We start from the raw sequence: 55255 nt of genomic DNA, 5'->3' as shown, positions 1-55255 counted from the left end.
GACGCCGACGCGAAGCGGGCCGCCTGGGAGATCGTCACCCGCAGCACCGAGCTGTCCAACCGCCTGGTCGAGGCGACCGCCGAGGGCTTCTGGCAGCCCGAGCAGGCCGAGCTGACCGCCGGGTACGTGCAGCGCTACTTCACCGACATGCCGGCGGCGGCGCGTCTGCGTACCGCGTGGGTGGCCGACGCGGTCACGGTGGCCGCCTACCCCCGCTACGCCGTGGCGCAGCCCACCCGGGAGATGGCCGCGGCGCTGCTGGCCCGCGACGACCTGACGCCGGGCCTGCGGCGGTGGGTGACCGACCTGGACGACGACATGCGCCGGGCGCTCGTGGCCCGGACGGCGGTGGCCGCCGCGTCGGCCTGAGCTGGGAGCGCGCCGGGTGGGGGACCGCCCGGCGCGCTCGACGGCGGACCCTGCCCGGGGCCGCCGGGCGGGCGGCCTACGATCGCTGGGTGGAGGAAGACATCCGGCGGGTCGGCATCATGGGCGGCACGTTCGACCCGATCCACCACGGGCACCTGGTGGCGGCGAGCGAGGTGGCCGACCGGTTCGGTCTGGACGAGGTGGTCTTCGTGCCCACCGGACAGCCGTGGCAGAAGGCGGAGGAAGCGGTCACCCCGGCCGAGGACCGTTATCTGATGACGGTGATCGCCACCGCCTCCAACCCGCGCTTCCAGGTGAGCCGGGTCGACATCGACCGCGGCGGCCCCACCTACACCGTCGACACGCTGCGCGACCTGCACGCCGAGTACGGCGCGAAGGCGCAGCTGTTCTTCATCACCGGCGCGGACGCGCTGGAGCGCATCCTCTCCTGGAAGGATCTGGACGAGGCGCTCGAACTGGCCCACTTCATCGGCGTGACCCGGCCCGGCTTCGAACTGACCGACAAGCACCTGCCGGCCGACTCGGTGAGCCTCGTGCAGGTGCCCGCGATGGCGATCTCCTCGACCGACTGCCGTGCGCGGGTCGCCCGGGGCGAACCGGTGTGGTACCTGGTGCCCGACGGTGTGGTGCAGTACATCGCGAAACGGCGTCTCTATCAGCGGTGATTCCGCGCTTTATGTCCCCGTTTGTGCCTGAAATCGACCAGAACTGACAAGTCGCCGCACCGCCGGGTGTGAGAGGCTTGGAGGGTCGCACGGTTGATCGAAGGAGAACGGTGACAGTTTCCGAGCGCGCGCACGAGCTGGCGATGGCCGCCGCCCAGGCCGCGGCCGACAAGAAGGCACAGGACATCGTCATCATCGACGTGGGCGACCAGCTCGCGATCACCGACGCGTTCCTGCTGGCCGCCGCTCCGAACGAGCGTCAGGTGCTCGCCATCGTCGACGCCATCGAGGAGCGCCTGCTGGAGCTGCCGGAGAAGGCCAAGCCGGTGCGCCGCGAAGGCGAGCGCGGCGGCCGCTGGGTGCTGCTCGACTACGTCGACATCGTGGTCCACGTCCAGCACACCGAGGAGCGCGAGTTCTACGCGCTCGACCGGCTCTGGAAGGACTGCCCGCAGATCCCGTTCACCGATCGCGACCTGGCCGACTCGGCCGCCGGCAGCGCCACCGCCGAATGACCCGACTGATCATCTGGCGGCACGGCAACACCGACTGGAACGCCGCGAGCCGCGTCCAGGGCCAGACCGACGTGCCCCTCAACGACCTCGGCCGCGAGCAGGCCCAAGCCGCCGCCCCGGTACTCGCCGCGCTGCGCCCCGACGCGATCGTCGCCAGCGACCTGCGCCGGGCCGCCGACACCGCCGCCGCGCTCGCGGCGCTGACCGGGCTGCCGGTCCGCACCGACGCGCGGCTGCGGGAACGGCACTTCGGCCAGTGGCAGGGCCTCACCCTGACCGAGGTGGCCGAACGGTTCCCCGACGAGTACGCCCGCTGGCGGGCCGGCGACCCGGACCCGGGCGCCGGCCTCGAACCCCTGGGTGACCTGGGTGCCCGGCTCGGCGCCGGGTTCCAGGACGCGGCCGACCTCGCCGTCGGCGGCACGGTCGTGGTGACCACCCACGGCGGCGGCGCCCGGCAGGGCGTCGGGCACCTGCTCGGCTGGGACCACACGGTGCTGCGCAGCCTCGGCTCGCTGGCGAACTGCCACTGGACCGAACTGCGCCACAACGACATCCGGGGCTGGCACCTGCGGGCGCACAACGTCGGTCTGGTCACCCGGGCGGCGCTCACCGACGCGGTCTGACACCTCCGGCCCCGGCACGTCACAGCGCCATCGGCTAGCGTGCCGGTCATGCCCGTCGCGGTCGTCACCGACTCCACCGCCTACCTGCCCTCCGACCTGGCCCGCGCACGCGGGCTCACCGTCGTCCCGCTCACAGTCGTCCTCAACGGCGCGGAAGGGCTGGAGGGCGTCGAGACCTCCCCGGCCGACGCCATCCGCGCGCTGAGCGGCCGGCGGGTCTCGGTGAGCACGTCCCGGCCCGCGCCCGAACAGTTCGCGCAGGTCTACCGCACGCTGCTCGCCGAGGGCGCCGACGGCGTGGTGTCGGTGCACCTGTCCGCCGAGCTGTCCGGCACCGTCGAGGCCGCCCGGCTCGCCGCCGCCGAGATCGGCGACGACCGCGTCACCGTCGTCGACAGCCGATCCACAGGCATGGGCCTCGGCTTCCCGGCGCTCGCCGCCGCCGCGGCCGCCGCGGCGGGCGCCGACCTGACCGGGGTACGCGACGCGGCGCTGGACGCGGTCGCCCGCACCACCATCTACTTCTACGTCGACACGCTGGAGTTCCTGCGCCGGGGCGGCCGGATCAACGCGGCCGAGGCGCTGCTCGGCACCGCGCTCTCGGTAAAGCCGATCATGCACATGCCGGATGGCGCGATCGTGGTGAAGGACAAGGTCCGTACCGCCAGCCGGGGAGTCGCGCGGCTGGTCGACCTCGCCGTCGAGGCGGCAGACGACGCCCAGGTCGACGTCGCGGTGCACCACCTCGCCGCGCCGCAGCGGGCCGAGCAGTTGCTGACGGCGCTGACCGAGCGGCTGGGCGACCGGCTGCACGACACGTACGTCACCGAGGCCGGAGCGGTGGTCGCCGCCCACGCCGGGCCGGGGCTGGCGTGCGTGGTGGTCCACCGCCGTACACCCTAGGGTGGCCGGATGAGCCCACTGTCGTATGTCGTCACCGGCGGGGGCCGGGGCGTCGGACGGGCGATCGTCGAGCGGCTGGCCACCGACGGCGGCATCGTGGTCGTGGTCGAACGGGACACGAGCGCCCTGGACTGGCTGGCCCGGCATCCACTCGCCGACCGGCTGCACGCCGTGACCGGGGACGCCGGCGACGAGGCGGTCACCGGCCGGGCCGCCGACCGCGCCGAGGCGTACGCGCCGCTGGCCGGCTGGGTCAACAACGCCGCCGTCTTCCGCGACGCCGACCTGCACCGCGCGCCCGCGAGCGAGGTGGTCGACCTGATCACGCTCAACCTGCGGCCCGCCGTGGCCGGGGCCGGCACTGCCGTACGCCGGTTCCTGGCCGCCCGGACCGGCGGCGCGATCGTCAACGTCTCGTCCCACCAGGCCCGCCGGGCGGTGCCGGGCGCGCTGCCGTACGCCACCGCCAAGGCCGCGCTGGAAGGGCTGACCCGGGCGCTCGCCGTCGACTACGGCCGCCACGGGATCCGCGCCAACGCGGTGGCGCTCGGCTCCGTCCACACCGAACGGCACGCCGCCTACCTGGCCGGACTCGACCCGGCCGAGGTCGCGCACGTCGACGCGGAGATGGCCCGGCTGCACCCGCTCGGCCGGATCGGGCGTACCGACGAGGTGGCCGAGGTGGTCGCGTTCCTGCTCTCCGACCGCGCCTCGTTCGTCAACGGCGCGGTCGTGCCGGTCGACGGGGGACGGGCCGCGCTCGGCCTGGACCCGGAGGCGCGCTGACCGTCGTTTTCGGCCACCTAGCACGGCCACGGCTTGATCGGGTGTGTGTCCACAGTCCCTTGGTTGTCCACAGGTGAGCGTTCATCGGCCGATGCGGGACGAGCTGTCGCCGTAGCGTCCCGAGCCGTGCCAGACGACGAGGAGACGACGGTACGGCGGCGGCTCGCCCGGCTGTTCGGGCCTGGGCCCGGCGAGGCCGAGCCGGGTCTCGGGCTGCGTCCCGGCTTCCCGGAGCGCGACGGCGGGCGGGAACCCTCGTCCGGGGCGAACCCCTGGTCCGCCGAGCCGGACGCCGACGAAGGCCCGTCCCACGATGCTCCGGTGGCCGCGCGCGGCCTGGCGTCCCGGCTGCCCGGACCCGGGGCGTTCGATCCCGGCCGCCGGGGTGTGCGGGCGCTCGCGGCGGTGGCGGCAGTGGTGGTCGTGGTGGCCGCCGTCTGGGCCTGGCGCTCGCGTCCGAGCACCGAACCCGTGCCGCCGGTGACGGCGTCCTCCGAGGCGCCTGTGGGCGCGGCGACCGAGGCGGTCACCGGGGTGCCCGCGTCAGCCGGCGCACCGGGTCAGGTGGTCGTCGCGGTGGCCGGGAAGGTCCGCCGCCCCGGCCTGGTCCGGCTGCCGGCCGGCGCCCGGCTGGCCGACGCCGTCGAGGCGGCAGGCGGCGCGCTGCCCGGCGTCGACGTCGCGCTGCTCAACCCCGCCCGCAAGGTCACCGACGGTGAACTGATCCTGGTCGGTGTGACCGCCCCACCGGGACCGGGCGGGCCCGCCGCGGCGGGCGCAGGCGGTGCGCCGGGCGGACCTGCGGCGCCGGCCGGACCGGTCAACCTGAACACCGCGACGCTTGCCCAGCTCGACGCGCTACCCGGCGTCGGCCCGGTGCTCGCCCAGCGGATCCTCGACCACCGCGACCAGCACGGCGGCTTCCGGTCCGTGTCCGACCTGCGGCAGGTCGACGGCATCGGCGACGCCCGGTACGAGCAGCTCAAGGAACTGGTGACGGTGTGACCGGCCGGCGTGCCCCTGCCTCGCCCGTCCTCGACGGTGGCCCTGCGCCTGTCCGCGACGTGCCCGACCTGCGGCTGGCCGGGTTGGCGGTGGCCGCGTGGCTCGCCGCGCTGGCCGGGCTGCACCTCACCGTCCGGGCGACCGTGTGGACGGCCGCCGTCGCCGCCGCGCTCGCCCTCCTGGCGGGCCTGCGCCGCTGCGGTGTGCTCGGTCGACCGGGCGAGCCGGCCCGCCGCTACGGCTGGATCGCGGTCGCCGTGCTGCTCGGCGTGGTCTGCGGGGCGGCCGCCACCGGCGCCCGGCTCGCGATCCGCGACGCCACGGCGGTACGAGCGCTGGTCGCCGAAGGCGCAGTGGTCACCGCCGACCTCGTGCTGCGCGACGATCCCCGCCCGGTACGCGGTGCCCCCGGCCGGCCACCGATGCTCCTGGTCCGCGTCGACCTGGTCCGCCTCACCGGAGGCGACGGCGCGCGGGTCACCGGCCCGGTACGCGCCCTCGTGCTGGCCACCGACCCGGCCTGGCGGCCGCTGCTGCCGGGTCAGCGGGTCACCACCCAGGGGCGGCTGTCCGCCCCGCGCGGCGGTGACCTGACCGCCGCCGTGCTCTCCGCCGCCGATCCGCCCACGCTGCGCGGCAGCGCGTCCTGGCCGCAACGGGCGGCCGGGGCGCTGCGATCAGGGCTCCAGCGCGCCTGTGCGCCGCTGCCGGACGCGCCGGGCGGGCTGCTGCCCGGCCTCGTGGTGGGGGACACCAGCCGGCTGCTGCCCGAGGTGGAGGAGGACTTCCGGGCCACCGGGATGACGCATGTCATGCCACGATCAAGGCGTGATTAGCGCAGCCATCTACGTACGGATCTCCTCCGACTCCACCGGGGAGGGCCTGGGCGTGGCCCGCCAGGAAGCGGACTGCCGTGCCCTGGCGGAGCGCCTGGGCTGGACCGTCACGGAGGTCTACCGGGACAACGACATCAGCGCGTACTCCGGGAAGGTCCGGCCCGACTATGAGCGCCTCCTGGCCGCCGTGGACGCCGGAACCGTGCGGGGCCTGATCTCCTGGCACCCGGACCGCCTCCACCGGTCCCCGAAGGAGCTGGAGCGCTTCATCGACCTGGCGGAGCGCACCGGCCTCCAGATCCAGACCGTCCAGTCCGGGGCCGTGGACCTCACCAGCCCGTCCGGCCGGATGGTGGCCCGGATGCTGGGTGCGACGGCCCGATACGAGTCGGAGCACAAGGCGGCCCGCATCCGGCGGAAGCTGGCGGAGAACGCCGCCGCCGGGAAGCCCCACGGCGGGCACCGGCCGTACGGCTGGGAGGTGGACCGCATGACCGTGCGGGAGTCGGAGGCCACCGTCATCCGGGACGCCGCCCGGCGCATCCTGGCCGGGGAGCCGGTGCGCTCCATCCTCCGGGACCTGAATGACCGGGGCCTCTACAACGCCAGCGGGAAGCCCTGGACGCACCCGACCTTCCGCAACGTCCTCCTTCACGCGCGCCACGCTGGCCTCCGGGAGTACAACGGCCAGGAGATGGGCCAGGCGGCCTGGCCCGCCATCATCCCGCCGGAGACCTGGCGCGCTCTCCGGCGCGTCCTCACCGACCCGGAGCGCGTCACCACCCCTGGCCGCGCGGGCCGCCTCCACCTCCTGTCCGGCATTGCCCAGTGCGGCGTGTGCGGCGGCCCGCTCCGGGTCGGCCAGGCGAAGGGACAGGAGGTGTACCGGTGCCAGCTCCGCACGTGCGTCAGTCGGCGGCGGGACCGGCTGGAGGAGTACGTGGAGGCCGTGGTCATCGGACGCCTGAGCCGACCGGACGCCGCCGCCCTGCTCACCCCGGAGGACGACGGGGGAGAGCGGGAGCGGGCCGCCCAGGCGGCGGAGCGCGTACGCCAGCGCCTGGACGACGCCGCCGCCAGCTTCGCGGCCGGGGTCATCACGGCCAGGCAGCTAGCCACCATCACGGGTCAGCTTCGTCCGGAGCTGGCCGCCCTGGAGGCCGCCGCCGCTCCGCCGCCGGACCGGGCCGGCGTCCTGGGGGAGCTGGTCAGCGCGGAGGACGTGTCGGCGGCCTGGGGGCACCTGAGCCCGGACGCGCGCCGCACAGTGGTCCGCCTCCTCCTGGAGATCACCGTGGACCGGGGCCGCCGGGGGCCCGGCTTCAGCGTGGAGGGGATCACGCTGACCTGGAGGTGAGTTTCCCCGGTGCGCAGTGAGGTCCGTCAACGCTCCACGAAGTAACCCGGCCGGGTCGCTCAGGTGAAGCGACCCGGCCGATTCGCGGCCAGCCGGTGCTCCTTCACCACGCCGATGGCCCAGCTCAGCATCCCGCACCCGTCGTCCCGGCACTGAGCGCACCGGCCCGTAGCCCGGTGGGGACTGGCCGCCTCCGCGTGCTGGGTGATCACCCGTTTGGCCGTCCAGAGGACCAGCGCGGGGGTCACGGGACCGTCGTCCATGGGCACAGCTCCACCTCCAGAGACAGGCAGGTCCGAGCACGGAGCCCCGCTCACGTACCCGGACCGCTACCCGGTGTGTTGCCCGTCCAGGGGACCGGATGGCCCTACCCCCTGTCAAGTATGACAGGGGGTCTAGTTGGCATCAGGACTGGCGATGAACAGCGCAGACGGGTGACCTGGGCAGGGCTTTCAGGTTCGCAAGGGGGTGTCGTCGTGGTGCTCAGTGGGTGGCCTGGCGGCGGAGGTTGTACGGGAGCGCGGAGCTTCAGGAGCGCCTGGGCGTGTCGCGCGTCCGGGTAGTCCAGCTCACCACCCGCCCCGACTTCCCGGAGCCGTTCGATCACCTGGCCGGTGGGACCGTCTGGCTGGTGGAGGACGTAGAGCGCTGGATCAGCGAACACCAGCCCTGGAAGGCCAGGGGAGCGGACGAACCCCCGCCGCCGGAGAGCTGAGCGGCCAGGAGAGCGCACACGGAACGGCCCGGACCGCCTGGTCCGGGCCGTTGTCCGTGACGGCTCAGCGCTTGGCGATCCGTTCCAGGTACTCAGCCGCGTGCCTGACGTGGGTTCCCACTCCGTGCCCGTCCTGGTCCTCCAGGGCATCCTCCACGCCCTTGATGGCCTCCCGGAGCTGCCTCAGCTCCCACGCCACAGCCAGGATGGCAAGGGCCTGGCCGTGCCGGAGGTAGTAGTCCTCGGTCAGCTCCTCCATCTTCTTGTCGTCGGCTCGTCGGACTGGCACCTCCAGGTAGTCCGTAGCGAGTTTGGTGTAGTCCTTCGGCATGTTCGTCCCTCCGTAGTGCAACCGTCACGCGATCCTGTCGAGCCAGGAAGGGACAGGGCGGGAAGTGTCGGGTGGACGACACGGAACGGCCCGCCCCGGAGGCATGGGGCGGGCCGTTCCGTGTCGGCTCAGGCGGCGGCCTTCATCCGGCGCTTCGTGGTCTTCTCTCCCTGGCCGTAGCGGGACAGCGGGGCCAGGGTCTTCGCCGCCTTCTCCCGGACCTCCTGGGCGGCGGCCAGGGTGGCGCTCACGTCGGGGCTCAGCGCGGACGCCTGAGCGAACACCTGACCACCGGGAGCCAGGGGCCGCTCCACGTTGGCCCGCATGGCGTCCACGGCCACCACGTCCGCCAGGGCCTGGCCCAGCTCCGTCAGCGCGGCGTCCAGGCGGCCCAGCGCGGCCCCTCCCTGGCCGCTCAGGTACGCCAGCCACTCCGCCCGGTGCTCCGTCATGCCCTTCACCACGGCGGCCCGTGCCGTGTCCAGCGCGTCCTCCGTGCCGTCGGCAACGGCCTTCGCGGCCTGGGCCTCCACCTCCAGATCCCGGATGCGCTGGGCCGCCTTCGCGGCGTCCGCACGCCGTCCACTGGCCGCCGCCTGGGCCACCTCCCGGCGCAGCTCCCGGGGCGCGTTCTCCACCCGGTCCTGGGCGTCACGGGCGGCCCGGTTCAGCTCCGTCACCTGAAGCGCCAGATCCCGGTACGCGGCCAGGGAGGACTGGACGCCGGGGTGGACGTGGCGACCCGGGACGTTCATCACCAGGCCCGACGCGCTGAAGCGCACCGGCTCCGACTCCCAGACCTCCGGGGCGGCGTGCGCCGGAAGCGGCTGGAGCGGACCGGCCCCGGCCGGGAAGGCCACGCTGAGCCCCCACAACTCCGTCAGGCCGGTGCCGCCGCGCTCCACCAACTCCTTCGCGCGCTCCTCCCCGTCGACGTTCCGGAGCGGACACGGGTTGCCCTGGTGTTCCTGGCCGGTCATGGCGGCCACCTGGATCCGGCCACCGTGGCCGATCACCATGAGGCGACTGTTCGACCCCTGGGCCTGGGCCACGCCGTGGCCGTACGGCGGGGTGGGCACCCGGAGCCGGGGGCCGTCCCAGTGCTGGTCTCCCGGGTCGCACGTGCAACCCTCCAGCCCGGCGTCTGCCTCCCGCGCGTGGAACATGGCCGCGCCCAGGATGTGCTCCGCCTGGCCGGGGAGGGCGGCGGTCACGCCGGTCATGTCCACGGTCCAGACGCCCAGCTCCGGGACGTAGCGGACGCGCTCATCGGTGATCATCAGTCAGTCTCCTTCAGTCCGAGCATGAGGCGGCGTCGCCGCTGGGCGGGGGTCAGTGCGCGCAGTAGGTCGTTCAGCGCGGGGACGCCGGTCTCCTCCGGCTCCTCCGTGGTGCTGGTCTCCTCCGGCTCCTCCGGCGAGTAGCCCAGCATCTTCCGGCGGCGGGCCCGGCCCGGATCGGTGGCGGTCATCAGTCATCTCCCTGAAGTCGTGCGACGGCGGCCAGGGCAAACCCCTGGACGCACTCCGGACAGCGGGCCTGCCGGTCGGTCATCGGACGGACCCGGGGGAGGGGCAGGCCCTCCTCCTTCAGGCGTGCGGCGGCCTCCTGGCTCAGGCGAAGGGCGGCGGCCTCCTCACCGGGACCCATGCGCTGGACGGGACCCAGGGGGACCCGGTGGGTCCGGCAGCGCTCGGAGGTCCCCGGACCCAGGAGCCGGGAGGACCCGGAGCCGGGACCCAGCTTCAGGGGGCTCACCGGAGGACCCCGGAGGGTCCCGTCAGGACCCCGGAGGATCCCGTGATGGGTCCGGGACCTTCAGGTCCCATCAGCTCATGCTGGACCACCACGGCGGAGGGGAGCCGGAGCCCGTAGAGCTGGACCCGCTCCCGCTCCAGGGACAGGAGGAGACCCAGGACCCGCACGGTGTCCGGGATGGACAGCTCCGGGGAGTCCAGAAGGGCCGTGGCGCGGCGCATCCAGCCGTTGAACCGTGCTTCCGACTGGCGGCGGAGGGTGTCCGCCTCCTGGGCCGGGATGCGCTGGAGCGCGGCCTGGACGCGGCGCGCGGCGGTCCGGGGGCTGATGTCCAGGCGCTCAGCGATCACTTCGATGGAGTGGCCGGCGTTGCTCAGCTCCAGGGCCTTCAGCTCCTGCTCATGGCGCTGTCCGGCAGGTATCCGTGACATACGCGAACCATATCCGCGAAAGTGCCAGATACAAGGGCAAAGTGCCATCGAATTGAACATCATAATGACGCTTATGTGCGTGGGACGGAGAGGGGCTACATCGATCTGTACATCGTTCAACGCAACGAAAACGTCACGCGCGTCGGCTTCCTCACAGAGTCGGCGCAAGAGCCGCACTTCCGGGCCGACGTCAGGGATCCTTGTTGGACGCGAGCGGGGCTCCAGGGCCCAGATCGCGTGCGGAGAAGGTGCTGTCGGGTCGGCTAGCTACAGTCCCCTTCAGCGCCAAGATGGCGGACGCCAGGCCGGAAAAGGCTGGTGGCCTCTGGGGTCGCATCCCAAAGGCCACCGGTGGGTCTGTTCGCCAAGATGTCCTGTCCCAGGATCAAGAAGGAGAAAGACAGCCCCGTGGCAACCGTAGCTACCACTCCTCCCCCTCACCAGCGTCGGGGCGGGGTGAGCCTTGACACTGCCCTGCTCATCGGTCTCGTTGTGGTCACCGTGATCCCCATTGCCGCGTTGCTCTGGATCGTGCTGGCCAGCGGCCAGAACATGGGCGACGTGGCCCAGGTGGCCATCGGCGCGATCAGCGCGGTGGCGGTGGCCTCCATCAGCGCCATCACCGTGGCGATCCGCAAGCGGCGGACCCGGACGGGTCGGTCCTAGTTTCAGGCGCCGGGGTCGGAGTTCATCTCCGGCCCCGGCAACACCCGCCCGGGTAGCCAGGGGCAGCCAGGGGTAGCCAGCGAGAAGCGGCCCCTGGTCTGGGGATTCCGTTACCCGGTGGGGCAGCCAGGGGTAACCAGCTCCCGGCGGACCCCTTCAGGCGGCCCGCTGAAGGGGTCCGCTCCGACCCTGGCCGGCGGCCTCCCGCCGGACCTTCAGGACCCCGGTGAGCGTGCCGTCCGGGACCCAGACCCCGGACAGTGCCAGGACCCTCCGGGCCTCCGGTAGGGGAGCGTTCACCGGGACGCCGCACAGCTCCAGCTCCTCCAGGACCGCCGTCACGCCGCGCGGGGTGATCCAGCGTCCGTCCACGTCCGGTGGTAGGGCCAACGTCATGCGTCAACCGTACGGGCGGGGGGGGGGTACGCGAAGGCCGCCGTCACCAGCGCCGGTGACGGCGGCCAGGAGGAGGGCTCAGCGCCTGGCCATCCGCCGCTCCATCTCCTTGTGGATGCGGGCCGTCAGTTGGGCCCGCATCTTCCGGCCGTTCTCCAGGGCCTCCTCCGGCGTCTCGCCCAGCGCGTAGAGCTGATCGTCACCGACCCAGCCCCTCATCGTGATGGGCTGGGGGAGGTCTTCGCCGCATATCCGGAGGCCGTACACCACCTCCGCCTTAACGCTCTCCGCCTCCTCCTCCATGAATCGGAGATCATCCCGGAGTTGCTCATCGGGCCGCATCGCCAACCCCGGTCGGCTCAGCCTGGCCAGCTTCCGATCCGCCCCCCAGGACGTCCAGAGGGGCTTGGCTACGGAGATCACGATGGGTTCGGTCATAGTCGGCCTGTCTCCTTCGGACGGTGCTGATCAGGCGGCCAGGGTATGACCGGTTGGCACCCAGCGGCCAGGGGAGGGCTCCTCCTGGCCGCTTGTCGGGTGGATCTTGAATTCTCTGGCCGTTACCTGGGGCCGGTGTCCGGTGCACCGTTACGGAACCCTCCTACTTCGTAAGGAGGGTTCCGTAACGGTGCTCCGTAACACCCAGGGATCACGTGTTCCGGGGTGTTACGGGGTGTTACGCGTAACGCCGGAATGCTGTGTGAGCTGGGCTTTTTCCTGGCCGCTAACCCATAGCGTTACGGGGCCGCGTAACAGTCCTGATGTGGACTGTTACGCGGCCCCGTAACGCTTCCCGTAACGCTGGCGGTCAGCCCTCCCTGGCCGCCGGGACGGGCGCGGCCTTGCGGCGGCGGACCGCCTCCGCCAGGTCATCCTGAGAGACTTTCACCCCGGCCTCCCGGAGCGCGGCCCCGGCCTTCCGGACGCTCCAGTCCGTGGCGTAGCCCTTCTCATCCATGAGGGCCACCAGGCGCTCCACGGCGTCTGTGGGGGCCGCCAGGTCGACCGCCGGTACACGGTCCTTCGCGCTGGCGTGGCGGAGCACCGGGTCCGACTCTCGGACCAGCTCCAGCACGTCCGGGCCCCGGCCCGTGCGGGACTTCTGGTGGACCAGGGTGACGGCGGCCCGGCCGTCCCCCAGATCCTTCGCCTTCATCTGCCAGTTGTGGTCCACGTCCCCCAGTTTCACGTGGGACCCGGCGGGCCGGGTCACCTCCGCGTGGCCGGTGTGGTCCAGACGGAGGACGCCGACCCCGGCAGCGCGGAGCGGCTTCACGGTGAGCCGGTAGGCGTCCAGGGCCCCGGTGTCCCCGGACTGGCTCCCGCTGGCGAAGAACTTGTTCCAGGAGTCGAAGACCACCAGGCGTGCCCTCTGGCACGCCTCCAGGATCTTCGCGGCCCCCTCCTCCGTGTCCACGGTCCAGCCGGTGAAGGAGTAGTAGGTCAGGTTGTGGGTCAGTTCTGCCGGGTCCACGCTCATAGCCTCCAGCCGTTCGTCCATCAGCTCCGGCGGGTTCTCCTCATCCAGGTAGACCACCCGCTGGCCGCCCTGGGCCAGCTTCACGGCCCACTCCAGCGCCAGGAGGGACTTCCCGGTCCCCGCCGGGCCGTAGAGGGCGGCCATCATGCCGCGCTCCATCACGTCCGGGATGAGCCACTTCACCTCACCACCGGCCAGGAGCCGCTTCAAGCGGACCAGCTCCAGGTCTACGCCGCGCCTGGTGTCCAGCTCCTCCCGGACCTTCTTTACCGCCACCGTTGCATTCGTGAGGTTGTGGCTGTACTTCTCCGCTGAGCACGTGAACGGCTCTGGGTGGACTATCTCGGCGAAGCCGAGAAGGCCCGGCCCCTGCCTCAGGCGGGGACGGCGGGGGATCACCTGCATGTGAATCGGGCAGGCCGGGCACTTGAAGGTGTAGTAGGTCTGATCGAACACGGCGGCCTCCGTGGTGGGGTCCGTCGCCTGGCCTCCACCGGCGTCGAAGGCATCCCAGGCGGCATCCAGTTGCCGCTGGGTGTAGGCCAGGACGGCAGCCTCCACGTCAGTAGTGATCTCGACTGGCGGGGTGATAAGCTGAGTCACGAGTCAGTACCTTTCTTCGCTGAGCCCAGGGATTCCGGCCCTGGGCTTCGGCATGTCTGGGGTTGGTTCAGGCGGCCAGGCGGCCAGAGGTGCTGGCGGCGGTGCCGAAGATGGCGCGCAGCTTCGCGGCCTGTTCCGGGGTCAGCTCCGGCGCGCTCTCCACGATGGCCTTGACGGCGGCGGCCAGACGAACCTTCCGCATGGCTTCGCGGCGCTCCTCCGGGGAGCGGGAAGCCTGAAGGGCACGGCCAGCGCGGGACGCGCGCTCACGGGTCGACAGAGGCATGGCAACGCTCCATGAATCGGAGTAGTTGCGCGTGCCTCCGGCTGGCTGACCGGCGCGCGGGATGGGGCCAGAAGTGCCTCCGGCCCCCGGGTGCCATCCGGTTTTCTGCGTGGGACCGGCGGGCGGACCGTGCGCCAGGTGGCGCTGGTATCTCGCCTGCAACATGAACCCTAGCTCACTGAGCCCACCCTGGCTAGCTCAATGATCTAGCGTTTCCCCAGCTCAGGCCCCATTTCCAGTCCGCATCTGGACTGATTGGACAGTCTGTGCAGGTCACGGCCGGAGGATTTATACCCGCCTTAGTTGCGTGGTGACCCACCTCAACGCGGTGTCCGGCTCCAACGTGGCGATAGTGGTCGGCGCGGTGCTGCTGCTGGCCCGCTGGGCGCGCGCCGGTCCGCGTACCGCAGCCACGCTGTGTGTGCTCGCCCTGGTCGGGTTCGTCATCCTGGTACGGCCCTCGCCGAGCGTGGTGCGCGCCGCCGCGATGGGTGCGATCGGGCTCGCCGCGCTGGCCGCCGGGCGGTCCCGGTCGGCGCTGCCCGCGCTCGCCGCGGCGGTCACCGGACTGGTCCTGTACGACCCGGACCTCGCGGGCGACCCGGGGTTCGCGTTGTCGGTCTGCGCCACCGGGGGACTGCTGCTGCTCGCGCCGGGGTGGCGGGACGCGCTGCGCCGCCGGGGCGTACCGCCCGGGCTGGCCGAGGCGCTCGCCGTGCCGGCCGCCGCGCAGCTCGCCTGCGGCCCGGTGATCGCCGGACTGTCCGCGACGGTGAGCCTGGTGGCGGTGCCGGCGAACCTGTTGGCGGTGCCGGCCGTCGCGCCCGCCACTGTGCTCGGTGTGCTGGCGGCGGTGCTGTCGCCGGTGTGGCCGGGCGGCGCGGAGTTCCTGGCCTGGCTGGCGAGTTGGCCGGCGCGCTGGCTGGTGGCGGTGGCCGCGCACGGGGCGGACCTGCCGGCCGGGAACCTGCCCTGGGTGGGCGGGGTGGCCGGGGCCCTGCTGCTGGCGGGGGTGAGCGTGGCGCTGCTGCTCGCCTTCCGCCGACGCCGGGCGCGGCGGCTGGTCGCGGTCGTGGTGATGGCGGTGGTGCTCGGCGCGGCGCCGATCCGGTTGCTTGCCTCCGGCTGGCCGCCGCGCGGCTGGGTGGTGGTGGCGTGCGCGGTGGGACAGGGGGACGCCGTGGTGCTGCCGGTGGCGGCCGGCCGGGCCGTGGTGGTCGACGCCGGACCGGACCCGTCCGGCGTGGACGCCTGCCTGCGCCGCCTGCGCGTACGTGAGGTGTCGCTGCTGGTGGTCAGTCACTTCCACGTCGACCACGTCGGCGGCGTGGCCGGGGTGTTCCGGGGCCGGCGGGTGGGCGCGGTGGTGGGTCCGTCCTGGTCCGAGCCGCCCTACGGCGCCGCCCAGGTACGCGAGGCGGCCCGCCGGGCCGGTGCGCCGCTCGCCGCCGCGCAGGCGGGCTGGCGGTGGCGGGCCGGAGCGGTGGACCTGGTCGCGGTCGGGCCGCCGTACCCGCTGCGGGGCAGCCGGTCCGACCCGAACAACAACTCACTCGTCCTGACCGCCACCGTGGCCGGGGTACGGGTCCTGCTCGCCGGTGACGCCGAGACGGAGGAGCAGCGGGCGATGCTGGAGACGATGCCGGCCGCCGCGATCCGGGCCGACGTGCTGAAGGTGGCCCACCACGGCTCGGCGTACCAGGATCCGCAGTTCCTCGCCGCGGTGCGCCCGGCGGTGGCGCTGGTGTGCGTGGGCGTCGACAACGACTACGGGCATCCCAACGCCGGGCTGCTGGACCGGCTGGCCCGGGGCGGCGCGCGGGTGCTGCGTACCGACACCGGCGGTGACCTGGCCGCCGTGCGCGTCGGCGCCGGCCTCGCCGTGGTGACGCGCGGCCCCGATCCGGTACGACAGCGGTGAGGTGGCGAATCTTGTTGCGATAGATGGTGGATCAAGGCAAATGTCTGGATTTGCGCTGAGTGCGGGCTGTGCCGTCACAGTCCTCGATGACCAGGTCCGATCGGGTCGGAGGGCGTGCGAGTATGGGCGACGTGACCCCCGCCGACCTGCCTCCTATTGTGCTCGTCCTCGGCGACGAGGAGCTGCTCGCCACGCGAGCGGTGACCGAAGCCGTCGCCCGGGCCCGCGAGGTGGACCCCGACGTGGACGTGCGGGAATACCAGGCCGGCACGCTCACCGTCGGCGAGATCGCCGAGATGCTCAGCCCGTCGCTGTTCGGCGGCCGCCGGGTGCTGGTGCTCCGCTCCGGTCAGGACGCCCGCAAGGACCTGTCCACCGCGCTACTGGCGTACGCGAAGAACCCCGACCCGGACGTGCAGCTCGTCGTGCTGCACCTGGGCGGGGCCAAGGGCAAGGCGTTCGCCGACGGGCTTCGGGCGGCCGGTGCCACTGTGGTGCCGGCGATGAAGCTCAAGGGCGACCGGGAACGGGCCGCCTTCGTGCGGGACGAGATCCGTCGCAACGGGGGCAAGTGCACGCCGGACGCGGCCGACGCCCTGGTCGCGGCGGTCGGCAACGACATGCGTGAGCTGGCCGCCGCCTGCTCGCAGCTGCTCGCCGACACGGACGGGCGGATCAGCGCGGACACGGTGGCCCGCTACTACCGGGGGCGGGCCGAGGTGACCGGCTTCACGGTGGCCGACGCGACGATGGTCGGCGACGTGCCCGGCGCGCTGGAGGCGCTGCGCTGGGCGCTGCACGTCGGCGTCGATCCGGTGCCGATCGCCGACGCGCTGGCCGACGGCGTACGAACCGTGGCCCGGGTCGCCGCCGCCGGGCGGGGAAGCCCGTTCCAGCTGGCCAAGACGCTGGGCATGCCGGCCTGGAAGATCGAGAAGGCTCAGGTGCGGGCACGGGGCTGGACGCCGGAGGGCCTGGTCGAGGCGATGCGGGTGGCCGCCGAGTGCAACGCGGCGGTCAAGGGCGGCGCCGACGACCGGGCGTACGCGCTGGAGCGAGCCGTGTTCTCGGTGGCCGCGGCCCGGCAGGGCGGCGCCCGGTGACCCGATCGTGGTCGACTGTGGCCACGGACGAGGAGCGGTACCGCCCGCTCTACGCCCGGGTGCTGGGCCTGCGCTTCGTCAACCCGGGCGGGGTGCTCTGCTTCCTGTTCTTCGAGGGCGCGATGGCGCTCGCCGTGCTGCTCGCGCTCGCCGAACTGGTGAGCTGGTGGGCGGTGCTGGTGCTGCCGGTCGCGGTGGCCGCGATGGTCAAGCTCAACGACGTGGTCGCCGAGATGGTCGTCCGCACCGCGGCGCTGGTGCCCGAGCAGGAGCGGGACCGCTTCCGGCGGCAGATGGAGCCGGTGGTCGGCCGGGCCCGGGTGCCCGCGAGCGCCCGCGCGCTGCCGAGCGGCGCGGTCCGGAGCGTCCGGTCGTTGCCGGGCGGCACGCCAGCCGACTCCCGGGGCGTCCGCTACCACCACCCGCAACGCGCGACGTTCGACCGCCCGACCGAGCGCTAGCAGCGCCTCTTCCCCCGCGCCGCGCCCTGCGCCTTCGCGCGGAGATCTTGGTACGGAACCGCCCCTCAGGGGGCCGTTTCGTACCAAGATCTGCGGCGTGATCGGAGTGGGACAGCCGGAAGCCCCGTGGGCTCGATGGCCCCGGGGCTTCCGGTCGGGATCTGCGGTGCCGGTCAGGCAGAGAACGAGGCGACGCGCTTGGCGATCGCCGACTTCCGGTTGGCCGCCTGGTTGGCGTGGATGACACCCTTGCTGGCAGCCTTGTCCAGCTTCCGGGTGGCCTCACGCATCAGCACGGTGGCCTTCTCGGCGTCGCCCGCCTCGGCAGCCTCGTGGAACTTCCGGATGGCGGTCTTCAGCGACGACTTGACCGACTTGTTACGCAGCCGGCGCTTCTCGTTCTGCCGGTTGCGCTTGATCTGGGACTTGATGTTCGCCACGCGACAGCCTCGTCTTGATAGCTCGGGTTGGTCTGCTTTCGCGCACGACGAGCATGCGTCATCGCCGCGCGAAAAGCCAGGCTACCAGGTCGGTCCCCGACGAGCCAAAACGCCTCCGGCTGGGGCCCACCTGCCACCGTCACCAGCATGCCGTCGCACCCATGGACGCCGCCAGGCTGGCCGGCGTTCCCAGGCTGGTCGGGCGGCGCGCCAGCTCGGGGAGGTGGCGGGGTCAGGGCAAGTGTGATGCGGCCACCTCCCCGTGCTGGTGTGGATCAAGGGGGCGGTGGGATGCGCGCCACCTTGTTGAGCTGGGGTGGGTCATGGGGAACCGGCGGGGTGGGGCCAGGCCCAGCCTCGCCGCTCGGCCAGCCAGCTGAGCGCCTGCTCGCCGCTCCAGCGCTGGTGGGCGCGCAGGTGCGGGGACGCCGTCGACGGTCCGGCGGCGGCCCCGGTCAGGTAGTAGCCGGCCAGCGCGGCCAGCGTCACGTCCAGCGCATCAGCGGGCGCCCCTGCCACCGCCGGGTGACCGGCGAACGCGGCGTCCGCGTCCAGGCCACTGGCGTACGCGGTGAGCAACAGCCCGGCCAGGTCGAACCAGGCCGGCCCGTGACAGAGCCACGGCCAGTCGCACAGCCAGGCGCGCCCGCCGGAGTCGATCAGGAGGTTGTCCACCCGCAGGTCGCCGTGGGCCAGCCCGGGGGCCGCGTCGGCGTACCCGGGCAGGCGCGACTCCAGCGCCACCAGCTCGGCCAGCGGGGCGCCGGCGGCCTGCTCGGGCAGCGGCTCACGTCCGGCGGCCACCTCGCCCCACCAGAGGATGTCGTCGCGGGCCAGGTCCGCGAGCCGGGGGAGCGGTAGCGCGGCCAGCTGCGCAGGCGGGTCGGCGAGGGCGGCGGCCACCTCGGCGTACGTGGCGAGGGCGGCGTCCAGCTCGGCCGGCGCCCAGGGCAGCGCGGGGGTGTGCCCGTCGATCGCGTCGAGCGCCAGCGCGTACCAGCCGGACTCGGTGAGCGCCCAGCGCGGCCGGGGCACCGGCAGGCCGGCCGGGAGCCGGGCCAGGATCGCCGCCTCGTGGGCGTACCAGTCGACCAGGTGCCGTTGCCTGTGCAGCGCCGCCGCCTTGACGAACACGCGCTCCCCGTCGGGGCCGGTCAGCACGGCGGCGAATCCGCTGGTGAACCCGCCGGCGGCCACCCGTACCGCCGCCGGTTGGCCGCCGAGCCGGGCGGCCAGCGCGTTCCGCAGCCCGGCCGGCAGGTCGGTCCAGCCCGGCCGCACGGCCGTCGACCCGTACGCGACGGGCGGGAGTGAGATCGCACGCACCGCACCATGCTGCCGCACGCGGGCCGCGCCGCCCCGCCGCACCGGCGGCGCGCGGCGAACCGGCGCGTCGGAGGGCTCTGCCAGACTGCCTGCCATGAGGACCGACGAGTTCTGGCAGCTGATCGACGACGCCCGCGCCGGGGCCGGGGGAGAGCCCGACGCGGTCGCCGCCCGGGCGGTCGCGCTGCTGGCCGGGCGCGACCCGGAGGAGATCGTCGGGTACGCCCACCACCAGCGGCGGGTGCTCGCCGCCTCCTACCGGGTGGATCTCTGGGGCGCGGCGTACCTGATCAACGGCGGCGCCTCGGACGACGGCTTCGAGTATTTCCGGGGCTGGCTGATGACCCAGGGCCGGGCGGTGTTCGCCAAGGCGGTCGGCGACCCGGACTCGCTCGCCGAGTTGCCGCAGGTGCGGGCGGCGGCGCTCAGCGGCGAGGAGTTCGAGTGCGAGGACATGCTGGCGGTGCCGTGGGACGCGTACCGGAAGGCCACCGCGAGCGACCTGCCGGCCGAGCCTGACCCGGTGCCGGTGCCCGACCTGAACGACTTCTGGGACTTCGACGACGAGGAGGAGGCCCGGCGTCGGCTGCCGAGGCTGGCCACCCTCTTCGTGGAGCCACCCGTGGAATAGCAGTGGAGTAAAGGGGGAGTCCGGGCGCTCCCGGGGCGACGTGGGACCATGGAGGGGGCCGGCGGCGCGCCGGCCCGCTCACGTCAGCCGACCAGAACGGACCGCTGTGCCACCGACGCTCGATCCCGGCGCGAACGCTCCTGGTGCCACCGACCCGGCGCGCATCCGGAACTTCTGCATCATCGCCCACATCGACCACGGGAAGTCGACCCTGGCCGACCGGATGTTGCAGCTCACCGGTGTGGTCGACCCACGGCAGATGCGCGCGCAGTACCTGGACCGGATGGACATCGAGCGCGAGCGCGGCATCACCATCAAGAGCCAGGCCGTGCGGATGCCGTGGACGATCCGCGAGGGCGACCGGGCCGGTGAGACGGCCGTGCTCAACATGATCGACACTCCGGGCCACGTGGACTTCACCTACGAGGTGTCCCGTTCGCTGGCTGCCTGCGAGGGTGCGATCCTGCTCGTCGACGCCGCGCAGGGCATCGAGGCGCAGACGCTCGCCAACCTCTACCTGGCGCTCGAGAACGACCTGCACATCATCCCGGTGCTCAACAAGATCGACCTGCCGGCCGCCCAGCCGGAGAAGTACGCCGAGGAGCTGGCGCACCTGATCGGCGGCGATCCGGCGGACTGCATCAAGGTCTCCGGCAAGACCGGCGAGGGCGTGCCGTACCTGCTGGACGAGATCGTCCGGCAGTTCGTGCCGCCGGTGGGTGACGCCGAGGCCCCGGCCCGCGCGATGATCTTCGACTCGGTGTACGACGTCTACCGGGGCGTGGTCACGTACGTCCGGGTGATCGACGGCCGGATCTCGGCCCGGGACCGGATCAAGATGATGTCCACCGGCGCGGTCCACGAGCTGCTGGAGATCGGTGTCATCTCGCCGGAGATGGTCAAGGCCGAGGCGCTCGGCGTCGGCGAGGTGGGCTACCTGATCACCGGCGTGAAGGACGTGCGCCAGTCCCGGGTCGGTGACACGGTCACCATCAACAACAACCCGGCCAAGGAGGCGCTCGGCGGTTACAAGGACCCGAAGCCGATGGTCTACTCGGGGCTCTACCCGATCGACGGCTCGGACTACCCGAACCTGCGCGAGGCGCTGGACAAGCTCAAGCTCAACGACGCCGCGCTGGTCTACGAGCCGGAGACCTCCGGCGCGCTGGGCTTCGGCTTCCGCTGCGGCTTCCTCGGCCTGCTGCACCTGGAGATCATCCGGGAGCGGCTGGAGCGGGAGTTCAACCTCGACCTGATCTCCACCGCCCCGAACGTGGTCTACCGGGCCATCCAGGAGGACGGCGAGGAGATCGTGGTCACCAACCCGAGCGAGTACCCGACCGGCAAGATCGCGGAGGTGTACGAGCCGACGGTGCGGGCGACGGTGCTGACCCCGAACGACTACGTCGGCGCGGTGATGGAGCTGTGCCAGGGCCGCCGGGGCAGCCTGCTCGGCATGGACTACCTCTCCGCCGACCGGGTGGAGCTGCGCTACACGCTGCCGCTGGCCGAGATCATCTTCGACTTCTTCGACCAGCTCAAGAGCCGTACCAAGGGTTACGCCTCACTGGACTACGAGCCCTCCGGCGAGCAGGCGTCGGACCTGGTGAAGGTGGACATCCTGCTGCACGGCGAGCCGGTCGACGCGTTCAGCGCGATCGTGCACAAGGACAAGGCGTACACGTACGGCACGACGATCGCGGCGAAGCTGCGTTCGCTGATCCCGCGCCAGCAGTTCGAGGTGCCGATCCAGGCGGCGATCGGCAGCCGGGTGATCGCCCGGGAGACCATCCGCGCGATCCGCAAGGACGTGCTCGCCAAGTGCTACGGCGGTGACATCAGCCGCAAGCGCAAGCTGCTGGAGAAGCAGAAGGAGGGCAAGAAGCGGATGAAGATGGTGGGCCGGGTGGAGGTCCCCCAGGAGGCGTTCATCGCGGCGCTCTCGTCCGACTCCGGTGACGGCAAGCCCGCCGGCAAGAAGTAGCGGTCCGGCTCCGCGCAGCGGCCGGCGTCCCCTCGCAGGGGCGCCGGCCGTTCGCGTACCCAGGAGATTTTCAGCCTCTGGCAGCGCTCCCACCTGCGGGTTCGCGTCAGTCGGGAGGGTGGCGGTCGATACGGCCGGTTTCGGTTTTCGATGCGTCGGGCACTTAGCGGTCACGACAGCAACCGCACAGAACGTGCGAAATCGCTTTAGGAGGACGACCGTGGAGTTCACCGTCTGGGGCATCATCACCGCGCTGGTCGTGGGTCTGATCGTCGGCGCGCTGGGCCGGCTGGTCGTGCCGGGCCGGCAGAACATGCCGATCTGGCTGCACATGGTGATCGGCGTCGGCGCGGCGCTGCTGGGCACCGTCCTGGCCCGCGCGCTCGGCATCGCCACGCAGACCGCCGGCATCGACTGGGCCGAGCTGGCCGTGCAGGTCGTGCTCGCCGCCATCGGTGTGGCCCTGGTGGCCGGCGTCGGCCGCCGCAGCAGCGTCTCGCGTTACTGATCGACGCATCACGCGCCTCGACGGGTGCCCGGCCGCATCGGCCGGGCACCCGTCGGCGTATTCGGCGCATTGAACCCCGTCGGTGTGCCGGGCCCGCCCGCCGCGCCCGGTTTCGGGGAGAAGTAGCAGGTCAGGGTACGTCTGAACAATTCGTCATCGGAGTCGGTTTGGATTTCCGGGCGGTCGGGAACTTAGCGATCACGACAGTAACCACACAAAAACGTGTGACCGGATCTTAAGGAGGAGGGCGACCATGGAGCTCACCGTTTGGGGCATCATCACGGCGCTGGTCGTTGGTCTGATCGTCGGCGCGCTGGGCCGGCTGGTCGTGCCGGGCCGGCAGAACATGCCCATGTGGCTGCACATGCTGATCGGCGTCGGCGCCGCGCTTCTGGGCACGCTCGTCGCCCGGGCCTCCGGCTTCGCCGAGACCGCCGGCATCGACTGGCGCGAGCTGATGCTGCAGGTGCTGTTCGCCGCGATCGGCGTGGCCCTGGTGGCCGGTGTCGGCCGTCGCCGCGGCGTCTCGCGCTACTGACCCCGCACCACGCGCCTCGACGGGCGCCCGGCCTCACCGGCCGGGCGCCCGTCGGCGTTCGTGGGCTCTGAACTGCCCGGACGGCATCGATGTCGGCCGGGCCCCGGCTGCGATACGGTCGCCTGTGCCCTCCGTCACGAACACCCCCTGTTGTAAAGGAAATTTTCCTACTAAGGTGCGGCGGAGAAGGTTAGTGCCAAACGGCCCTGAGGGAGATATGGCGTGAACAGGTGGAAGCGGCTGGCTCCGGTCACCGCCATCGTGGCGTCGGCCGCGTTGGTGCTGACCGCGTGCGGTGGCTCCGGCGACGACGACAAGGCCGCCGACAACAGCAAGCTCACTGTGTGGATGATGGGTGAGGGCGGCGACGCCCAGACCGCGTTCCTCGACAGCGTCGAGGCGGAGTTCAAGAAGAAGCACCCCGAGACCGACGTGGTGGTGCAGTACATCCCCTGGCTCGAGGCGCCGAAGAAGTTCCAGGCCGCGCTCGCCGGTGGCGAGGGCCCGGACGTCACCGAGCTGGGCAACACCGAGACCCAGGGCTGGGCCGCTCAGGAGGCCCTGGCCGACGTCTCGGACAAGTTCAACGCCTGGTCCGAGGGCAAGGACATCCTGCCCGACCTGGTCAAGAACGCTCAGCTCGACGGCAAGCAGTACGGCGTGCCGTGGTACGCCGGCGTGCGCGCCGTCTACTACCGCACCGACTGGTTCGCCGAGGCCGGCGTGAAGCCGCCGACGACCTGGGACGAGATGGTCGCCGCCGCGAAGGCCGTGCAGGCCAAGAAGCCCGGCACCTACGGCATCGCCCTGCCCGGCAACTCCGAGCTGCCGTTCTACTCCTTCCTCTGGAGTGCCGGCGCGGAGATCGCCACCAAGGAGGGGGACAGCTGGAAGTCCGGCTACAACACCCCCGAGGCGCAGAAGGCGGTCAAGTTCTGGACCGACCTGGTGACAGTGCACAAGGTCGCCCCGCCGGCCGCCGCCGGGTGGAACGAGGTCGACGCCCGTACCCAGTTCGCCACCGGCAAGGCCGCGATGGCGTTCGCCGGTAGCTGGCAGGGCGGCGCGATGAAGAAGGACAACCCGGACATCGAGAAGGTCTGGGGCACGTTCCCGATCCCCGGCCCGGACGGCAAGGCCGCCCCGGCGTTCGCCGGGGGCTCCGACATCGCCATCTGGAAGGACAGCGAGCGGCAGGCGCTGGCCTGGGACTACATGACCGTGCTGCTGAGCAAGCAGAAGGACAAGGAGTTCGCCAGCAGCCTCGGGTTCTTCCCGGTCTACCAGGACCTGGTCAGCAGCGGTGACTACGCCAACGACAAGGTGATGGCGGCGTTCGCCACCGCTATCCAGAACACCAAGCTGACCCCGCTCACCCCGAAGTGGGTCGAGGTCAGCCGCACCAAGACGGTGACCCAGGCGATGAACAGCTCGGTCATCAAGGGCCAGAAGACGGTCGAGAAGGCCACCGCCGACGCGGCCACCGAGATCGAAAGCATCCTCAACGCCAAGTGACCACGCTGACCGAGGCCACCGGCGAGGCCGCCGCGCGGGAGACCCCCGCGCGGCGGCGCCGTCGCCGGGTGGACCACCTTCCGTACCTGCTGCTCCTGCCCTGCCTGGCGATCATCGCCGTGCTGCTGCTCTGGCCGCTCGGCCAGGTCGTGTGGATGTCCTTCCACAAGCTGGACAGCGTCCGGCAGCTGCGCGGCGACCGCGAGTGGCCGTGGATCGGCCTGGCCAACTACGCCCAGATCCTCGGCGACCCGTTCTTCCGTACGGTGCTGCGCAACACGGTGCTGTTCGCGGTCGCCAACGTGGCGCTCACGATGGTCCTCGGCACGCTGGTCGGGCTGCTGCTCAACCGCCTGGGCAAGAAGATGGCCACGTTCGTGGCGAGCTGCGTGATGCTCGCCTGGGCCACCCCGGCGCTGACCGGCACGATCGTCTGGAAGTGGATCTTCGACGACACGAGCGGCCTGGTCACGTGGCTGTTCAACAAGCTCCCGGACGGGCTGTCCACGGCGCTGTTCGGGCGCAGCGACTGGACCGGGTACGGCTGGTTCAACGACCCGCTGCTGTTCTTCGCCATCCTGACGCTCGTGGTGGTCTGGCACTCGTTCCCGTTCATCGCGGTGAGCGTGCTGGCCGGGCTCAAGAGCGTGCCGACGGAGTTGCAGGAGGCGGCCCGGGTCGACGGCGCCGGCCCGTGGAAGGTGTTCTGGAAGGTGACGTTCCCGATCCTGCGGCCGGTCTTCGGCATCCTCGTGGTGCTCTCCACGATCTGGGACTTCAAGGTCTTCACCCAGCAGTTCGTGCTGGCCGGCGGCACCCAGGACCGGTCGACGTTCATGCTGTCGATCTACTCGTACGCGGAGGCGTTCTCACCGCCGCCGAAGTACGGCCTCGGCTCCGCCATCGCCGTGATCCTCACCGTGATCCTGCTCGTGGTGACCGCCCTGTACGTCCGCATGGTGCTGCGGCAGGAGGACGAATGATGAAGAAGATCGCCCTCAACGGCGCGGGCCTGCTGGTCGCGCTCTTCGCCGCGTTCCCGGTCTACTGGATGGTGGCGACGTCGCTGAAGCCCAACCGGGAGATCTTCTCGTCCACGCCCCGGCCGGTGCCGGCCGAGCCGACGCTGGAGCACTACCGGGAGATCCTCACCGGCAACCTGATCCCGGGCGTGACGTTCACCGACTTCTTCCTCAACAGCGTGCTCGTCGCGGGGGCCACGGTGCTGCTGAGCGGGCTGGTCGCGCTGCTCGCCGCGACAGCCGTGGCCCGGTTCCGGTTCAAGCTGCGCACCACGTTCCTGATCATGCTGCTGGTGGTGCAGATGATCCCGCTGGAGGCGCTGGTCATCCCGCTGTTCCTGATGATCCAGCGGCTCGGTCTCTACAACACGCTGCCCAGCCTGATCCTCACGTACCTCGGCTTCTCGCTGCCGTTCGCGGTCTGGATGCTGCGCGGCTTCGTCGCAGCGGTGCCGAAGGAACTGGAGGAGGCCGCCGCCATCGACGGCGCCAGCCGGGCCCAGACGTTCCGCAAGGTGCTGTTCCCGCTGGTCGCGCCCGGCCTGGTCGCCACCAGCATCTTCTCGTTCATCACCGCCTGGAACGAGCTGATCTTCGCGCTGACCTTCATCAACGACCAGCAGAAGTACACGCTGCCGGTGGCGATGACGTTCTTCTTCGGCCGCGACGACACCGCCTGGGGCTCGGTGATGGCCGCGTCCACGCTGTTCACCCTGCCGGTGATCGTCTTCTTCCTGCTGGTGCAGCGCCGGATGGTCTCCGGCCTGGTCGCGGGAGCCGTGAAGGGCTGAGGGCGGCGGGCCGGTCAGGCCGCGGCGAACACCTCGGCGCGTACCTCGGTGGCCGGGTCGCCCTTCACCCGGGCCCAGGAGCCCTGCTCGGCGGTCCACTCCAGGTTGCCGAAGCGGACCTTCTTCACGCCGTGGTCGTCGGCGTGCGAGACCAGCCAGTGCGCGTACCGCCAGCCGTTGCGGTCGTCGCCCGCCGGCACGGTGAGCGCGGTCAGGTCCGTCGCCGTGGCCAGCCGGGGCAGCCCCCAGTCCAGCGACAGGCTCTCCAGCACGGCGCTGGCGGCGGCCGGCCCGCGCATCGTCGGCGGCGAACTCACCGTGCAGGCCACCGCGCCGGTCGCGTGGCCGAGCAACGCGCGGGTCAGGACCTCCGACTCGTCGGCCCACTTCTCGTACGCCTCGGGGAAGGCCGACCGCTGCACCCGCTGGGCGGCGTCGGTGACCCGCATCCGCTCCCAGCCCTTGACCTTCTTCAGCGCGGCGTAGAACTTGTTCGCCGCGTACCGCGGGTCCTGGACCTGCTCCGGGGTGCCCCAGCCCTGGCTCGGGCGCTGCTGGAACAGGCCGAGCGAGTCGCGGTCGCCGTGCGCGATGTTGCGCAGGTGCGACTCCTGGTACGCGGTCGCCAGCGCCACCACCACCGCCCGCTCGGGCATCCGGCGCTGCATGCCGATGGCCGCGATGGTCGCCGCGTTCGCCATCTGGTCGGCGCCGAGCACCACCTCGCCGTCGGCCTGCACCGTGCAGGTCCGGCTGGCCAGGGGGAGCCGCAGGTGCTCGCCGAACTGCTTGGTCACGACATAGACCGCGAGCAGCGCCAGTACGCACACCGCAACACCAGATGCCACGATCGCCGCTCGCGTCCGCACCCGCACCCCCTGTCCCGACAGTCCGACAAGCGTACGTCGGCCCCGCGCCGCCGCGTCTCGTCCGAGTGGCCGTCCCGCCACCACGTGACCGGCGCCGTGCCGCCGGGCGGGGCCCGCCACCACCGAAGGTGACCAGCCGGGCCCCGCCGCGTACCTCAGTCTCCGGCGGGCACCCAGGCGGCGGGACGCTTCTCCCGGAACGCCATGACGCCCTCACGCCCCTCGTCCGAGAGGAAGTACCCGGTGGACAGCGCCGCCAACTCGGCGATCTCGGCCCGCAGGTCCGTCGCGGCGGGCCGGCGCAGCAGCTCCTTCGCCCCGGCCAGCGCCCCCGGCGCGCCCCTGACCAGCGAGGCGCAGTAACGCTCGACGGCGGCGTCCAGCTCGCCGGCCGGCACCGCGGCGGTGACCAGGCCGACCTCGGCGGCGCGGCGGCCGTCGAACGTGTCGCCGGTCAGGTACAGCTCGGCGGCGGCCCGCTGGTCCAGCCGGGGCAGCACGGTCGCCGAGATCACCGCCGGGATCACGCCGATCCGCACCTCGGTGAACGCGAACGTCGCCTCCTGCGCGCAGACCGCCAGGTCGGCGGCGGCGATCAGGCCCAGCCCGCCGGCCCGGGCCGGCCCGGCGACCTTCGCGACCACCGGCTTCGGGCACTCCCGCACCGCCACCAGCACGTCGCCGAGCATCCCGGCGGGCACCGTGCCACTGGCGTACGCGGCGGCGGTCTCCTTCAGGTCGGCGCCGGAGCAGAAGACCGGGCCGGTGTGGTCGAGCACGATCGCGCGTACCGCGTCGTCGGCGACCGCGTCGGCCAGCCCGGCCAGCAGCTGGGTCATCAGGGGCGTGGAGAGCGCGTTGCGGTTGTGCGGGCTGTCCAGGGTGAGGGTGGTCACCCCACGGGCCGTGGCGACTCGCACGAGAGCGTCCGGAGAGGTCATGCCGGGCACACTAGTGGCCATGCCCGGCGTCCTTCCAGAAGGCGAACCCGTCCCGCGCGACGGATCGCTGCCCGCCACCGCCCGTCGCGCCGTCGGCGCGCGCGGCTTCGGCGTGTACGTCCACGTGCCGTTCTGCGCCAGCCGGTGCGGTTACTGCGACTTCAACACGTACACCGCCTCCGAGCTGGGCGGCGGGGCGAGCCGGGAGACGTACGCCGACTCGGTGCTGGCCGAGCTGGCGCTGGCCGCCCGGGTGCTGGGCGACTCGCCGCCGCAGCGGGTCGACACCGTCTTCGTCGGCGGCGGCACGCCGACCCTGCTGCCCGCCGACGACCTGGCCCGGATCCTCGACGGCATCGACCGCGTCTGGGGGCTGGCCGCCGACGCGGAGGTGACCACCGAGGCCAACCCGGAGTCGGTGACCCCGGAGTCGCTCAAGACGCTGCGGGCGGCCGGCTACACCCGGATCTCGCTGGGCATGCAGTCCGCCGCGCCCGGGGTGCTCGCGGTGCTGGACCGGCGGCACAGCGCGGGCCGGGCCACCGCCGCCGCGCTGGAGGCGCGCGACGCCGGGTTCGAGCACGTGAACCTGGACCTGATCTACGGCACGCCGGGCGAGACGGCAGACGACTTCGCTGCCTCGCTGGCCCAGGTGGTCGACGCCGGGGTGGACCACGTCAGCGCGTACGCCCTGATCGTGGAGGACGGCACCCGGCTGGCCGCGCGGATGCGCCGGGGCGAGCTGCCGTACCCCTCCGACGACGTGGCGGCGGACCGCTACCTGGCCGCGGAGGCGGCGCTCGGCGCGGCCGGCTTCTCCTGGTACGAGGTGTCGAACTGGGCCCGCTCGGCGGCGGCGGCGTGCCGGCACAACCTGCTCTACTGGACCGGCGCCGACTGGTGGGGCCTGGGCCCGGGGGCGCACAGCCACGTCGGCGGCGTGCGCTGGTGGAACGTCAAGCACCCGAGCGCGTACGCGGCGCGGCTGGCCGAGGGCGCCTCGCCGGCACTGGCCCGGGAGGTGCTCAGCGCGGACGAGCAGCACATGGAGGACGTGATGCTGCGGGTGCGGCTCGCCTCCGGGCTGCCGCTGGACGTGCTGGACGAGCCCGGCCGGGCGGGCGCCGAGCGGGCCCGGGACGCCGGGCTGCTCGACGCCGGGGCGTACGCGCGGGGGCTTGTGGTGCTGACGCTGCGCGGACGGCTGCTGGCCGACGCGGTGGTACGCGACCTGCTGCCGTGACCGACGCCGGCCGGCCGCCCCCTCGGCCGGCCGGCGGTGTCACTTCACGAAGTTGTAGGTCATCGGGTAGCGGTAGAGCACACCCTCGTTGGCCTTGACCCCGCCGATGATCCCGAAGATCAGCGGCACCAGCCAGACCAGCATCGGGACGAAGAACAGGATCCCGCAGGTGATGACCGTGATCACCCAGGCGAGGACGCTGGCGATGGTCCAGGTGATCTGGAAGTTCAGCGCCGCGACCGCGTGGGCGCGTACGGTCGGCGACTGCTGGCCGCGGGTCATCATCGCGATCAGCGGGGCGACCCAGCCGAGCAGACCGCCACCGATGATGACGCCCGCGGCGCCACCGAAGTGCGCCACCAGGGCCCAGGTCTTCTCGTCGTTGTTGGCGTACCCGGCCGGGCCGTAGCCGCCACCGCCGGGATAGCCGCCACCGGCGCCGTAGCCCGGCGCGCCGGCCGGCGGGGGGTAACCACCAGGGGGCGGGTAGCCGCCCGGCGGAGGCTGGGCACCGGGGGGCGGGTAGCCGCCCGGGGGCGGATAGTCACCGGGCGGGGGATACCCGCCCGCGCCCGGCGCGCCGGACAGTGGAGCGGTGGGCGGCTCGCCGGAGCCGTAGGGCGCCGACGGGTCGGGCTGGGGGCCGGAGTCCCCTGCTCCGGGAGGGCGAGGAGGTTCAGTCATGGAGGTCACGGTAGGGCCAGCGGGCAAGTCGCACCAGGGCGACACAGACCGAGCGTGACCGGCTGTTCGGCCCTGGCGTGCCGCGTGGTGTGGTGGGCCGCACCGCAGGTCCGTCAGGCGATCATCGCGTCGGTGGGGGTGCCGACGTAGACTGGCACTCGCTACAGTCGAGTGCCAGCCGCCCGGCGGATGCCGCGTGCCGGCCCGGCCGAGGTGTGTCAGGAGGTGGGGACATGGGTCTCGACGACCGCAAACTCGCCGTGCTGCGCGCGATCGTCGAGGACTACGTCGCCACGCAGGAGCCGGTGGGCAGCAAGGCCCTGGTCGAGCGGCACCAGCTCGGCGTCTCCCCGGCGACGGTGCGCAACGACATGGCGGTGCTGGAGGAGGAGGGCTACATCCGGCAGCCGCACACCAGCGCCGGCCGGGTGCCCACCGACCGCGGCTACCGCCTCTTCGTGGACCGGCTCTCCCGGGTCAAGCCGCTCAGCCCCGCCGAGCGCCGCGCCATCGAGCGCTTCCTGGTCGGCGCGGTCGACCTGGACGACGTGGTGCACCGCACGGTCCGGCTGCTCGCCCAGCTCACCCGGCAGGTCGCCGTGGTGCAGTACCCGAGCCTGGCCCGGTCCAAGGTGCGTCACCTGGAACTCGTGCCGATCTCCACCACCCGGCTGATGGTCGTCATGATCGCCGACACCGGCCGGGTCGAGCAGCGGCTCGTCGAGCTGCCCGCCCCGGTTCCCGCCGACGACGTGACCGACCTGCGCCGGCTGGTGAACGAGAAGCTCGTCGGCAGCCAGCTCTCCGAGACGCCGCCGCTGGTGCAGGCCCTGGTGGACGAGTCCGCGCCGCACCTGCGCCCGGCCATGACCACGCTGTCCACGGTGCTGCTGGAGACGCTCGTGGAACGGCACGAGGAGCGCCTCGCGCTGGCCGGCCAGGCCAACCTCACCCGGGGCGGCCTGCTCGACTTCCAGGGCTCGCTGCGGCCGATCCTGGAGGCGCTCGAAGAAGAGGTAGTGCTGCTCAAACTGATCGGCGAGACCGAGCCGAGCACCACCCGCGTGCTGATCGGCGACGAGAACGAGTTCGACAACCTGCGGGCCGCCTCGGTGGTCAGCACCGGCTACGGACCGGGCAGCACCATCGTCGGTGGGCTCGGCGTGCTCGGGCCGACCCGGATGGACTACCCCGGCAATATCGCCATGGTGAGGGCCGTGGCACGCTACGTGGGCGAACTGCTGGCCCAGAACTGACCAGTCAGGGCCGACGGCCGGTTGCGGCCGACGACCGGAGCGACGCGAGACGAACATGAGGACACCTAACGCAGTGGCCAGGGACTACTACGGCATTCTCGGCGTGAGCCGGGAAGCCTCCGACGACGAGATCAAGCGCGCCTACCGCAAGCTGGCGCGGCAGTACCACCCGGACGTCAATCCGGACCCGGAGGCCCAGGAGAAGTTCAAGGACATCAACGCCGCGTACGAGGTCCTCTCGGACGACCGGAAACGGCAGATCGTCGACCTCGGCGGCGACCCGCTCGCCCCCGGCGGCGGTGGCATGGGCGGCCCGGGCGGGCCCGGCGGCGCCGGTCCGTTCGTCGGTTTCCAGGACATCATGGACGCGTTCTTCGGCGGCGCGGCGGGCGGCAGCCGGGGACCCCGGCCGCGCACCCGGCCCGGCGCGGACGCGATCCTGCGCCTGGAACTGGACCTCAACGAGACCGCGTTCGGCGTCGAGGCGCCGATCACCGTCGACACCGCGGTGCTCTGCACCACCTGCTCCGGCGCCGGCACCGCAGCCGGTACCCACCTGGCCACCTGCGAGGCGTGCGCCGGCCGGGGCGAGGTGCAGTCGGTGCAGCGCACGTTCCTCGGCCAGGTGGTCTCCGCCCGGCCGTGCACCGTCTGCCAGGGCTACGGCACCACCATCCCGCATGCCTGCCCGACCTGCGCCGGTGAGGGCCGGGTGCGTACCCGCCGCTCGCTGACCGTCAAGATCCCGGCCGGCGTCGAGGACGGCATGCGGATCCGCCTGGCCCAGCAGGGCGAGGTCGGCCCGGGCGGCGGCACCGCCGGCGACCTCTACGTGGAGATCCACGAGCGGCCGCACGACGTCTACTCCCGCAAGGGCGACGACCTGCACTGCCGGGTGACGGTGCCGATGACCGCCGCCGCGCTCGGCACCCGGCTGACCATCAAGACGCTGGACAGCGAGGAGACCGTCGACGTCAAGCCCGGCACCCAGCCCGGCAGCACGCTGCGGCTGCGCGCCCGGGGCGTACCGCACCTGCGCGGCACCGGCCGGGGTGACCTCTACGTGCACCTGGACGTGCGTACCCCGACCAAGCTCGACGCCGACCAGGAGCGGATGCTGCGCGACTTCGCCAAGACCCGCGGCGAGGAGGTCGCCGAGCTGACCAAGCAGGGCGGCTTCTTCTCCCGGATGCGCGACGCCTTCAACGGGCACGCCTGAGGTGTCCGCCCCGCTGTTCCTGGTCGAGGCGCTGCCCACCGGTGACACGCTGACGCTGGACGGCCCGGAGGGCCACCACGCGGCCACCGTGCAGCGGCTGCGGGCCGGTGAGGAGCTGCTGCTCGCCGACGGCCGGGGCGGCACCGCCGCCGCGGTGGTCACCGCCGTCGGCCGGGGCACGCTCGACCTGCGCGTCACCAGCCGGGGGTACGCGGACGCGCCCGTCCCGCGGCTCGTCGTGGTGCAGGGCATCGCCAAGGGCGACCGGGGTGAACTCGCCGTGCAGGCGATGACCGAGGTCGGGGTGGACGAGATCGTGCCGTGGGCGGCGTCCCGCTCGGTGGCGCAGTGGCGCGGCGACCGGGGCGTACGGGCCCGGCAGAAGTGGGTGGCCACCGCCCGGGAGGCGGCCAAGCAGGCCCGCCGCCCGTGGCTGCCGGTGGTGGCCGGCGCCCCGGACGAGTCCACCGCCACGGTGGCCCGCCGGATCGCCGGCGCGGCCGCCGCGTTCGTGCTGCACGAGGGCGCGCAGGACCGGCTGACCACAGTCGACCTGCCGACGGCCGGGGAGATCGTCCTGGTGGTCGGCCCGGAGGGCGGCATCGCCGACCACGAGCTGGCCACGTTCGCCGAGGCGGGCGCCCGCACGGTCCGCCTGGGCCCGTCGGTGCTGCGTACGTCCACAGCAGGCGTGGCAGCCCTGACAGTCCTGGCCACCCGCCTGACCCACTGGTAGCGGGGGAGGGGTGGGTCAGGAGCGGAGGTAGGAAGCGCCGTTCAGGTCGATGATCGTTCCCGCCGCCCACTCGGCCTCGGGGCTCGCCAGCCAGTGCACCGCCGCCGCGATCTCCTCCGGACGCGCCACCCGGTGGAACGGGGACTGCGCGCGTACCGCCTCGCCCCGCTCTGCCTTCAGGTGCTCGTTGGTCATGTCCGTCTCGACGAAGCCGGGCGCCACGCAGGCCACCCCGATGCCGTACGGCGCCAGGGCCACCGCCAGCGACTGGGCCATCGCGTTCATCCCGGCCTTGCTGGCCCCGTACGCCGGGTTGGCCGGCTCGCCCCGGAACGCGCCCCGGGACGAGACGTTGACGATCCGGCCCCCACTGTCGCGCATGTGCTGCGCGGCGCACCAGGCCGCGTTCGCCGCGCCGACCAGGTTGGTGTCGAGCACCTCCCGCCACCGCGTCCGCCACTGCTCGTAGCTGCTCTCGAAGACCGGGTGCGGGGGATCGGCCGGCCCGAACACACCGGCGTTGTTCACCAGCACGTCGAGGCCACCGAGCCGCTGGGCCGCCTCGTCCACCATGGCGCGTACCGCGTCGGGGTCGGCCAGGTCGGCGCGCACCACCACGTGCCCGTCGCCGGGCAGCTCGGCGCGCAGCCGCTCCGCCAGCTCGGCGGAGTCCCGGTGGTGGATCGCCACCCGGTCCCCACCTGCGGCGAACGCTCGCGCCACCGCCCGCCCGATGCCCCGCGAGGCCCCCGTCACCAGCACCGCCCGTCCCGCCATGGCGGCCATCCTGCCGCACCGGCCCGGGGTGTTAAGAAGGGCCCCTTCCCATGCCGGAGGCGTTAAGCGGGGGCCCTTCCTTACACTGCTGCGATGGACTGCCTCTTCTGCCGGATCGTCGCCGGGGAGATTCCCGCCACCATCGTCCGCGAGACCGCCACCACCCTGGCCTTCCGGGACATCGACCCGAAGGCGCCCACGCACGTGCTGGTGATCCCGAAGGAGCACTACGCCGACGTGGCCACGCTGGCCCAGGGCGCGCCCGAACTGGCCGGTGAGGTGCTCCAGACCGCCGCCGTGGTGGCAGAGGAGGAGGGCCTGACCGTGGACGGGTTCCGGCTGATGTTCAACACCGGCCCGTACGGCGGCCAGGAGGTCTTCCACGTGCACGCCCACCTGCTCGGCGGCGCGCCGCTCGGCCCGATGCTCTGCCGATGACCGACGTCTCGGACCGGCTCGGCCGGATGGTGCGCCAGGCCCAGGCCACCGGGCGGATCCCGGCGGTGTCGGCCGCCCTGCACCGCGCCGACCGGCCGCTCTGGACCTGCGCCGTGGGCGACACCGGCAACGACACCCCGCTGGGGCCGGAGACGGTGTTCCGGATCGGCTCGGTCACCAAGACGTTCACCGCGGTACTCGTCATGCAGTGCCGCGACGACGGCCTGCTCGACCTGGACGACCCGGTCGGGCGGCACCTCGACCTGCCGGCGCACGGCGAGCTGACCGTACGCCGGCTGCTGTCGCACACCGCCGGCCTGCAACGCGAGCCCCACGGCGACGTGTGGGACAGCCTGCGCGCCCCGGCCGTCGAGGAGCTGCTGGCCGACCTGGCCCGGGTCGAGCGGGTGCTGCCCACCGGGCGGCGCTTCCACTACTCCAACCTCGGCATGGCCCTCCTGGGCGAGATGGTGGCCCGGCTGCGCGGCGGGACCTGGGCCGAGGTGCTGGCCGACCGGGTCCTCGCCCCGCTCGGGCTGACCGCCACCGGTCCGGCCCCGACCGAGCGTGCCGCGACCGGGTTCCTGGTCGACGCGTACTCCGACGAGGCCCACCCGGAGCCACCGGCCGACTTCGGCGCGGTGGCCCCCGCAGCCCAGCTCTGGAGCACCGCGCCGGACATGGCCCGCTGGGCCGCCTTCCTGGCCGACCCGGCGGCGCTCGACCCGGACGGCGCGGTGCTCGCCGCGGCCACCGTCGAGGAGATGCGCTGGCCGCTCACCACCACCGACGAGTCGGTCTGGACGGCCGGCTTCGGCCTCGGGCTGATCCTGGTGCCGCAGCCCGAGCGGGTGACCCACGTGGGGCACGACGGCGCGATGCCCGGATTCCTCGCCGCCGTCTACGGGCGGCGCGGCGGGCAGGGCACCGCCGGGGCGATGGGCGCCGCGGTGCTCGGCTCGTCCGGCGCCGGCGTGGAGGTGTTCGACCTGGCGCACCGGCTGCTCGCCGCCGCCGCCGAGCACGACCCGGCGGAGATCGAGCCGTGGCGTCCCGGCCCGCCCGCGCCGGCGCACCTGCGCGGCATGCTGGGCCGCTGGTGGGGCGAGGGCTTCGAGTACGTCTTCTCCTGGCACGACGGGACGCTGCGGGCCCGGGGCGCGGACGACCCGGCCGGGAAGCCGCCGGCGGTGTTCGCGCCGCTGCCGGACCGGCCGGACGTGTTCCGCACGGTCTCCGGCCGCGAGGTGGGGGAGCTGCTGCGGCTCACGCGCGACGAGCACGGCGTGGTGGTCCGGATGCACTGGGCGACCTACCGCTTCACCCGCCGCCAGGAGACCTTCGACGGGTACGACTTCCGCGCCGGTGACTGATCGCCGAGCGCCGGAAATGGGCGCGGTGTGCGCGGTGCCGACCCGATACGATGGGAGGTAACCGTACGCCGCGCCAGCAGGGCCCGGCACAGAGAAGCGGAGAGCAGGTGGCGCAGGGCCCGACGGCCCGACCTATGACCGGCACCCCACCTCCCGGCACGCCGCGCGTGCAGACCAGGATCACGGTCGGAGACCAGAAGATCATGGTGAACCTGCTCGGCGCGGGCGACGAGATCCTGCGACTCGTCGAGCGTTCGGTCAACAGCGACGTCCACGTGCGCGGCAACGAGATCACCATCACCGGCGCGCCCGCCGACAACGCCCTCGCCGAGCGTCTCTTCAGTGAGCTGCTCGAACTGATCGAGAAAGGCGAGACCCTGACCACAGACGCGGTACGGCGTACCGTCGGCATGCTCGAGCAGGGCGGCGCCGAGCGGCCCGCCGAGGTTCTGACGCTCAACATCCTCTCCCGGCGCGGCCGCACCATCCGTCCCAAGACGCTCGGGCAGAAGAAGTACGTCGACGCGATCGACGCGCACACCATCGTCTTCGGGATCGGCCCGGCCGGCACCGGCAAGACCTACCTCGCGATGGCGAAGGCAGTGCAGGCGCTGCAGGCCAAGCAGGTCAACCGGATCATCCTGACCCGCCCGGCGGTCGAGGCGGGGGAGCGGCTGGGCTTCCTGCCCGGCACCCTGAACGAGAAGATCGACCCCTACCTGCGCCCGCTCTACGACGCGCTGCACGACATGCTCGACCCGGAGACCATCCCGAAGCTGATGGCCGCCGGAACGATCGAGGTCGCGCCGCTGGCATACATGAGGGGCCGCACGCTTAATGACGCGTTCATCATCCTGGACGAGGCGCAGAACACCACGCCCGAGCAGATGAAGATGTTCCTCACCCGGCTCGGCTTCGGCTCCAAGATCGTCGTCACCGGTGACGTCACCCAGGTGGACCTTCCCGGCGGGACGACCAGCGGCCTGCGCGTGGTCCGGGAGATCCTGAACAACGTCGAGGACGTGCACTTCGCCCAGCTCTCCAGCTCCGACGTGGTCCGCCACAAGCTGGTGGGTGAGATCGTCGACGCGTACGCCCGCTGGGACGCCGAGCGGGAGAACCAGCAGGCCCAGAGCGTGCACGCCGTACCCGGGCGGACCGCCCAGGGCGGCCGGGCCGGCCGGCGCCGCTGACCACCGGCGCAAGCCGTCACACCATCAGAGGAAGACAGTTGTCCATCGAGATCGCCAACGAGTCGGGTGTCGAGGTCGACACCGACGCCGTGCTCGCCGTCGCGCGGCACGCCCTCGACGAGATGGGGGTCAACCCCCTCGCCGAGCTGTCCGTGCTGCTCGTCGACATCGAGTACATGTCGGAGCTGAACCACCGCTGGATGGGCGGCGACGGCCCGACCGACGTGCTCGCCTTCCCCATGGACGAGGGCAGCGTCGACCACGGCCCGGGCGAGAGCGCCCCGGCCGGCGGTGAGCCGGCCCTGCTCGGCGACATCGTGCTCTGTCCGGAGGTGGCGGCCAAGCAGGCCGCCGTGGCCGGGCACTCGGCGGCCGACGAGCTGCACCTGCTCACCGTGCACGGCGTGCTGCACCTGCTGGGCTACGACCACGCCGAGCCCGAGGAGGAGCGGGAGATGTTCGGTCTCCAGGCCCGGCTGCTGGCCAGCTGGCGGTCGACCCGGTCGCGGTGATGGACACCTTGGCGGCGGTCCGCGCGCCCGCCGGCCTGCCCGATCTTCAACTCCTGGTCTTCGCCGCCGGGCTGGTTGTCCTCGCCGGCCTGATCGCGATGACCGAGGCGGCGCTCGCAGCGGTCTCCCCGGCCCGCGCCGCGGAGCTGACCCGGGACGGGGCGCGCGGCGGGCGGGCCCTGCAGGTGGTCGCCGGTGACGTGGTCCGCCATCTGAACCTGCTGCTCCTGCTGCGGCTGCTGGCCGAGCTGACCGCCACCACGCTGGTCGCGCTGGTGGCTGTGGACACGTTCGGCGCGGGCTGGCGGGCGGCGCTGGTGACCGCCGGCGCGATGACGGTGGTGAGCTTCGTGGTGGTCGGGGTCGGGCCGCGCACGATCGGCCGCCAGCACGCGTACGCGGTCGGCCGGGCGGTCGCGCCGCTGGTGCGCTGGCTGGGCCGCGCGCTCAACCCGCTGGCGTCGCTGCTGATCCTGATCGGCAACGCGGTCACCCCGGGCAAGGGCTTCCGCGAGGGGCCGTTCGCGACCCAGGTGGAGCTGCGGGAGCTGGTCGACCTGGCCGAGCAGCGCGGCGTGGTGGAGCACGGCGAGCGCCAGATGATCCACTCGGTCTTCGCGCTCGGCGACACCATCGCGCGCGAGGTGATGGTGCCGCGTACCGAGATGGTGTGGATCGAGGAGCGCAAGACGCTCGCCCAGGCGCTGGCGTTGTTCCTGCGCTCCGGGTTCAGCCGCATCCCGGTGATCGGCGAGAACGTCGACGACGTGCTCGGCGTGCTCTACCTCAAGGACCTGATCCGGCGGGTGCAGGGCGACCAGGCGGCCCGGCAGATGCCGGTGGCCGAGCTGATGCGCCCGGCCACGTTCGTGCCGGAGTCCAAGCCGGTGGACGACCTGCTCTCGGAGATGCAGGCGGCCCGCAACCACCTGGTCATCGTCGTGGACGAGTACGGCGGCACCGGCGGGCTGGTCACCATCGAGGACATCCTGGAGGAGATCGTCGGGGAGATCACCGACGAGTACGATGTCGAGCGCCCGCCGGTCGAGCATCTGCCGGACGGGGCCGTGCGGGTGACCGCGCGGCTGCCGGTGGAGAATCTGGGCGAGCTGTTCGACACCGAGCTGCCCACCGACGAGGTGGAGACGGTCGGTGGCCTGCTGGCGCAGGCGCTCGGCCGGGTGCCCATCCCGGGCGCCGAGGCCGAGGTGGCCGGCCTGCGGCTGATGGCCGAGGGCACCACCGGCCGGCGCAACCGGATCGACACGGTTCTGGTGAGCCGCGTCGACCGGGGCGACGCGCCGGAGGGCGCGAACCGAAACGACCCGCCCGATTCCCGTGGCGACAACAACCGTTCCGAGGAGAGGCAATCCGCCGATGCCTGAGACACCCGCCGTGCCCGCCGCCCTGCCCACCCCGGCCGATCCGGCCGAGCTGAGCGCCGAGGACGCCAAGCTCGTCGTGCTGGCCCGGGGCGCGCGGGGCCGGGTGGCGGCAGTGGAGGGCGCCGCGGTCCGCGACCAGGACGGCCGGACGTACGCGGCGGCGAGCGTTGCGCTGCCGTCGTTGACGCTCACCGCGCTCCAGCTGGCTGTCGCTTCGGCGGTGGCGGCGGGCGCGAGCCGGCTGGAGGCCGCGGTGGTGGTGACCGAGGCGTCGACGCTGGACGGGGCGGGGCACGCGGCGGTGCGTGACCTGTCCGCCGACGCGCCGATCCACGTGGCCGCGCCGGACGGCGCCGTGCTCGGCACGGTGGTCGAGTGACCACGCCTGAGGCGCGTCCCTACCGGGCCGGTTTCGCCTGTTTCGTCGGGCGGCCGAACGCCGGCAAGTCGACGCTCACGAACGCGATCGTCGGCACCAAGATCGCGATCACCTCGAACAAGCCGCAGACCACCCGGCACATCATCCGGGCGGTGCTGCACCGGCCGGACTCGCAGCTCGTGCTTGTCGACACCCCGGGCCTGCACCGCCCCCGCACGCTGCTGGGGGAGCGCCTCAACGACCTGGTCCGGGAGACGTGGAGCGAGGTCGACGTGATCGGCCTGTGCGTGCCGGCGAACGAGCCGGTCGGCCGGGGCGACCGCTTCATCACCGGCGAGCTGGCCAGCCTGAAGGCCACCGTGCTGGCGGTGGTGACGAAGACCGACCTGGTGGACAAGAAGCGGCTGGCCGAGCAGTTGCTCGCGGTCAGCGAGCTGGGCGAGTTCGCCGCCGTGGTGCCGGTCAGTGCCGTCTCCGGGCACCAGGTCGACACGCTCGTCGACGTGATGACCGGCTACCTGCCGCCCTCGCCGCAGCTCTACCCGGACGACATGCTCACCGACGACCCGGAGCAGGTCCTGGTGGCGGAGCTGGTCCGCGAGGCGGCGCTGGAGGGCGTACGCGACGAGCTGCCGCACTCCATCGCGGTGGTGGTCGAGGAGATGATCCCGGAGGGCAACCTCACCAAGATCTACGCCGACGTGTACGTCGAGCGGTCGAGCCAGAAGGCCATCGTCATCGGCCACCGGGGCAGCCGCCTCAAGCACGTCGGCACCACCGCCCGGCGGCAGATCGAGGAGCTGCTCGGCACCCGGGTCTACCTCGACCTGCACGTACGGGTGGCGAAGGACTGGCAGCGCGACCCGAAGCAGCTGCGCAAGCTCGGCTTCTGAGCCCTCGGCCGGGCGTGCTCGGCGACGGGTGATCAGGATCAGTCAGGCCTATGGGACATCTCACTTTTCATAGGCGTCTGTGGTTGTTTCGAGGTGTCCGGGAGCAGGGTAGGGACCATTGTCTCTGCCCCCGGACCCCGCCGCGAGCTGATGCGAAACCGCTATCTGGACCTGCTGCGCTTCCTGGCCATCCTCCGAGTCGTCACGTACCACGTCACCGGCTACGCCACGCTCACGCTGGTGTTCCCGGCGATGTCGGTGATGTTCGCCCTGGCCGGGTCGCTGATGGCCGCGTCGCTGGACCGCAGCGGGGTGGGCGCGGTCGGGCGGCGGCTGCGCCGGCTGCTGCCGTCGCTGTGGGTGGTCGCCGCCGTCTTCGTGCCGGCCATGCTGCTCACCGGGCTGGCGTTCGGCCCGAAGGTGCTGCTCTGGCTGTTCCCGATCAGTGACCCACCGGCCAACTACTGGGGCGGGCTGGCGCTCAGCCCGATCTGGTACCTGCGGGACTACCTGTGGTTCGTGCTCGCCTCACCGTTCGTGCTGTGGCTGTTCCGCCGGGCGCCGCTGCCCACGCTGGCCGCGCCGTACCTGCTCCTGGTCGCGATCGAGGCCGGCATCCTGGCGAACCCGCCGACGGTGCTGCGCGAGTTCGGCCTCTACTTCGGCGCCTGGCTGCTCGGCTTCGCCCACCACGACGGGCTGCTGCGCCGGATGCGCAACCGGGTGCTGCTGCCGGTGGCCGCCGTCGTCGGCGCGGCCGGCCTGGCCTGGATCTTCACCCATCCCGGCCCGCGCGGGTACGACATCAACGACATCCCGCTGGGCAACGCGCTCTGGTCGGCCGCGTTCATCCTGGTCGCGATCGGCCGCGCGCCGACCGGGGTGACCTGGGTAGACCGCGTGCCGGCGCTCGGCCGCGCGGTGACGGTGGTGAACCGGCGGGCGCTGACCATCTACCTCTGGCACATGCCGTTCGTGGTGGCGCTCACCCCGCTCGTCGGCCTGGTCGGCTGGTCGCCACGCGACCCGGTCGGCCTGTGGCTGCGGGTGGGGCTGGTCTTCGCGCTGGTCGGCGTGGTGACGCTGATGGTCGGCTGGGTCGAGGACGTGGCCGCCCGGCGTACCCCGGAACTGCTGCCCGGCAGGCCGCGGCGGACCGTGGCGGAGCGGGCGGCGGCCGCCCCGGCCAGCCCGGCTCCCGCCGGCGCCCAGGACGGGCTCGTGGGCGCCGGCGCCCGGATCCCGTCGCCGCGCCGCGCGGTGGACCGGGCGGACGACCCGCCGCCGGGCGCGGGCGGCCACCGGCGGGACGCCCCGGCCGCCGACTGACCGCGCTCAGCGGCTGGTGACCGTCACGTTCCCGCTGGTGGCGGAGACGTCCAGCAGCACTGACGCGCCCGGGTCGTCGGTCACCGTCACGTCGGTGTCCCCGGATCTCGCCTCGGCCCGCACCCGGTAGCGGCCGGCCGGCACGGCCAGGTCCACGTCCCCGCTGGTGGCGTGCAGCCGGGCCGGAGCGGGCTGGTCCAGTTCCACGACGACGTTGCCGGAGGTGGTCTCGGCGTCGACCGCGGAGGCGAGGCGCCGGGCCTCGATGTCGCCCGAGCGGGCCCGCAACCGCACCGGGCGGGCCGCCTCGACCACCCGGATGTTGCCGGACGTGGACGACGCGCGGACCTCTCCGGTGGCGCCCCGGATGGTCAGGTCGCCGGAGCTGAGCGTGAACTCCACCGCCCCGATCTCGGTCAGGTCTACGTTGCCCGAGGCGGTCCCGCCCTTCACCGCCACGCCGGGCGGCGCGGTCACCTCCCAGGAGATGCTGCACCGGTGACCGCAGTCGGTGGGCAGCACGAGTTCGTCGCCCTTGATCTCGTACCGGCTGGTCGGCTCGTCGCCCTGGTAGCGGACGACGCGCTTGATCCGTACCTGGTCGGCCGGGCCGTTGGCCCGGACCACGACGTCCCCGGAGCCGTCTTCCGTCACGGTGATCCGGGTGATCTTCGCCTGCTCGGTGTGGTCGTAGTCGAGCCGGCGGAACGAGAGGGTGTCACACCCGGAGAGAACGATGAGCGTGGCGGCAGCGGTCGCGGCCACCGCGGTACGGAGCGAAGCCATGGCCAGCACACTAGGTCCGGCCCGGCGCCCGGCACATCCGGGATCGCCTGCCGGTCCACCCCGAGCCGACCCTGAGATCGCACCCGGAGGGAGAATGGCCTGATGGCCGGGTACCGCCGACAGCTCTACCGCGACGACGCGGTGGTGCTGCGTGTGCAGAAGCTGGGCGAGTCCGACCGGATCATCACGCTGTTCACCCGCCGGCACGGCCGGTTGCGCGCGGTGGCCCGGGGCGTGCGGCGCACCACGAGCCGGTTCGGCGCCCGGCTTGAGCCGTTCGGGCACGTCGACCTCCAGCTCGCCGGTGACCCCAAGGGCAACCAGGGCAGCTCGCTGCACACCGTCAGCCAGGTCGAGGCGATCGAGCTGTACGGCAAACGGTTCCTCGGCGACTACCCCCGCTACACGGCCGCCAGCGCGATCGCCGAGACCGCCGAGCGGCTCACCCCGGTCGAGCGCGAACCGTCGCTGCGGCTGTTCCAGCTCACCCTTGGCGCGATGAAGTCGCTGGCCCGCGGCGAGCACGCCACCACGCTGGTGCTCGACGCGTACCTGCTGCGCGGCATGGCGTTCGCCGGCTGGGCGCCGGCGCTCGCCGCCTGCGCGGTCTGCGGCGAGCCGGGCCGGCACCGCGCGTTCTCCGTACCGGCCGGCGGCGCCGTCTGCCCGGACTGCCGGCCCCCCGGCGCCGCCCACCCCGCGCCCGCCACGCTGGAGCTGATGTCCGCGCTGACCTCCGGCGACTGGGGGTACGCCGACGCGGCCGAGACCGGCGTACGCCGGGAGTGCAGCGGGCTGGTCGCGGCGCACCTCCAGTGGCATCTGGAACGCGCGCTACGCTCGCTGCCGCTGGTCGACCGGGGCGCCCCGGCGGCCGGCGCGGTCCCGTCGCCCGGCGGCGCGGGACCGGATGTGGTCCCGCCGCGCTCCGGTGCCGGGCCCGTCGCCGGTGTGAACAGGGAGATGACCGAGTGATCCGATCGACGAGGGCGACCCGCCGCGAGCCGGTCCCGCCGACCCCGCACCCCTCCGGGGCCCGTCCGCCGGCGCTGCCGCCCGCCGCGGTGCCCCGGCACGTCGCCATCGTGATGGACGGCAACGGCCGCTGGGCCAAGGAGCGCGGCCTGCCCCGCACCAAGGGGCACGAGCAGGGCGAGCACAGCCTGTTCGACACCGTCGAGGGCGCGATCGAGATGGGGATTCCCTACCTGTCGGCGTACGCGTTCTCCACCGAGAACTGGCGGCGCTCGCCCGACGAGGTCCGCTTCCTGATGGGCTTCAACCGCGACGTCATCCGTCGCCGCCGCGACCAGCTCGTCGACCTGGGCGTACGGGTGGTCTGGTCGGGCCGCGCGGGCCGGCTGTGGAAGAGCGTCATCTCCGAGCTGCAGACCGCCGAGGAGATGTCGCGCGGCAACTCGACGCTGACGCTGCAGTTCTGCGTCAACTACGGCGGCCAGGCGGAGATCGCCGACGCCGCCGCCGGGATCGCCCGCGACGTCGCCGCCGGCAAGCTGGACCCGGCCAAGGTGAACGAGAAGACTGTCGCGCGGTACCTCTACCACCCCGAGGTGCCCGAGGTCGACCTGTTCCTGCGCCCCTCCGGCGAGCAGCGCATCTCCAACTTCCTGCTCTGGCAGACCGCGTACGCCGAACTGGTCTACCTGGACACGCTCTGGCCCGACTTCGACCGCCGCCACCTCTGGTACGCCTGCGAGCTGTACGCCCAGCGCGACCGCCGCTTCGGCGGCGCCCTGCCCAACCCGGTCGCCCCGGGCGCCTGAGGGGGCAGGCTTACCGGCGCGCCGCTCTGGGTACCGATACCTCCAGACAGCAAACGCGGAGGTGAACCACATGATTCAGAAGCGGATCGCGCAGTGGGCGGTCATGGCGGTCGCCGTGCCGCTGGCGGCGGCCGGCGCGCGCCGGCTCAGCCACACCCTGGAGGCCCGTCGCGGCCCGTCCGGGGTGAGCCGTCTGCTGACCAAGGGCGCCGACCTGATCCGGCCGCAGAAGGCCAGGCGTCGCCGGTTCTTCTGACCTGCGACGTCGGCCCGACCGGTACGCCCCGCATCCGGCTTTCCCGCCGGGCGCGGGGCGTTGCGCTCTACGATCGGCGCAGGGCGCGCCGCCGGGTGCGCGCCCGCCACGGGGGTGGAGGATGCGCGATCTCCGGTACGAGATGACTGCTGCCCTGGCCGCCGCCGACCTGGTGGAACCGGACCGCCGGGACGCGGTCGCCGGGCTGTGCGCCGAGCTGGCCGAGCGGTGGTGCGCCGAACTGGGGCACACCCCGGCGGTCCGCTCCGGCGAGATCGGCGAACTGGCGGCCGGCGAGCCGGCGGCCGGCTGGGCGCCCGACCCGCACGCCCAGCGGGCCTGGTGAGGTGTCCGGCCGGGCTCACGCCTCCACTTCGGAGCGGTCGCCCGCCCAGAGCGTGTGGAACGAGCCCTCCCGGTCCACCCGGTGGTAGGTGTGCGCGCCGAAGTTGTCCCGCAGCCCCTGGATCAGCGCGGCCGGCAGCCGCTGCGCCCGCAGCGCGTCGAAGTAGGCCAGCGACGACCCGAAGGCCGGTGCCGGCACGCCCGCCCGGGCCGCGTCGGCCACCACCCGTCGCCAGGCCGGTACGCCGGCGCTGACCCGCTCGGCGAACCACGGCGCGACGAGCAGCGTCGCCAGGTCCGGCTCCGCGTCGTACGCCTCGCGGATGCGGTCCAGGAAACCGGCCCGGATGATGCAGCCACCCCGCCAGATGGTGGCCGTGCCGCCCAGGTCGATGTTCCAGTCGTACTCCCGGCTGCCGGCGCGGATGTGGTCGAAGCCCTGCGCGTACGCGACGATCTTGCTGGCCAGCAGCGCGCGGCGCACGTCCTCGACGAACGTCTCCCGGTCGTCCACCTGCCACTTCTCGCCCGCGTCGGCGAACACCCGGCGGGCGGCCTCGCGCTGGCCGGCGTGCCCGGACAGCGACCGGGCGAACGTGGCCTCGGCGATGCCGGTGATCGGAATGCCCAGGTCGAGCGCGCTCTGCACGGTCCAGCGGCCGGTGCCCTTCTGCTCGGCCTGGTCGAGCACCACGTCGACGAACGCCTGACCGGTTGCCGCGTCGGTGTGGCCGAGCACGTCGGCGGTGATCTCGATGAGGAACGACCCCAGCTCGCCGCCGTTCCACTCCCGGAAGATCTCCGCGATCTCCGCCGGGCTCGCCGACAGACCGGCCCGCAACAGGTCGTACGCCTCGGCGATGAGCTGCATGTCGGCGTACTCGATGCCGTTGTGCACCATCTTCACGAAGTGGCCCGCGCCGTCCGGCCCGACGTGCCGGCAGCAGGGCTCGCCGTCCACGTGCGCGGCGATCTTGGAGAAGATCGGCCCCAGCTTCTGGTACGACTCGGCCGACCCGCCGGGCATGATGCTCGGGCCGAGCAGCGCGCCCTCCTCGCCGCCGGACACGCCGGTGCCGACGAAGTGCAGCCCGTGCGCGCGCAGCGCCTCCTCCCGGCGGCGGGTGTCGGCGAAGTGCGCGTTGCCGCAGTCGACGACGATGTCGCCCTCCTCCAGCAGCGGGACCAGCTCGTCGATCACCGCGTCGGTCGGGGCGCCGGCCTTCACCATCACGATCACCGCGCGGGGCCGCTCCAGCGAGCCGACGAAATCCGCGAGCGACTCCGACGGCACGAACGTGCCCTCGTCGCCGTGCTCGGCGACCAGGCTGCGGGTACGTTCCGGCGACCGGTTGTGCACCGCCACGGCGAAGCCGTTGCGGGCCAGGTTCCGGGCCAGGTTGCGGCCCATCACCGCCAGACCGGTGACCCCGATCTGCGCCGTCGCCTGCTCTGCCATGCGTACCGCCACCTCTCGTCCGTACTGCCGTGCTGCGACCGTATCGCGGCCGTCGAGGATGTGGGCCACGGTGTCCACAGGGTGTGACCGGTGGGTGGCCGTACGTCCCTCGGCTTAATTCGGCTGCGGGACTCGCCGGTGGCGCGATAGCGTTGCCGCATGCGTATGTGACGCCCCACCTCCGAGCCCGGTCCACCGCCGCGAGTGCCGTGGACCCGTCCTGCTCCGGGCGTCCGCATCCTTCCCCGCCACCGTCGGTCGCGGTGTCTGTCGTGATCGGAATGCGCCGGAGCCCTCGCTCGGCGCGTCCCGGTCGGCGCGCCCGCACGACAGGAGGCCCGCGAATGCCCGCGAAGCGCAATCCGAAGAAGTCCCGCAAACAGTCCTCGCCGCAGGTGACCGCGCCGGCGCTCGACGCGCTCACCGCGCCGCCCGCAGTGGTGCTCCCGACGGAGCCGGTGGCGTCCGCCGTGTCCCTGGACGCGGCGCCGCATTCGGCGTCACCGGAGACTCCGGTCCTGCCCAGCGCGCCCGCGACGCCGCCCCGATCCGGCCCACCGGCAGGGCGGCAGGCCCGGGTCACCGGGCGCAGCCAGCGCGCCGGCCAGACCCGCTTCTACGCGTTCCGCCGGAGCTGACCGGCAGGCCGGTTCCCGTCGCCCGCTGCCCGGGCAGGCCCCTCATCCGGGTCCTTGCCCGGGCAGCGTTTCTCCTTCCCGCCGCTCGCCCCCACCGCCGGTGTCCCTAGAGATCTTGGAAGATTTCGGCCCCTATAGGGACCATTTCCTACCAAGATCTTCCCCGACGCCGGTCGATCATGAAGTTGGCGGCGACAAAACGGGCAACCCGTGCCGTCAACTTCATGATCAACGGGGGCGGGGCGAGGCGGGGCGAGGGGGGTCAGCCGATCAGGGGGCGGAAGGTGCCCAGGGCGATGCTTGTCGCCAGAGCGGCGGCGGCCAGGAGGGCCGATCCCACGACCAGCAGCGTGTCCGCGCCGGTGAAGCGCTGCGGGCGGGCCACGGTGCGCGGCGTACCCGCGTCGAAGCCCCGGGCGTCCATCGCGACGGCGAGCCGTGTACCGCGCCGGATCGCGCCCACCAACAGCGTGAACGCGGTCGACCCGAACAGCCGCAGCTTCGCCACCGGATTGCGGCCGGCGTCCACGCCGCGGGCCCGCCGGGCCATGCTGATCATCCGCCATTCCTGCTCCAGCAGCGGCACCATCCGGAACGCGGCCAGCGCGCCGATGGCGAACCGGGCGGGCGCCTTCGCGTTCTGGATCAGCGCGTCGGCCAGGTCGGTCGGGTCGGTGGTGGCGAACACGACGATGCCGGGCAGCGCCACCGCGAGCATCCGCAGCACCAGGCCCAGCGCCGTGACGAGCACCCCTTCGGTGACCAGGATCGGCCCGGCCTGGAGCAGCACCGGGCCGGAACGGTCGGCCGCGAAGAGCACAAGCGTGACCAGGATGCCGACGGCACCGGCGAGCAGCGGCCAGGCGCGGCGGGCCAGCACCCGGTAGCGGACGCCGAACAGCGGCAGCACCGCGAGTTCGACGGCGATGGCGACGGCCGGGGCCACCGGATCGAGCGTCGCCACCAGGATCAGCGTGAACACCATCGCGGCGGCCAGCTTCGCCACCGGGTTGCGCCGGGCCAGCGGAGCGCCCGGCGCGGCGACCGGTTCGACGTTGATCACGAGGACGCCCCCAGGGTGAGCGTCCGGTCGGCCAGCGCGGCCACGAAGTCCTCGTCGTGGGTCACCGCCACCACGCCGTGCCCGGCGTCGCGCAGCTCGGCGAGCAGGTCGATCAGTTCCAGCCACGTGCGCCGGTCCTGGCCGAACGTAGGCTCGTCGCAGATCAGCAGGCGGGGCGCGGTGGCCAGGGCCGTCGCCACGCTCAGCCGCCGCGCCTCGCCACCCGAGAGGGTGTACGGGTTGGCGCCGGCCAGCCGGTCCAGCCGCAGCCGCTCCAGCAGGGCGTCCACTGTGGCGCTGACCGCTGCCTGGGGCTGCCCGGTGCGGCGCGGGCCGAGCGCCAGCTCGTCGCGGACGGTGGCGGTGACGAACTGGTGTTCCGGGTCCTGGAACACCGAGCCGATCCGGCGTACCAGCGCGGGCGCCCGCCAGCGGTACGGGGGAGTGCGCGCGTCCCGCCCGGCCAGTTCCGCCGACGCGGTGACGCCGCCCGTGCCGGGTTTCAGCAGGCCGCCCAGGAGCAGCGCCAGCGTCGACTTGCCGGCCCCGTTGGGGCCGAGGACGGCGAGCGCCTCGCCGGCGCGTACTCGAAGATCGGTGGGGTCGAGCCGGGGCGGCAGGCCGAGCCGCTCCGCGGTGAGCAGCACGTCGCCGGGCGGCGTGGTGGCGTGCCGGGGTGGCGTGACCTGGCCGGGCACCCACACCCCGGCGGCGGCCAGCGCGTCGCCGTGCGCGGCGAAGACCGCAGCGGGCGGCCCGTCGGCGCGCACCCCGCCGCCCGGTTCCAGCACCACCACGCGGTCGACCAGCGGCAGCGCCTCGGTGACCCGGTGCTCCACCAGGACCATCGTGGTGTCCGTGTCGAGCGCGTTCGCGACGGCCCGGCGGATCAGCGCGGCGCCGGCCGGGTCGAGGTTGGCGGTGGGCTCGTCCAGCAGCAGCAGTCCGGGGCGCAGCGCGAGCGTGCCGGCCAGGGCGAGCCGCTGCTGCTCGCCGCCGCTGAGCGCGGCGGTCGGCCGGTCCCGGTCGTACGGGAAGCCGACCCGGCGCAGCGCCTCGTCGACGCGGGGCCAGATCTCCCCGGCGGGTACGCCACGGTTCTCCAGCCCGAACGCCACGTCGTCGCCGGAGCGGGCCATGACGAGCTGGGTCTGCGGATCCTGGAACAGGATGCCGACGCGCTCGCGGGCCTTGCGCGGGTCCAGCCCGTCGATCTCGACGGTGCCCTCCTGCTCGCCGGAGTCCTCCGGCAGCAGCCCGGCCAGCGCCGCCAGCAGCGTGCTCTTACCGGCGCCGGAGGGTCCGAGCAGCAGCACCCGCTCGCCGCTCTCCACCCGAAGATCCACCCCGCGCAGAGCCCAGCGTTTCCGTCCCCCGTGCCGCCACCCGAACCCCCGCAGCACCACCCCGCTCACCGCTCACCCACCCCCTCTCCCGGCCCAGCCTGCGTGATCAAGGAGTTCGCGTCCGGAAAACCGTGCCCGGCGGACGCAAACTCCTTGATCACCGGGGCGGGGCGAGGCGAGGCGAGCCTCAGACCAGGGCGCGGTCGCGGCCGGCGGGGAAGCGGTCCAGGACGCCGGTGTTCGCCAGCGCGCGGGTGAGGGCCACCGCACCCAGGCCGGCCACCAGCAGACAGCTGAGCACGCCGAACGCGATGTAGGGCAGCCGGAACGTCGTCCAGCTCGTGCCGGGGTACCAGTAGAGAGCGTCGAACAGCGTGGCGAAGAGGCCGCCGCACGCGCCGGCGAGCGCCGCCGTGAGCGGCCGGTGGAGGCGGTACCGGGTGGCCGCGAAGACCGCCTCGACGCCCAGGCCCTGCACCGCGCCCTGGAGGATCGCCATCGCACCGTAGGGGGAGCCGAGCAGCACCGAGACGGCCGAGGCGACGGTCTCGGTGAGCAGCGCCGCCCCCGGCTTGCGGACGATGAGCGCGCTCAGCACGGCCGGGATGAGCCAGACGCCGTACATGACCGACTGGAGCGGGGCGAAGAAGGCGAACGGCCCGTCGCTGCCCTTCCAGAGGATGTTCCAGAGCTGGAACACGACGCCGAAGGTGACGGCGATGACCGAGGCGACGACGATGTCGACGGTACGCCAGCGGTTGCTGTCGGTGTGGTTCACGGTTGGCTCCCAGTTCGTCGAGGTGAACCAGGAGAAGACGCACGCCGCGCCCGGTGGTCACCGGACGGCGACGCGGCTGGAGGTCGACCGAACTCCCTGCGCTGGCATTACCCAGATCAGGTTCGAGGGTCTGCGGGCACCGGCCCGCACTCTCAGCGCTGTGCGCTCCCCTGTCGGATGTGAAGTTGTCTCGTCGCAGACGCTAGCACCGACCACGGGCCCCGGCCCAGCAGGGCGAGTGTCGGTATGGTGGCGATCATGCTGGTGGATGCGCGGGGACTGACGTTCGAGGTACGCGCCGGCGGCCCCGAGGGCGGTGACCCGGTCCTGCTGCTGCACGGCTTCCCGCAGCACTCCGGCGAGTGGGACGCGGTGACGCCCGCGCTGCACGCCGCCGGGCTGCGCACGTACGCGCTCGATCAGCGCGGCTACTCGCCCGGCGCGCGGCCGGCGGACGTCGGGGCGTACCGGATTCCGGAGCTGGTGGCCGACGCGGCCGGCGTGCTGGATTCCCTCGGGGTGACCCGCGCCCACCTGGTCGGCCACGACTGGGGCGCGATCGTGGCGTGGGGTCTGGCGGCGGCGCACCCGGAGCGGGTGCGGACGCTGACCGCGGTGTCGGTGCCGCACCCGGCCGCGATGGGGCACGCGCTCGCCACCGACCCGCGGCAGAAGGTCAAGTCCGCGTACATCGCGTTGTTCCGCAAGCCCGGTACGGCGGAGCGGGTGCTGCTGGCGTGGAACGCCGCCACGCTGCGCAAGCTGCTCAGCGGCGTGGGCGACGCCCGCGCGGTGGCGCGCTACGCCGAGCCGATGCGCGAGCCGGGGGCGTTGACGGCGGCGCTGAACTGGTACCGGGCGATGACCGGGGCGGACATGAAGGCGGTCGCCCCGGTCGGGGTGCCCACCACGTTCGTCTGGAGCGACAAGGACGTGGCGATCGGCCGGACGGCCGCGCAGGCGTGCGCCGCGCACGTCACAGGTGACTACCGGTTCGTGACGCTGCCCGGCGTCAGCCACTGGATCCCGGACGAGGCGCCCGGCCCGCTGGCCGAGGCGATCCTCGCCCGGTGCGCAGGAACGGAGGAGGCATGACGGTGAGCGCCGAGGCGTACCTGGCGGTGGTGACCGAGACGATCGGCCGGGTCGCCGCCGAACAGCGGCGCAACGTGGCCGACGCGGCCGACCTGATCGCAGCGGCGCTGCGCGCCGATGGTGTGGTGCACGCGTTCGGCACCGGGCACTCCGAGGCGCTGGCCATGGAGATCGCCGGTCGGGCCGGCGGGCTGGTGCCCACGAACCGGATCGCGTTGCGTGACCTGGTGCTGGTCGGCGGCGACCCGGCCGACGTGCTCGGCCCGAAGCTGGAACGCGACCCGGCGGTGGCGCACCGCCTCTACGAGCTGGCGCCGATCCGGCCGCAGGACGTGTTCGTGCTCGCCTCGAACTCGGGCGTGAACGGGGCGATGGTCGAGTTCGCGTCCATCGTGAAGGAACGCGGGCACGGGCTGGTGGCGATCACGTCGGCGCAGCACTCGGCCCGGATGACGTCGCGGCACCCGTCCGGCCGCAAGCTCGCCGACTTCGCCGACGTGGTGCTGGACAACGGCGCCCCGTACGGCGACGCCACGCTGCCGCTGCCGGGCGGCGGCGCGGTGGGCGCGGTCTCGTCGATCACCGCGGCGCTGCTGGCCCAGCAGATCGTCGCCGAGGTGGTGGCCCGGCTGGTCACGGCGGGGGAGCGTCCGCCGGTCTACCTGTCCGCGAACATCACCGGCGGCGACGAGCACAACGCCGAGCTGGAGGCACGGTACGCGGGGCGGATCCGCCGCGGTTCCTGAACCGGTTTCGTGATCATCCGTACGGGGCACAGGCGGTCCTGCCGGTGGGCGTTCACCCGCCGGCCGTGCCGTCTCCCGGGGAGGTCCGCGAGTGTCGAAGGAATCCGAGAAGCAGCGCTGGCAGCGCAACTTCGCCGATCTGTTGCAGGAGCTGCGCGTCGCGCAGACCGGCGTGCAGATCCTGTTCGCCTTCCTGCTGACGCTGCCGTTCAGCGCCGGGTTCGACCGGACCACCGAGTTCCAGCGTGACGTCTACATCCTGGCGCTGCTGACCGCCGCCGCCTCCGCCGCGATGATCATTTCTCCGGTGGCGTTCCACCGGGCGCTGTTCCGCCAGGGACGCAAGCCGGAACTGGTCCGCTTCGCCCACCGGATGGCCACCGGCGGCCTGTTCTTCATGCTGATCGCGATGGTCAGCTCGGTCCTGCTGGTCTCCGACTTCGTGCTGGACCGGCCGATCGCGTTCCTGCTCAGCGCGCTCACCGGCCTCTGGTTCCTGATCTTCTGGGCGATCCTGCCGTTCAGCCGCCGCAACTGGGGCGACGACGACATCGACGACGAGGACGACGACCCGCAGACGCTCACCGGCGGCTGACCGTCCGCCAAATCGGACGTGCACGCGGCGCTACCCCTGGGTAACACCCGGGGGTAGCGTCGTTTTCGTCGAGCGCGTCGACGCAGCCGGACCGACGAGGAGGCAGCCGTGACCACGACACAGAACAGCCGGCCCGAGTCCCCCGACGGCGCGGGGCCGCTGCCCGGAGAGGCGGGCCAGGTCACCGAGAAGGAGGCCCGCCAGGTCGCCGAGGCGGCCCGCGAGTCGGCCTGGGACCGGCCCAGCTTCGGCAAGGAGTTGTTCCTCGGCCGGTTCCGGCTCGACCTGATCGACCCGTGGCCCCGCCCCGACCCGGCCGAGGTGGCCCGTGCCGACGAGTTCCTCGGCTCGCTGCGGGCGTACCTGGGGTCCGAGGTGGACGGTGAGGCGATCGAGCGGGACGCGCGCATCCCCGACGAGGTGTTCCACGGACTGGCCGGGCTGGGCGCGTTCGGCATGAAGATCGACCGCAAGTACGGCGGACTCGGGCTGAGCAACCTGCACTACTGCCGGGCGCTGATGCTCGTCGGCTCGGTGAGCCCGGCGGTCAGCGCGCTGCTCTCCGCGCACCAGTCGATCGGCGTGCCGCAGCCGCTGAAGATGTTCGGCACACCCGAGCAGAAGGACCGGTTCCTGCCCCGGCTCGCCGCCGGTGAGGTCTCCGCGTTCCTGCTCACCGAGCCGGACGTCGGCTCCGACCCGGCCCGGCTCGCCACCACCGCCGAGCCGACGGCGGACGGCACCGGCTACCGGCTCAACGGGGTGAAACTCTGGGCCACCAACGGCACGCTCGCCACCCTGCTCGTGGTGATGGCCCGGGTGCCGGCCGGCGAGGGGCGGCGCGGCGGCATCACCGCGTTCGTGGTGGAGGGCGACAGCGACGGCATCACCGTCGAGCGGCGCAACTCCTTCGTCGGGCTGCGCGGCCTGGAGAACAGCCTCACCCGCTTCCACGACGTGTTCGTGCCGGCCGAGAACGTGATCGGCGGCGAGGGCAAGGGCCTGAAGATCGCGCTGACCACGTTGAACACCGGCCGTCTCTCGCTGCCGGCCATGTGCGTGGGCGCCGGGAAGTGGGCGCTGAACGTGGCCCGGGAGTGGGCGGCGGACCGGGTCCAGTGGGGCCGACCGGTGGCCGAGCACGAGGCGGTGGCGAAGAAACTGTCGTTCATCGCCGCCACCACGTACGGCATGGAGTCCATGCTCGACCTGTCCTGCATGCTCGCCGACGACGACCGCAACGACATCCGGATCGAGGCGGCGCTGGTCAAGCTCTACGCCAGCGAGATGGCGTGGCGGATCGCCGACGAGCTGATCCAGATCCGCGGCGGACGCGGGTACGAGACGGCCGACTCGCTCGCCGCCCGGGGCGAACGGCCCGCCGCCGTCGAGCAGCTCCTGCGTGACCTGCGGATCAACCGGATCTTCGAGGGCTCCACCGAGATCATGCACCTGCTTATCGCCCGCGAGGCGGTCGACGCGCACCTGTCGGTGGCAGGCGACATCATCGACCCGGACGCCGGGCTGGGCCGCAAGGCGAAGGCGGGCGCGCGGGCCGGCGCCTTCTACGCCAAGTGGCTGCCCACGCTCGCTGTCGGCAAGGGGCAGACGCCCGGGGCGTACCAGGAGTTCGGGCCGCTGGCCGGGCACCTGCGCCACGTCGAGCGGACCTCCCGCAAGCTGGCCCGGTCGACGTTCTACGCGATGTCCCGGTGGCAGGGGAAGATGGAGCGTAAGCAGGCGTTCCTCGGCCGGGTGGTGGACATCGGCGCGGAGCTGTTCGCGATGAGCGCGGTCTGCGTCCGGGCCTACGCCGAGCGGGACGCGCACCCGGAGAACGTCGAGCTGGCCGACCTGTTCTGCCGTCAGGCGCGGCTGCGCGTCGACGAGCTGTTCACCGGCCTGTGGTCGAACACCGACTCGGTCGACGTGGCCGCCGCCAAGCGCATCGTCGCCGGCCGGTACGCCTCGGTGGAGGACGGTGTCCTCACGCCGCCGGACGACCTGCCCTGGGTGGCGCGCTGGGAACCCGGCCCGTCCACCGCGGAGGACGTGCGCCGCCGCATCCCGCCCGCCGGCTGACCAACCGCTACGCCCGCACCGGCGGTCGTCGTCCGCCGGTGCGGTGCCGGGTTCCGGCGTGCTGCGCCTGCGGACGGCGTCGCCCGTCGGTCCACGCGGAGTCCGGCGACTGCCCGGCCGCGCAGGAACTTCGGCCGCGCCCCACCGGTCTCCGTTCCCGAACCGGGGGAGCGGGCTGGTGTCGCGGCGTGGCCTGGGCCCGTGGCCGTGGTGCCGGACCTGCGGCGTGCCGTCGGACCGGCGGTCCTCAGGCGGGGCCAGCGACCCGTTACGCGGTGTCACGTGGTGCCAGAGGAAGGACTCTGTGTTGGCGTTATGCCTCTCAGTCATAAATATGGGTCTTGTGACGGATGTGTGGGTCGGGTGTTCATGGGCGGGGTAGTTCGGGTCGGTGGCCGCCGAGGCTGAGCATGGCCATGGCAATGAGGGCTTCGGATGAGTGGAAGCCGAAGGCCATGCGGGTGATGAGGCGGATCTTGGCGTTGACGGACTCGATGCGGCCGTTGGACAGGCCATGGGTGATGGCGGCGATGATCTGGTCGCGGTGACGGGTGACGCGTCGTTGTAGGTCGATGAAGATGTCGATGCGGCTGCGGCGGGCCCACCCGATCCATCGGTCGAGGGCCTCGACTGCGGCTGTCGGGCTGGTCTTGGCCAGGGTGAACACCAGTCGGAGGCCTTCTTTCAACGCCCAGGCCCGGTGCAGGCGGGGGTGGGTCTTGGCGATCCAGGCGAGTTTGGCCTGCTGGGCGTCGGTGAGGTTCTCCGGGTTCTTCCATAACGCCCAGCGGGTGTTCTTCAACTGGCGGGCCGTGCCGACGGCGACGCCGCGACGGCCGGCGCCACGGCCGGTGGCCTCGTTCCAGGCTTGGCGGCGAACCCTGTCCACGGCGTCGGTGGCCCAGGCCACGACGTGGAATGCATCGGCGCAGCGCACGGCGTTCGGGCAGCGCCGTCGGATAACGGTGGTGATCCAGTCCGCGCCGTCGGCGGACACGTGCGTGATCTTCGCGGCCCGCTCATCGCCGAGCAGGTCGAAGAACGCGTTGAGGGTCGCCGCGCTCTT

The 55255-nt window shown here is 72.8% G+C and carries 61 protein-coding genes, 2 pseudogenes and 1 riboswitch (1 of these 64 cut by a window edge); of the genes and pseudogenes, 42 read left to right on the top strand and 21 right to left on the bottom strand.

The features are described 5' to 3' along the window. The 9 genes and pseudogenes from pepN to A4R25_RS28645 all read left to right on the top strand — a co-directional run. Positions 1–369, top strand: the end of a protein-coding gene (gene pepN / locus A4R25_RS28685; protein ID WP_064448713.1) for an aminopeptidase N. Its footprint begins 2148 nt before the window's first position; only the last 369 of its 2517 coding nucleotides appear in the window; its start codon lies off the left edge, out of view; the stop codon is at positions 367–369. Positions 370–458: 89 nt separating this feature from the next. Further along, complete coding sequence (nadD, locus tag A4R25_RS28680) at positions 459–1055, top strand: nicotinate-nucleotide adenylyltransferase (protein ID WP_030503098.1); 597 nt, start codon at positions 459–461, stop codon at positions 1053–1055. Between the two features lie 110 nt (positions 1056–1165). After that, on the top strand, positions 1166–1570 hold the full coding sequence (gene rsfS, locus A4R25_RS28675; RefSeq protein WP_043328985.1) for a ribosome silencing factor: 405 nt from the start codon (positions 1166–1168) through the stop codon (positions 1568–1570). Beyond that, the gene (locus A4R25_RS28670; protein ID WP_064448712.1) at positions 1567–2196 is read left to right on the top strand and encodes a histidine phosphatase family protein; all 630 of its coding nucleotides are present in this window, start codon (positions 1567–1569) and stop codon (positions 2194–2196) included. The genes rsfS and A4R25_RS28670 overlap by 4 nt, the downstream gene beginning before the upstream one ends. Before the next feature lie 48 nt (positions 2197–2244). Then, positions 2245–3099 (top strand): DegV family protein, encoded by an 855-nt coding sequence (locus A4R25_RS28665; RefSeq protein WP_064448734.1) that lies wholly within the window; start codon positions 2245–2247, stop codon positions 3097–3099. Positions 3100–3108: 9 nt separating this feature from the next. Then, positions 3109–3885, top strand: a complete 777-nt coding sequence (locus A4R25_RS28660) for an SDR family NAD(P)-dependent oxidoreductase (RefSeq protein WP_064448711.1) — start codon at positions 3109–3111, stop codon at positions 3883–3885. Between the two features lie 126 nt (positions 3886–4011). Then, positions 4012–4890: a ComEA family DNA-binding protein gene (locus A4R25_RS28655; RefSeq protein WP_064448710.1), complete on the top strand. Its 879-nt coding sequence runs from the start codon at positions 4012–4014 to the stop codon at positions 4888–4890. A 59-nt stretch (positions 4891–4949) separates the two neighbouring features. Next, positions 4950–5702 (top strand): annotated as a pseudogene (locus A4R25_RS28650) (competence protein ComEC); the annotation flags it as partial. A 16-nt stretch (positions 5703–5718) separates the two neighbouring features. Next, entirely contained in the window at positions 5719–7083 is a 1365-nt protein-coding gene (locus tag A4R25_RS28645; RefSeq protein WP_197494990.1) for a recombinase family protein, read from the top strand. 59 nt (positions 7084–7142) lie between these two features. Here A4R25_RS28645 and A4R25_RS28640 read toward each other — a convergent pair whose 3' ends face one another. Then, positions 7143–7346, bottom strand: a complete 204-nt coding sequence (locus A4R25_RS28640) for a hypothetical protein (RefSeq protein ID WP_064448707.1) — start codon at positions 7344–7346, stop codon at positions 7143–7145. A gap of 281 nt (positions 7347–7627) precedes the next feature. On the opposite strand from A4R25_RS28640, the gene A4R25_RS28635 reads away from it, so the two are divergent. Continuing rightward, positions 7628–7798, top strand: coding sequence for a DNA-binding protein (locus A4R25_RS28635; protein WP_307189070.1), 171 nt, complete (start codon positions 7628–7630; stop codon positions 7796–7798). Between the two features lie 64 nt (positions 7799–7862). Here A4R25_RS28635 and A4R25_RS28630 read toward each other — a convergent pair whose 3' ends face one another. From A4R25_RS28630 to A4R25_RS28610, 4 genes are all read right to left on the bottom strand, one after another. Beyond that, positions 7863–8129: a hypothetical protein gene (locus A4R25_RS28630; protein ID WP_064448705.1), complete on the bottom strand. Its 267-nt coding sequence runs from the start codon at positions 8127–8129 to the stop codon at positions 7863–7865. Positions 8130–8257: 128 nt separating this feature from the next. Continuing rightward, on the bottom strand, positions 8258–9409 hold the full coding sequence (locus A4R25_RS28625) for a hypothetical protein (RefSeq protein ID WP_064448704.1): 1152 nt from the start codon (positions 9407–9409) through the stop codon (positions 8258–8260). Continuing rightward, entirely contained in the window at positions 9409–9600 is a 192-nt protein-coding gene (locus A4R25_RS28620; protein WP_064448703.1) for a hypothetical protein, read from the bottom strand. Before A4R25_RS28620 ends, A4R25_RS28625 begins: the two co-directional genes overlap by 1 nt. Positions 9601–9883: 283 nt before the next feature. Beyond that, positions 9884–10318: a helix-turn-helix domain-containing protein gene (locus A4R25_RS28610; protein ID WP_064448701.1), complete on the bottom strand. Its 435-nt coding sequence runs from the start codon at positions 10316–10318 to the stop codon at positions 9884–9886. A gap of 456 nt (positions 10319–10774) precedes the next feature. Between A4R25_RS28610 and A4R25_RS31295 the strand changes: the two genes are divergently transcribed. Beyond that, positions 10775–10984: a hypothetical protein gene (locus tag A4R25_RS31295; RefSeq protein ID WP_157539191.1), complete on the top strand. Its 210-nt coding sequence runs from the start codon at positions 10775–10777 to the stop codon at positions 10982–10984. Positions 10985–11140: 156 nt separating this feature from the next. On the opposite strand, the gene A4R25_RS28605 is transcribed toward A4R25_RS31295, so the two are convergent. The 4 genes from A4R25_RS28605 to A4R25_RS32045 all read right to left on the bottom strand — a co-directional run bounded on the left by A4R25_RS28605 (position 11141) and on the right by A4R25_RS32045 (position 13665). After that, positions 11141–11380, bottom strand: coding sequence for a hypothetical protein (locus A4R25_RS28605; RefSeq protein ID WP_157539189.1), 240 nt, complete (start codon positions 11378–11380; stop codon positions 11141–11143). A 78-nt stretch (positions 11381–11458) separates the two neighbouring features. Then, positions 11459–11818 carry a hypothetical protein gene (locus A4R25_RS28600; RefSeq protein ID WP_064448699.1) on the bottom strand — a complete coding sequence of 120 codons (360 nt, stop codon included), beginning with the start codon at positions 11816–11818 and terminating at the stop codon, positions 11459–11461. 370 nt (positions 11819–12188) lie between these two features. Next, complete coding sequence (locus A4R25_RS28595; RefSeq protein WP_064448698.1) at positions 12189–13463, bottom strand: AAA family ATPase; 1275 nt, start codon at positions 13461–13463, stop codon at positions 12189–12191. A gap of 67 nt (positions 13464–13530) precedes the next feature. Further along, a complete protein-coding gene (locus A4R25_RS32045) occupies positions 13531–13665 on the bottom strand; it encodes a hypothetical protein (RefSeq protein ID WP_255361312.1) in 135 nt (44 codons plus the stop codon). A 382-nt stretch (positions 13666–14047) separates the two neighbouring features. Between A4R25_RS32045 and A4R25_RS28590 the strand changes: the two are divergent. The 3 genes and pseudogenes from A4R25_RS28590 to A4R25_RS28580 all read left to right on the top strand — a co-directional run. Then, positions 14048–15670, top strand: a pseudogene (locus tag A4R25_RS28590) (ComEC/Rec2 family competence protein); the annotation flags it as partial. A 122-nt stretch (positions 15671–15792) separates the two neighbouring features. Then, complete coding sequence (gene holA, locus A4R25_RS28585; protein WP_043328991.1) at positions 15793–16773, top strand: DNA polymerase III subunit delta; 981 nt, start codon at positions 15793–15795, stop codon at positions 16771–16773. Next, positions 16770–17234, top strand: a complete 465-nt coding sequence (locus A4R25_RS28580; protein ID WP_043328992.1) for a hypothetical protein — start codon at positions 16770–16772, stop codon at positions 17232–17234. The genes holA and A4R25_RS28580 overlap by 4 nt, the downstream gene beginning before the upstream one ends. 173 nt (positions 17235–17407) lie before the next feature. Here A4R25_RS28580 and rpsT read toward each other — a convergent pair whose 3' ends face one another. Together rpsT and A4R25_RS28570 are read right to left on the bottom strand one after the other, a co-directional pair. Next, complete coding sequence (gene rpsT / locus A4R25_RS28575; protein WP_030503107.1) at positions 17408–17674, bottom strand: 30S ribosomal protein S20; 267 nt, start codon at positions 17672–17674, stop codon at positions 17408–17410. Between the two features lie 321 nt (positions 17675–17995). Then, positions 17996–19096: a phosphotransferase family protein gene (locus A4R25_RS28570; protein ID WP_231915661.1), complete on the bottom strand. Its 1101-nt coding sequence runs from the start codon at positions 19094–19096 to the stop codon at positions 17996–17998. On the opposite strand from A4R25_RS28570, the gene A4R25_RS28565 reads away from it, so the two are divergent. From A4R25_RS28565 to A4R25_RS28535, 7 genes are all read left to right on the top strand, one after another. Then, a complete protein-coding gene (locus A4R25_RS28565) occupies positions 19095–19631 on the top strand; it encodes a DUF4240 domain-containing protein (protein WP_064448696.1) in 537 nt (178 codons plus the stop codon). The two genes, A4R25_RS28570 and A4R25_RS28565, sit on opposite strands and share 2 nt — an antisense overlap. Before the next feature lie 106 nt (positions 19632–19737). After that, on the top strand, positions 19738–21615 hold the full coding sequence (lepA, locus tag A4R25_RS28560; protein ID WP_064448695.1) for a translation elongation factor 4: 1878 nt from the start codon (positions 19738–19740) through the stop codon (positions 21613–21615). A gap of 220 nt (positions 21616–21835) precedes the next feature. Further along, positions 21836–22123: a GlsB/YeaQ/YmgE family stress response membrane protein gene (locus tag A4R25_RS28555; protein ID WP_043328996.1), complete on the top strand. Its 288-nt coding sequence runs from the start codon at positions 21836–21838 to the stop codon at positions 22121–22123. 253 nt (positions 22124–22376) lie between these two features. Then, on the top strand, positions 22377–22661 hold the full coding sequence (locus tag A4R25_RS28550) for a GlsB/YeaQ/YmgE family stress response membrane protein (RefSeq protein WP_043328998.1): 285 nt from the start codon (positions 22377–22379) through the stop codon (positions 22659–22661). A 222-nt stretch (positions 22662–22883) separates the two neighbouring features. Beyond that, complete coding sequence (locus A4R25_RS28545; RefSeq protein WP_064448694.1) at positions 22884–24176, top strand: sugar ABC transporter substrate-binding protein; 1293 nt, start codon at positions 22884–22886, stop codon at positions 24174–24176. Continuing rightward, positions 24173–25159, top strand: coding sequence for a carbohydrate ABC transporter permease (locus A4R25_RS28540; protein ID WP_064448693.1), 987 nt, complete (start codon positions 24173–24175; stop codon positions 25157–25159). The genes A4R25_RS28545 and A4R25_RS28540 overlap by 4 nt, the downstream gene beginning before the upstream one ends. Beyond that, positions 25156–25989, top strand: coding sequence for a carbohydrate ABC transporter permease (locus A4R25_RS28535; RefSeq protein WP_064448692.1), 834 nt, complete (start codon positions 25156–25158; stop codon positions 25987–25989). The genes A4R25_RS28540 and A4R25_RS28535 overlap by 4 nt, the downstream gene beginning before the upstream one ends. Before the next feature lie 14 nt (positions 25990–26003). On the opposite strand, the gene A4R25_RS28530 is transcribed toward A4R25_RS28535, so the two are convergent. Together A4R25_RS28530 and A4R25_RS28525 are read right to left on the bottom strand one after the other, a co-directional pair. Further along, positions 26004–26864 (bottom strand): hypothetical protein, encoded by an 861-nt coding sequence (locus A4R25_RS28530; RefSeq protein ID WP_030503116.1) that lies wholly within the window; start codon positions 26862–26864, stop codon positions 26004–26006. Positions 26865–27013: 149 nt separating this feature from the next. Continuing rightward, positions 27014–27799, bottom strand: coding sequence for an enoyl-CoA hydratase-related protein (locus A4R25_RS28525; RefSeq protein ID WP_043331020.1), 786 nt, complete (start codon positions 27797–27799; stop codon positions 27014–27016). A gap of 19 nt (positions 27800–27818) precedes the next feature. On the opposite strand from A4R25_RS28525, the gene hemW reads away from it, so the two are divergent. Further along, entirely contained in the window at positions 27819–29042 is a 1224-nt protein-coding gene (gene hemW, locus A4R25_RS28520; protein WP_176722777.1) for a radical SAM family heme chaperone HemW, read from the top strand. Between the two features lie 39 nt (positions 29043–29081). Here hemW and A4R25_RS30910 read toward each other — a convergent pair whose 3' ends face one another. Further along, positions 29082–29726 (bottom strand): DUF4870 domain-containing protein, encoded by a 645-nt coding sequence (locus A4R25_RS30910; RefSeq protein WP_082931180.1) that lies wholly within the window; start codon positions 29724–29726, stop codon positions 29082–29084. A 233-nt stretch (positions 29727–29959) separates the two neighbouring features. Between A4R25_RS30910 and hrcA the strand changes: the two genes are divergently transcribed. The 3 genes from hrcA to A4R25_RS28500 all read left to right on the top strand — a co-directional run bounded on the left by hrcA (position 29960) and on the right by A4R25_RS28500 (position 32937). After that, positions 29960–30982 carry a heat-inducible transcriptional repressor HrcA gene (hrcA, locus tag A4R25_RS28510; RefSeq protein ID WP_030503120.1) on the top strand — a complete coding sequence of 341 codons (1023 nt, stop codon included), beginning with the start codon at positions 29960–29962 and terminating at the stop codon, positions 30980–30982. A 73-nt stretch (positions 30983–31055) separates the two neighbouring features. Further along, entirely contained in the window at positions 31056–32201 is a 1146-nt protein-coding gene (gene dnaJ / locus A4R25_RS28505; RefSeq protein WP_176722776.1) for a molecular chaperone DnaJ, read from the top strand. Between the two features lies 1 nt (position 32202). Further along, positions 32203–32937, top strand: a complete 735-nt coding sequence (locus tag A4R25_RS28500; protein ID WP_064448691.1) for a 16S rRNA (uracil(1498)-N(3))-methyltransferase — start codon at positions 32203–32205, stop codon at positions 32935–32937. 15 nt (positions 32938–32952) lie between these two features. On the opposite strand, the gene A4R25_RS28495 is transcribed toward A4R25_RS28500, so the two are convergent. Next, positions 32953–33714 carry an SDR family NAD(P)-dependent oxidoreductase gene (locus tag A4R25_RS28495; protein WP_064448690.1) on the bottom strand — a complete coding sequence of 254 codons (762 nt, stop codon included), beginning with the start codon at positions 33712–33714 and terminating at the stop codon, positions 32953–32955. A 93-nt stretch (positions 33715–33807) separates the two neighbouring features. Between A4R25_RS28495 and A4R25_RS28490 the strand changes: the two genes are divergently transcribed. The 8 genes from A4R25_RS28490 to A4R25_RS28455 all read left to right on the top strand — a co-directional run bounded on the left by A4R25_RS28490 (position 33808) and on the right by A4R25_RS28455 (position 41216). Then, positions 33808–34152, top strand: a complete 345-nt coding sequence (locus A4R25_RS28490) for a histidine triad nucleotide-binding protein (RefSeq protein ID WP_013475524.1) — start codon at positions 33808–33810, stop codon at positions 34150–34152. Further along, the gene (locus A4R25_RS28485; protein WP_043329013.1) at positions 34149–35525 is read left to right on the top strand and encodes a serine hydrolase; all 1377 of its coding nucleotides are present in this window, start codon (positions 34149–34151) and stop codon (positions 35523–35525) included. Before A4R25_RS28490 ends, A4R25_RS28485 begins: the two co-directional genes overlap by 4 nt. A 134-nt stretch (positions 35526–35659) precedes the next feature. Then, on the top strand, positions 35660–36718 hold the full coding sequence (locus A4R25_RS28480) for a PhoH family protein (protein WP_030503125.1): 1059 nt from the start codon (positions 35660–35662) through the stop codon (positions 36716–36718). Between the two features lie 38 nt (positions 36719–36756). Then, positions 36757–37230 (top strand): rRNA maturation RNase YbeY, encoded by a 474-nt coding sequence (gene ybeY, locus A4R25_RS28475; RefSeq protein ID WP_030503126.1) that lies wholly within the window; start codon positions 36757–36759, stop codon positions 37228–37230. Further along, a complete protein-coding gene (locus tag A4R25_RS28470; protein WP_181373794.1) occupies positions 37206–38615 on the top strand; it encodes a hemolysin family protein in 1410 nt (469 codons plus the stop codon). Before ybeY ends, A4R25_RS28470 begins: the two co-directional genes overlap by 25 nt. Further along, positions 38608–38994, top strand: a complete 387-nt coding sequence (locus tag A4R25_RS28465) for a hypothetical protein (RefSeq protein ID WP_030503128.1) — start codon at positions 38608–38610, stop codon at positions 38992–38994. Before A4R25_RS28470 ends, A4R25_RS28465 begins: the two co-directional genes overlap by 8 nt. Then, complete coding sequence (gene era, locus A4R25_RS28460; RefSeq protein ID WP_064448689.1) at positions 38991–39887, top strand: GTPase Era; 897 nt, start codon at positions 38991–38993, stop codon at positions 39885–39887. Before A4R25_RS28465 ends, era begins: the two co-directional genes overlap by 4 nt. 150 nt (positions 39888–40037) lie before the next feature. Then, positions 40038–41216 carry an acyltransferase gene (locus tag A4R25_RS28455; protein WP_064448688.1) on the top strand — a complete coding sequence of 393 codons (1179 nt, stop codon included), beginning with the start codon at positions 40038–40040 and terminating at the stop codon, positions 41214–41216. A 6-nt stretch (positions 41217–41222) separates the two neighbouring features. Here A4R25_RS28455 and A4R25_RS28450 read toward each other — a convergent pair whose 3' ends face one another. Then, positions 41223–42002, bottom strand: coding sequence for a DUF4097 family beta strand repeat-containing protein (locus A4R25_RS28450; protein ID WP_043331022.1), 780 nt, complete (start codon positions 42000–42002; stop codon positions 41223–41225). A gap of 102 nt (positions 42003–42104) precedes the next feature. Between A4R25_RS28450 and recO the strand changes: the two genes are divergently transcribed. The 4 genes from recO to A4R25_RS28430 all read left to right on the top strand — a co-directional run bounded on the left by recO (position 42105) and on the right by A4R25_RS28430 (position 44388). Beyond that, a complete protein-coding gene (gene recO / locus A4R25_RS28445; protein WP_013287962.1) occupies positions 42105–42977 on the top strand; it encodes a DNA repair protein RecO in 873 nt (290 codons plus the stop codon). Beyond that, positions 42974–43786 (top strand): isoprenyl transferase, encoded by an 813-nt coding sequence (locus A4R25_RS28440; protein WP_043329022.1) that lies wholly within the window; start codon positions 42974–42976, stop codon positions 43784–43786. The genes recO and A4R25_RS28440 overlap by 4 nt, the downstream gene beginning before the upstream one ends. Before the next feature lie 70 nt (positions 43787–43856). After that, complete coding sequence (locus A4R25_RS28435; protein ID WP_013287960.1) at positions 43857–44042, top strand: hypothetical protein; 186 nt, start codon at positions 43857–43859, stop codon at positions 44040–44042. 121 nt (positions 44043–44163) lie between these two features. Then, positions 44164–44388, top strand: coding sequence for a hypothetical protein (locus A4R25_RS28430; RefSeq protein ID WP_043329023.1), 225 nt, complete (start codon positions 44164–44166; stop codon positions 44386–44388). 15 nt (positions 44389–44403) lie between these two features. Here the strand turns inward: A4R25_RS28430 and gndA are convergent, their stop codons facing one another. After that, entirely contained in the window at positions 44404–45846 is a 1443-nt protein-coding gene (gndA, locus tag A4R25_RS28425; protein ID WP_064448733.1) for an NADP-dependent phosphogluconate dehydrogenase, read from the bottom strand. A gap of 344 nt (positions 45847–46190) precedes the next feature. On the opposite strand from gndA, the gene A4R25_RS28420 reads away from it, so the two are divergent. After that, complete coding sequence (locus A4R25_RS28420) at positions 46191–46484, top strand: hypothetical protein (protein WP_043329025.1); 294 nt, start codon at positions 46191–46193, stop codon at positions 46482–46484. Positions 46485–46746: 262 nt separating this feature from the next. On the opposite strand, the gene A4R25_RS28415 is transcribed toward A4R25_RS28420, so the two are convergent. The 3 genes from A4R25_RS28415 to A4R25_RS28405 form a co-directional block, all read right to left on the bottom strand. Continuing rightward, positions 46747–47547 (bottom strand): energy-coupling factor transporter transmembrane protein EcfT, encoded by an 801-nt coding sequence (locus A4R25_RS28415; RefSeq protein WP_064448687.1) that lies wholly within the window; start codon positions 47545–47547, stop codon positions 46747–46749. After that, positions 47544–48962 (bottom strand): ABC transporter ATP-binding protein, encoded by a 1419-nt coding sequence (locus A4R25_RS28410; protein WP_064448686.1) that lies wholly within the window; start codon positions 48960–48962, stop codon positions 47544–47546. The genes A4R25_RS28415 and A4R25_RS28410 overlap by 4 nt, the downstream gene beginning before the upstream one ends. A gap of 118 nt (positions 48963–49080) precedes the next feature. Continuing rightward, positions 49081–49671, bottom strand: coding sequence for an ECF transporter S component (locus tag A4R25_RS28405; RefSeq protein WP_064448685.1), 591 nt, complete (start codon positions 49669–49671; stop codon positions 49081–49083). 75 nt (positions 49672–49746) lie between these two features. Then, a riboswitch (TPP riboswitch) is annotated at positions 49747–49853 on the bottom strand. 76 nt (positions 49854–49929) lie between these two features. On the opposite strand from A4R25_RS28405, the gene A4R25_RS28400 reads away from it, so the two are divergent. The 4 genes from A4R25_RS28400 to A4R25_RS28385 all read left to right on the top strand — a co-directional run bounded on the left by A4R25_RS28400 (position 49930) and on the right by A4R25_RS28385 (position 54189). Then, entirely contained in the window at positions 49930–50766 is an 837-nt protein-coding gene (locus tag A4R25_RS28400) for an alpha/beta fold hydrolase (RefSeq protein ID WP_197494989.1), read from the top strand. After that, positions 50763–51512: a sugar isomerase domain-containing protein gene (locus tag A4R25_RS28395; RefSeq protein ID WP_064448683.1), complete on the top strand. Its 750-nt coding sequence runs from the start codon at positions 50763–50765 to the stop codon at positions 51510–51512. The genes A4R25_RS28400 and A4R25_RS28395 overlap by 4 nt, the downstream gene beginning before the upstream one ends. A 91-nt stretch (positions 51513–51603) precedes the next feature. Further along, positions 51604–52107, top strand: a complete 504-nt coding sequence (locus A4R25_RS28390) for a DUF6328 family protein (RefSeq protein ID WP_043329032.1) — start codon at positions 51604–51606, stop codon at positions 52105–52107. A gap of 108 nt (positions 52108–52215) precedes the next feature. Beyond that, on the top strand, positions 52216–54189 hold the full coding sequence (locus A4R25_RS28385) for an acyl-CoA dehydrogenase family protein (protein WP_064448682.1): 1974 nt from the start codon (positions 52216–52218) through the stop codon (positions 54187–54189). Positions 54190–54556: 367 nt separating this feature from the next. Here the strand turns inward: A4R25_RS28385 and A4R25_RS28380 are convergent. Beyond that, the coding region (locus A4R25_RS28380) for a transposase (RefSeq protein ID WP_197494988.1) at positions 54557–55255 on the bottom strand (699 nt) is incomplete at its 5' end.

The organism is Micromonospora sp. NBRC 110037, from assembly GCF_001652995.1.
Lineage (GTDB): Bacteria > Actinomycetota > Actinomycetes > Mycobacteriales > Micromonosporaceae > Micromonospora > Micromonospora chalcea.
The sequence above is the reverse complement of the archived record's forward strand: the minus strand, read 5'-3'. Positions and strand labels throughout refer to the sequence as shown.

Bases quoted from the DNA above. Each gene is read 5' to 3' on its own strand.
- A4R25_RS28485 (WP_043329013.1), top strand. From the start codon at position 34,149: ATGACCGACGTCTCGGACCGGCTCGGCCGGATGGTGCGCCAGGCCCAG.
- A4R25_RS28565 (WP_064448696.1), top strand. From the start codon at position 19,095: ATGAGGACCGACGAGTTCTGGCAGCTGATCGACGACGCCCGCGCCGGG.
- A4R25_RS28420 (WP_043329025.1), top strand. From the start codon at position 46,191: ATGCCCGCGAAGCGCAATCCGAAGAAGTCCCGCAAACAGTCCTCGCCG.
- A4R25_RS28605 (WP_157539189.1), bottom strand. From the start codon at position 11,380: ATGACGTTGGCCCTACCACCGGACGTGGACGGACGCTGGATCACCCCG.
- A4R25_RS28665 (WP_064448734.1), top strand. From the start codon at position 2,245: ATGCCCGTCGCGGTCGTCACCGACTCCACCGCCTACCTGCCCTCCGAC.
- recO (WP_013287962.1), top strand. From the start codon at position 42,105: ATGGCCGGGTACCGCCGACAGCTCTACCGCGACGACGCGGTGGTGCTG.
- A4R25_RS28610 (WP_064448701.1), bottom strand. From the start codon at position 10,318: ATGTCACGGATACCTGCCGGACAGCGCCATGAGCAGGAGCTGAAGGCC.
- A4R25_RS28630 (WP_064448705.1), bottom strand. From the start codon at position 8,129: ATGCCGAAGGACTACACCAAACTCGCTACGGACTACCTGGAGGTGCCA.
- holA (WP_043328991.1), top strand. From the start codon at position 15,793: ATGGGCGACGTGACCCCCGCCGACCTGCCTCCTATTGTGCTCGTCCTC.
- A4R25_RS28525 (WP_043331020.1), bottom strand. From the start codon at position 27,799: ATGACCTCTCCGGACGCTCTCGTGCGAGTCGCCACGGCCCGTGGGGTG.
- A4R25_RS28455 (WP_064448688.1), top strand. From the start codon at position 40,038: ATGCGAAACCGCTATCTGGACCTGCTGCGCTTCCTGGCCATCCTCCGA.
- A4R25_RS28400 (WP_197494989.1), top strand. From the start codon at position 49,930: ATGCTGGTGGATGCGCGGGGACTGACGTTCGAGGTACGCGCCGGCGGC.
- A4R25_RS28435 (WP_013287960.1), top strand. From the start codon at position 43,857: ATGATTCAGAAGCGGATCGCGCAGTGGGCGGTCATGGCGGTCGCCGTG.
- gndA (WP_064448733.1), bottom strand. From the start codon at position 45,846: ATGGCAGAGCAGGCGACGGCGCAGATCGGGGTCACCGGTCTGGCGGTG.
- A4R25_RS28450 (WP_043331022.1), bottom strand. From the start codon at position 42,002: ATGGCTTCGCTCCGTACCGCGGTGGCCGCGACCGCTGCCGCCACGCTC.
- A4R25_RS28465 (WP_030503128.1), top strand. From the start codon at position 38,608: ATGCCTGAGACACCCGCCGTGCCCGCCGCCCTGCCCACCCCGGCCGAT.
- A4R25_RS32045 (WP_255361312.1), bottom strand. From the start codon at position 13,665: ATGCGGAAGGTTCGTCTGGCCGCCGCCGTCAAGGCCATCGTGGAGAGC.
- A4R25_RS28670 (WP_064448712.1), top strand. From the start codon at position 1,567: ATGACCCGACTGATCATCTGGCGGCACGGCAACACCGACTGGAACGCC.
- A4R25_RS28430 (WP_043329023.1), top strand. From the start codon at position 44,164: ATGCGCGATCTCCGGTACGAGATGACTGCTGCCCTGGCCGCCGCCGAC.
- A4R25_RS28535 (WP_064448692.1), top strand. From the start codon at position 25,156: ATGATGAAGAAGATCGCCCTCAACGGCGCGGGCCTGCTGGTCGCGCTC.
- A4R25_RS28570 (WP_231915661.1), bottom strand. From the start codon at position 19,096: ATGGCAGGCAGTCTGGCAGAGCCCTCCGACGCGCCGGTTCGCCGCGCG.
- A4R25_RS28620 (WP_064448703.1), bottom strand. From the start codon at position 9,600: ATGACCGCCACCGATCCGGGCCGGGCCCGCCGCCGGAAGATGCTGGGC.
- A4R25_RS28640 (WP_064448707.1), bottom strand. From the start codon at position 7,346: ATGGACGACGGTCCCGTGACCCCCGCGCTGGTCCTCTGGACGGCCAAA.
- A4R25_RS28550 (WP_043328998.1), top strand. From the start codon at position 22,377: ATGGAGCTCACCGTTTGGGGCATCATCACGGCGCTGGTCGTTGGTCTG.
- A4R25_RS28490 (WP_013475524.1), top strand. From the start codon at position 33,808: ATGGACTGCCTCTTCTGCCGGATCGTCGCCGGGGAGATTCCCGCCACC.
- A4R25_RS30910 (WP_082931180.1), bottom strand. From the start codon at position 29,726: ATGACTGAACCTCCTCGCCCTCCCGGAGCAGGGGACTCCGGCCCCCAG.
- A4R25_RS28495 (WP_064448690.1), bottom strand. From the start codon at position 33,714: ATGGCGGGACGGGCGGTGCTGGTGACGGGGGCCTCGCGGGGCATCGGG.
- A4R25_RS28660 (WP_064448711.1), top strand. From the start codon at position 3,109: ATGAGCCCACTGTCGTATGTCGTCACCGGCGGGGGCCGGGGCGTCGGA.
- A4R25_RS28625 (WP_064448704.1), bottom strand. From the start codon at position 9,409: ATGATCACCGATGAGCGCGTCCGCTACGTCCCGGAGCTGGGCGTCTGG.
- hemW (WP_176722777.1), top strand. From the start codon at position 27,819: ATGCCCGGCGTCCTTCCAGAAGGCGAACCCGTCCCGCGCGACGGATCG.
- hrcA (WP_030503120.1), top strand. From the start codon at position 29,960: ATGGGTCTCGACGACCGCAAACTCGCCGTGCTGCGCGCGATCGTCGAG.
- A4R25_RS28395 (WP_064448683.1), top strand. From the start codon at position 50,763: ATGACGGTGAGCGCCGAGGCGTACCTGGCGGTGGTGACCGAGACGATC.
- A4R25_RS28600 (WP_064448699.1), bottom strand. From the start codon at position 11,818: ATGACCGAACCCATCGTGATCTCCGTAGCCAAGCCCCTCTGGACGTCC.
- A4R25_RS28480 (WP_030503125.1), top strand. From the start codon at position 35,660: ATGACCGGCACCCCACCTCCCGGCACGCCGCGCGTGCAGACCAGGATC.